Here is a 40785-nt window from a genome sequence, read left to right on the forward strand (position 1 = left end):
TAACTTCATATACAATTGCTTTTTCTTAATAGGTTCTCTGTTTTCTTGGAAGAATTGTAAAATCGCCCTCTTCTTCTTGGCTTGTTTAGGTAGGTTTGCAATTGCTTCTTCTAATTGTAGTGGCTCTACTTGTGAGTAAATCATTGTTTGTTTTTTCGTTGTTTCTTTCGAGTGAACATGGTAAATAACTTCTATTTCACCAGCTTGAATTGCTTGCTGTAAACTATAATATGAACCTCCTTCATCAATAAATGATTGGTAGGTAATATAATCTCTCCCACAAAAAAAAGTCTCTAAGCTATGAGGCAACGTATCACTTAAACGATGTATTTCTTTTTCGTACGATGCTTTTAATGCTTGAGGTAGCATTGCTTGAAACGTTGAAATGTAAAAACTCAATGTGTAATCCGCTAACCATTTCCCTAATTGTAATAACTCCGACGTTAGTATTGGTGTAATATCCATCAAATCATCGATTGGCTTTATTTTTTCTACTTCAGAATGATCGGTCACTTCAAGTACATAACCCATGATTTTTCTTGGACCAAATGGAACAATTACACGCATACCAGGAAAAACAGACTTTGCCATATGTGTCGGTATTTTATAATCAAATATACGATTGGTTTGCGCGACTGGCACATCGACAACAACTTTTGCAACATTCACCACTAATCAACCTTTATATCTTTATTTATTTGCATTAAAATTTGTTTTGCTATTTCTTGTTTTGTCGCTAGACTAAAGTGATTGGTTTCACCAGATTGATGTAAATAAATAACCTCATTTGTATCTGATTGAAACCCAATACCTGGTGTTTTTATATTATTTATAATAATCGCATCTAACTGTTTGCTTTTTAGTTTTTTCTCGCCAAATGATAGCGGATGATTCGTTTCTGCAGCAAAACCGACTAAAAATTGATGCATTTTCCTTTGGCCTAGCTCTTTTAAAATATCTTTTGTACGTTCGAACTCAATAGTTAAATCTCCATCTTTTTTCTTCATTTTATCCTCATAAGTAACTTTTGGACGATAATCAGCTACAGCAGCGGCTTTAATAACAATGTCACTTTGATCAAAATGTGTGTGGATTGCCTGATACATTTCTTCTGCTGTTGAAACATCTATTCTTTTAACATTAGCTGGTGTTTTAAGAGAAACTGGACCAGCAACTAACGTCACTTTAGCCCCCCATTTAGCTGCCACTTCTGCTAATGCAAATCCCATTTTACCAGATGAATGGTTCGTAAAGAAACGAACAGGATCGATTTTTTCCTGCGTTGGTCCAGCAGATATTAGCATCCTTTTCCCTGCCAGTAATTGCTTCTTATCTTGGTCTTTTTTTATAACATCAACAATTGTTTCTGGTTCTTCTAACCTACCCTTGCCAACGTAACCACAAGCTAAATACCCTTCACCTGGTTCAATAAATCGATAACCCCATTCTTCTATTGTTTTCATATTTCTTTTTACTGCGGGGTGGGCATACATATGAACATTCATAGCAGGTGCAATATATACATCTGCTTCCGTAGCTAATATAGTAGTAGATAGCATGTCATCCGCGATGCCATTAGCAATCTTTCCAATGATATTAGCTGTTGCCGGAGCAATAATGAATATATCAGCCCAATCAGCTAAGTCTATATGTGCTATTTTACTTGGATCTTTCTCATCAAATGTATCTGTATATACTGGATTTCTAGCAATAGCTTGAAAGGTTAAAGGAGTAACGAATTCTTGTGCACTTTGTGTCATAATCACTTTTACTTCTGCACCTTGTTGCACTAATTTACTTGTTAGCGCGCATGCCTTATATGCAGCAATACCACCTGACACACCTAATACAACACGCAAACCGTTTAACATATTTATCACCTCTTTATTAAGTTAAGACTGACTATTTCATGTTATAGAAGAAACCCTCGTCTACATAAGGTAAACGAGGGAACAATGAAAAAGAAAGTGGTCATCTTCTTTCTTTAACATCTGCAGGAATATAAGTAAGCTTTTTCGCTTCAATCTCTTCTAGTGCGATGCCTACATTTTTTGCAGACAAAGGATGTTCAATTTGGTACCTTTTCACTTCTTGGATTTGACGTGCTCGCTTTGCAGCTAAGGATACCAAAGTATATTTCGAATTAATTATTGTTTGTAATTTATCAATAGATGGCTCTAACATCATTTTTCTTCTACCTCCAACACTTTTTTGTATTGATTTGCCACACGTTCACGTTTGCAATGCTCACTTTTTACAATTGCTTGAACTTTCTCAACCGCTTTATTGATTTGATCATTAACGACAACATAGTCATATGCATCCATCATTTTTATTTCTTGTTTAGCTGCACGTAAGCGATTAGCTACAAGATCTTCACTTTCTGTACCACGATTGACAATTCGATTTTTTAATTCCTCTAGATTGGGCGGTGACAAGAATATGAAAACACCTTCCGGAAAATTCTTTTTCACTTGTAATGCACCTTGTACTTCAATTTCTAAAAACACATCTTTTCCGGATTCTAACGTTTCTTTTACATATTTACGAGGGGTTCCATAATAATTCCCGACATATTCTGCATACTCAAGTAACTGGTTGTCTTGAATCATTTGTTCAAATTCTTCTCTTGAGCGATAAAAATAATCAACAGCTTCCGTCTCCCCTACCCTTTTGTTTCTCGTTGTCATAGAGATTGAATATTGCAAATCTGTAGCTTTGTCAAATAGCGCCTTACGAACTGTCCCCTTTCCTACACCAGAGGGGCCTGATAATACAAATAAAATACCCTTTTCTTCAATCAAAATAGATCCTCCTGTTTTTCAAACACAATAATTGATATCTGCGTGTTCATCTTATTCTTCAGTTATTTCTTCATGACTCAACACACGTTGCCCTACCGTTTCAGGTTGGACAGCAGAAAGAATGACATGATCACTATCACTTATGATTACAGCTCTTGTTCTACGTCCATATGTAGCATCTACTAGTTTATTATTCTCTCTTGCTACCGTAATAATACGTTTTATTGGCGCGGATTCCGGTGATACAATCGAAATAATTCGATTAGCTGACACAACGTTACCAAAGCCAATATTAATCAACTTTATGCTCAATCTTGTTCCTCCTCTAAATAAAAATCATAATATATCAAGATATGTTCCTTAAGTAAAATAAATTATTTTCGTTTGTAATCTTTTTTATTATAGTACAAACTTGAATCAGATGAAAATCATTATTCAATATTTTGAATTTGTTCTTTTATTTTTTCCATTTCAGTTTTTAAGGTTACTACCCAACGACTGATTAGCGTATCATTTGATTTTGATCCGATTGTGTTCACTTCGCGCTGCATTTCTTGTAAAATAAACGATAACTTCTTTCCAATCATTTGTTCTTCACGCACTGTTTTATAAAATTGTTTTACATGACTATGTAATCGAGTGATTTCTTCCGTGATATCACCCTTTTCCGCTAATAAAGCTACCTCTTGGTCAATTTGTGTGGAGTTTTCCATTTGATTGTTGCTTAGAGTGAAAATTCTATCTAAAATTCTATCCCGATAATCCATTATAACAGTTTCCCTTCGATCACCCAACTGATTTATTGTCTTCTTCACTATTTCTAAACGATTCATCACATCTTCAGCAATTAACTGACCTTCTTCTATTCGCATGTTAATTACTTTATCACAAGTAATTTGAACCGTTTCAAGGATATGATTTATCAGATTTTTATCTAAAGAATTTTTTTGCATGGAAACAATATCTGGTATCTCAGATAATAAAGACACTGCTTCTCCTACAGAAATATTGTATCTTGCTTGAATAGCTTGAATAGCATCCATATGAGATGCCAATAGATCCCAGTTTATCGAATAACCTGATTGATTTTTCTCTTTATTTTCGAGAGTTATTGTGCAATCTATTCTTCCTCTTTTTAAATTTTTTTGGATTATTTTTTTTATATCATGCTCAAAACGATAAAGATTAGTCGGAGCGTGAATAGAAATATCGAGAAATCGATGGTTAACTGTTTTTATTTCTACAGCAATCACTTTTTCGTTTGTAGTTAAAGAGGTTTCCCCAAAACCTGTCATACTTTTTGTCATTTCATCACATCCATTATAAAAGGATTTTTCTTACTCACTTTGCTATCCCTTTATTTTAACAAAATAAAAAGAAAGTAGATAGGACAATCCCGTCTACTTTCCTATTCACTATTTTTTTGATGGGATAAAACCGAATAATACAGTTGGTATTGCAGCCATACTTACTACATAAATCCAATCATTTGAACGAATTGGCAGTGTTTCAAAAATTATTTGTAGCGGAGGATAATAAATAACGAGTAATAATAAAAGAATGGAAGATATCACCGCTGCGATTAAATATAGATTCTGCAATGGGTTTCTAGCAAAAACAGAACGTTCACTCCGACAGTCAAACACGTGAATTAATTGCGCCATTACTAATGTCGTAAATGCGATCGTTCTTGCATATGTTAAGTGGGTCGGATCATTCTGATAAGCGGTTATAAAAGCAAACAAAGTAACTAACCCTATCATTAAACCTCTTGTAATAATTTTAACACCTAAGCCTCTAGAGAAAACACCTTCTTTCACTGGTCGAGGCGGCATTTTCATTACATTCTGTTCTGGTTGATCTAAACCTAATGCCATCGCCGGTAATCCATCGGTGACTAAGTTAACCCATAAGATTTGGACAGGTATTAGAGGTAAAGGATAGGATAACATAATCGCAAAGAGCATTACTAATATTTCACCTACATTGGACGCTAATAAATAACGGATAAACTTACGGATGTTTTCATAAATATTTCTTCCTTCTTTAATTGCTGCTTCGATAGTAATAAAATTATCGTCTAACAGCACTAATGATGATGCTTCTTTAGCTACATCAGTACCAGCAATCCCCATACTAATACCAATATCACTAGCTTTCAATGCCGGTGCATCATTGACACCATCACCAGTCATCGCTACAATATGTCCTTTTTGTTGTAACGCTTGAACAATACGCAATTTATGAGTAGGCGTCACACGTGCAAATACGTGAATGTCATCAATTTTCTCGGATAAGGATTGATCAGACATTTGATTTAATTGATACCCAGTTAAAACAGCATCTTCTCGTGTAATTAGATTTAGTTGCTTGGCAATAGCGGTTGCAGTCTTGGCATGATCCCCTGTAATCATTACTGTTTTTATACCAGCATCCTTACATGCCTTGATCGCTTGTTTCACTTCTTTTCTTGGCGGATCGATAATACCTGCTAGACCAACGAAAGTTAAATTATTTTCAATCGAATGATTATCAAACGTGGTTTCTGTTGAAAGTGGTTTAATACATATCGCAATTGTTCGCAATGCACTAGCAGCCATATGATCAACCTGTTGATTTATGTTGTTGTTGTCTTTACTTGTAATTGGTCTTTTCCCCTTGTCATCAAGGATATAATTCGATCGAGGTAATAGAACATCTGGTGCTCCTTTAGTAATTGCAAATCGTCGATTCAAACTATCTTCGACAATGACCGTCATTCGCTTTCGATCTGAATCAAACGCAATTTCATCTATATTTTTGTACGATTCAAGCGATTGTTCATTTAGGTCAGCTTTATATGCCGCTACTAATAATGCGATTTCAGTAGGATCACCATCCATTAACCATTTATTGTTTTGTTTTTTTATTGATGCGTGACTGCATAGCATACCATACAACAAGGCTTCTTTTATTAATCTATCTTGTGTTTTTTGTTGATTAACATAAAAGCTTCCCTTTAACTCATGACCATCTCCAGTAACATCTATTAACTGATGATTAACATACAATTGTTTCACCGTCATTTTATTCTCTGTTAATGTGCCTGTCTTATCTGAACAAATAACAGTTGTATTCCCTAACGTTTCAACTGCAGATAACCTTCGAACAATCGCCTTCTTTTTGATCATTCGTTGCACACCTAATGAAAGTGCAACAGTAACTATCGCCGGTAATCCTTCTGGAATTGCAGCAACCGCTAAAGATATCCCCGAAAGAAACATGTCATATAATGGATGACCTTGCCAAATACCAACCCCTACTACCATCACTGTCAAAAGCAAAGCAATCACAATTAATATTTTCCCTAAATTCTCTAATCGTCTTTCTAATGGCGTTGGTTGGGCTTTCGTTTGTACTAGTAGATCTGCAATTTGTCCCATGACCGTTTGCATACCAGTAGCGACAACAACCGCTAGTCCAGTTCCTTTCGTCACTAGAGTACCCATGTAAGCCATATTGTGTTGGTCAGCAAATTCAATATTATCTTGAGAGATTTTATTAGACGTTTTATTTACTGGAACAGATTCACCAGTCAATGCGGACTCCTCGATTTCTAAGCTTTTCTCTTTGATTATCCGCATATCAGCAACAATTCTATCACCACTTGATAATTTAACGATATCTCCAACTACTATATCTGTAGAAGGAATAGTCAGCCATTCCCCCCCCCTTAACACATGTGCAACCGGGGCAGATAATTCTTTCAATTTCGCCAATGATTTCTCCGCTTTTTGCTCTTGAAAAAAACCTAATATACTATTCATTAATACAATAACGATAATTGCAATTGCATCTACATATTCTCCTAATAAACCTGACAATAAAGTTGCAGCCAATAACACTAACACCATAAAGTCTTGAAATTGCTTCAAAAATAAAAAAAGAAGCGAAGAACGTTGTCGCTGATTTAGTTGATTTAAGCCAAATTTCTTTAACCGAGCTGCGGCTACCTCATTCGTTATCCCTTTCATTCGGTTGGTCGAAAGCTTGTCCATTAATTCACGCTCACCTAATTGATACCATTTCACTTCACATTCCTCCATTACATTCGCTCCTAATCAAATCTATGCAGAAAAGGAATAAAAAATGTATAATATGAACATGAGGTGATGAAAGTGACATTCGATGGTGTTGTAACACGTGCAATAACAAATGAATTACAAGAAAATTTAGTAACAGGCCGAGTACTTAAAATATACCAACCAACCAAGACAGAATTACTTTTGACTATACGTGCACAAGGAACAAACAAATCTTTACTGCTATCCGCACATCCTAGTTATGCACGATTCCACTTAACAGAAGATGCTTACCAAAATCCAACAGAGCCACCAATGTTTTGTATGCTTCTTCGTAAACATTTAGTCGGTGGATTTATTGAAGCAATCGAACAGTATGAAAATGAACGTGTTGTGTACTTTTCTTTTAAAGGAAAAAATGAAATTGGTGACGAAACTAGAAAGACGTTAGTTATAGAGATCATGGGAAAGCATAGTAACATCATACTGATCGATCAAGAAAAGGGACATGTGCTAGATAGTATTAAGCATGTATCTCCTTCTCAGAGCAGGCATCGAACCGTTTTACCTGGCCAACCTTACATTTTGCCACCTAATCAAGGGAAAGTAAATCCATTGAAAGCTGAAGCGGATGCATTTCGTAAAAAACTAGACCTTAATGCAGGAAAAATCGATCAACAAATTGTCCAAGCTTTCATGGGGGTTTCTCCTTTATTAGCCAAAGAAATTGTTCATCTTGCTAAGTTAGGATCTTTCACTGCTTATGAAACAGCCTTTAATCAATTAATGACAAGTATAGGCGAAAATGTTTATGAGCCTTGTATCTATCAAAGTAAAAAAGAAGATTTCTATGTATTACCTTTAACGCACATCACGACGGAAAGAAATGTATTTACTAGTACAAGTAGTATGCTTGATGCTTTCTATTCTGGCAAAGCAGAGCGTGATAGGGTCAAGCAACAAGCCGGTGATTTACTACGCTTATTGAAAAATGAAATAGATAAAAATAAGCGAAAAATAAAAAAACAAAAACAGACGCTCAAGAAAGCTGAAAAAGCAGATGATTATCAACGATATGGTGAGTTATTAACGGCTCACATGCACACTATTTCAACTGGCGATGACCAAGCAACTGTATTAAATTACTATGATCCTGAGCAAAAAGAAATCACCATTCCGCTAGACCCAAACAAAACACCTAGTCAAAATACACAAGTTTATTTTAAAACGTATCAAAAATTAAAAACATCAAAAATAAAGGTAGAAATTGAAATTCAAAAGGCTAATCAAGAAATTTTATATCTAGAAGAAATTATTCAACAAATTGAAGCTGCAAGGGAGCAAGATATTGAAGAAATACGTGATGAACTAAAAGAACAAGGATATGTTAGAAAGCGATCTAAAACTCGTAAGAAGAACAATAGGCCTAAAAAACCTGAACCTGAGAAATTCATCTCCAGTGATGGTACACCCATCTATGTTGGTAGAAATAATAAACAAAACGAATATCTTACTACTCGATTAGCATCGAGAACTGATATCTGGCTTCACACAAAGGATATTCCCGGTTCGCATGTCGTTATTCGTGGAAATACACCATCTGAAGAAACGCTAGCTGAAGCGTGTCAATTAGCAGCTCTATTTAGTAAAGCAAAATCTTCTTCTTCTGTACCGGTTGATTATACTGAAATACGTCATGTAAAAAAACCAAGTGGAGCGAAACCTGGTTATGTTACTTATGATAATCAAAAGACATTATTTGTAACCCCTGACGAAACATTTATAGAAAACTTAAGAAAATCAAATCATTCACATTAACTCCATCCAAAAATGTTTTTGTTTGTATAAATTAATACCTTATATAAAATAAAACTAAAACAAAGCTAAATAATGATGTACTCTCCTTAGAGTAGACAAATCTTTTTAAAAAATGTGTTTCTATACTAAGGAGAGCTTTTATGTCTCATAGATCCTATTCAGCATATTTGAAAATATATTGAATCGTAAGTTCACGGCAGAAAAGCCGAATGAAACGGGTAACGGAATTTAAATATAATAATGTAAAAAAGTTTATTTAAACGCTATTATCAATGTATATAAGCGTTCGATCGTGAGTTATGTTTTAGGGAATTCAAATAATAGTAATCAGCTATCTACCTGACTGGGGTTTTAAACCATTTCTCCAATCAATTAAACTTTGATATTCTTCAGCAGTAATCGTACCTTCATCTGACAAAAGTGTAATTAACGTATCAAAATTAGTTAACGTACGCAATAAAAGGTCGTGTTGCTCAAAAGATCTCATCGTCTGAGGCAGTCCATAAGTGAAAATAGCAAGAACAGCTAATACTTCTATTCCATCTTGGCGTAATACTTCAGCTGTTTCAATTGCAGATCCACCTGTTGAAATGAGATCTTCGATGACAACGACTTTTTGTCCTTTCATTACTTTCCCTTCGATTTGATTTCCTTTTCCATGTCCTTTTGGCTTCGATCGAACATAAGCCATTGGTAAATTTAACTTATCAGCTAACCATGCAGCATGAGGAATTCCAGCGGTTGCACAACCCGCAATACAATCAGGCTGTTCTTCTAATTGCTTTACTTCCTTAACAAAAGCAGCTGCAATTCGGTTTCGAATGTCAGGGTAAGATAACGTTAATCGATTATCACAATATATCGGAGACTTTATTCCAGATGTCCACGTAAATGAACGATCCGGTTTAATTTGAACTGCTTTTATTTGATACAAGTCGTTTGCTAACTGTTTATTTATTGACATTGTCCCACTCCTTCAATGCTTGTTCATACCTTTGTTTCGGGTTATCCGATTCAGTAATACTTCTACCGATAACTAAATAATCTGCCCCATTTTGTTTAGCTAATTCAGGCGTTGCAATTCGTTGTTGATCATTACTACTTGTATCTTTTAAGCGTATTCCTGGCGTTACAGTTAAAAAACCATCTCCACACACATTTTTAATTTTAGCAGCTTCATGTGCAGAACAAACAACACCATCAGCACCTTGATCTTTCCCCATTTTCGAAAAATGCATGGCCATATCAGCTAAAGGATATGCAATTCCTAATTGACTAGATAGCATGTTTTGATTCATCGATGTCAATATCGTAACTACTAATAACTTAGCTTGATTTTTATCACTCGGTGTGCCTTCAACTAATCCTTGTTTAGCCGCTTTAATCATATCCGCTCCACCAAATCCATGCACATTTACAAAATTGACTCCTAACTTTGCTAAATTACGCATCGATTTATAGATTGTTGTCGGTATGTCATGTAATTTCAAGTCTAGAAAGATAGAATGGTTTTTTTCTTGTAATTTTTTTATTACATCTATACCTTCACGATAAAATAATTCCATTCCTACTTTAACTGGAATACCTTCTAAATTATTTTTTTGTAAAAAATGACTTGTTTGTTCCCAAGTCGGAAAATCAAGAGCTAAGTATATTGGTTGATTCATCGATATGCCCCTTCCCAATTGCATCTTCTACAGAAGAAAAACCGTATTTATTAAGTACTTCAGGTAAAGCCGTAATAATTTCCGGACAAATAAATGGATTTTCAAAATTAGCCGTTCCTACTGCAACAGCGTTTGCTCCAGCTAATAAAAACTCTAATACATCTTCAGCGCAAGTGATACCACCCATACCAATAATCGGTATATCTATCGCTTGCTTCACTTGGTAAATCATTCGAATGGCAACCGGTTTAATAGCAGGACCAGATAAACCTCCAATTTTATTTGCTAAGATGGGTTTTCTTGTTTGAAGGTCTATTCTCATCCCTGTTAATGTATTAATCATTGATAACCCATCTGCACCAGCTTTTGCTACAGTATCGGCTATTTCTACAATATTTGTTACATTTGGCGACAACTTTACATATAAAGGAACATCACTTTGCGCTTTCACTCTTTTAGTTACTTCTGAGGCTAGGTAAGGATCTGTACCGAATTGCACACCACCCTCTTTCACATTTGGACACGAAATGTTTAACTCAAGGGCTGCGACCTGCTCTGTATTTCTGAAAGCTTTGGCTACCATTTCATATTCCTCAATTGTACTACCTGCAACGTTAGCTATAATTGGCGTATCATATGCTTGTAATTCTGATAATTCATTAGCTATAATATTAGCTACGCCCGGATTTTGGAGCCCAATCGCATTTAACATTCCAGCAGTAGTTTCCGCAACACGTGGAGTCGAATTTCCATATCTAGCTTCAGCTGTTGCTGCTTTGATAATGATTGCACCTAATTGATTCAAATCATAAAAGTTACTATATTCTGCTCCAAATCCAAAACAGCCAGAAGCAGGCATAATTGGATTTTTTAACGTTAGTCCAGGTAAAGAAACGGATAGGTTCATGCTAAAATCACCTCATTTGCATTGAATACTGGACCTTGTTGACAAATTTTCTTATAACCACCATCTGAACTCGGAATGACACAAGCAAAACATGCACCTACACCACACCCCATTCTCTCTTCCAAAGAGATATAACCTTTATGTTCTTTTAAGTCTCTTGTTATCCCCTTTAGCATTGGCGTTGGCCCACAAGAAAAATAATAATCAAAACTTGGTTTTATCGCTTGATACACATCTGTTACAAATCCACCATGACCATAACTTCCATCATTTGTTGCAACACAAACCTCTCCTAATGCTTTAAATTCTTGCTCAAAGAAAACATGAGAAGCAGTTTGGAATCCTAAAATTGACGTAACCGATACCCCTTTATTCACTAATTGTTTTGCTAAGTAGTAAAGCGGTGGTACACCGATTCCTCCTCCAATTAACAATGCACGATTCATTGTTAGATTATCAATTGGATAAGATGATCCACAAGGTAATAATGCGTCGATTTTTTCGCCCACTTTTTGCTGACTTAAATAACTGGTACCTTCACCTACCGTTTTAAAAATAATTTTTATTATTTTATTGGCATGATCCACATCAGCTATAGAAATAGGTCGACGCAACACATGTGTGTGATCCTGGCCAATTTTTATATGAATAAATTGGCCAGGCTTAATGTCTAATGTTGATTCTTCACTTAAAACATGGAGTAAAAATGTTGATTCAGCTATTTTTTCATTATCAATAATGGTCAGATTAGCTTTTCTAATCATCTGATCACCTCTTGATTCATCACTGCTGGCTGTGCAGAAAATGTCGTTGAATCAATTACATTTAAAATTGCAGTAGCTGTATCTAAGCTAGTTAAACATGCAATTCCGTGCTCCACCGCTTCTCGACGAATACGAAATCCATCGGATCTAGGACGCTTACCAGAATTGAGTGTATTAATTACAAATTGTACTTCTCCATTCTCGATAATAGACAGTACATTTTTTTCTTCTGTTCCTATCTTACCAACGGTAGTCACTGGTAATTGATTGTCCGATAGATAAGTTGCTGTCCCCTCTGTTGCGAACAATTGAAAACCTAGTTGATGAAATCTTTTTGCTATTTCAGCTGCCTCTTCTTTATCTTTATCTGCAACAGTCAATAATACTGATCCTTCCATTGGAATATTTAATCCAGATGCGATTAACCCTTTGTAAAGTGCTTTTTCTAAAGTTTTATCTCTTCCAATTGCTTCACCAGTCGATTTCATTTCAGGGCCCAAAGTTATATCCACACTTCTTAATTTATTAAAAGAGAATACAGGTACTTTTACCGAAACATGTTCTGGTTCGTCTAGCAAACCATCTTGATAGCCCATCTCCTTTAATGATTTACCCATAATACATTTTGTTGCTATTCTAGCCATAGTAACGCCTGTTATTTTACTAAGAAACGGAATTGTTCTACTTGCACGAGGATTTACCTCTAGCACATAAACGGCATCATGATGCACAACAAATTGAATATTAATTAATCCTTTTACATGCAGTTCTTTGGCAATTTTTATCGTTATATCAATAATTTCTTGCTTAATTTCTTGTTTAAGACGTTGTGATGGATATACAGCGATGGAATCTCCAGAATGAACGCCAGCTCGTTCGATGTGTTCCATTATTCCAGGAATCACCGTCGTCTCTCCATCACTAATCGCATCAACCTCTACTTCAATTCCAGTTAAATATTTATCTATAAGTACTGGATGCTTATGTTTCATTTTTGTATTTTTATCTAAGTAAGCAAAAAGCTCCTGATCATTATAAACAATCTCCATTTGGCTTCCACCGATAACATAAGAAGGTCTTACTAACACTGGATAACCAATCTCGTTTGCAGCTTCTTTCGCTTGATCTAGCTGCTTTACACTTTTCCCTTTGGGTTGAGGTACATTGATACGTGATAGCATTTGCTCAAACTTATCTCGATCCTCCGCAACATCAATTGCTTCTAGTGCAGACCCTAAAATAGTTACCCCTCTGCGTTCTAATCCTTCTGCTAGATTAATAGCTGTTTGTCCACCAAATTGCACAATAACACCAAGTGGTTTCTCTAATTCTACTACATGCATGACATCTTCTAATGTTAACGGTTCAAAATAGAGTTTATCGGATACACTAAAATCGGTCGATACTGTTTCTGGATTATTATTTAAAATAATTGCTTCATATCCTGCCTCTTTTAATGCTAATACAGAATGAACAGTTGCATAATCAAATTCAATACCCTGTCCTATTCTGATTGGCCCTGAACCTAGTACCAATACTTTTTTACGATTAGAAATAATGGACTCTTGTTCATCTTCATACGTACTATAGTAATATGGTGTAGCAGACTCAAATTCGGCGGCACAAGTATCTACCATTTTGTATACAGGTAAGATCTTTTCATTGATACGTTGTTGATAAATTCCGTCTATCTCCGCCTTCCACATTCTAGCAATCTGTTCATCTGAGAATCCTATTTCTTTCGCTTCTCTCAAAATTTCTATAGAATGTGGAGCTTTAGTTAATTTCCTTTCGATGGAAATAATATTGTTCAATTTCCATAAAAAATAATAATCAATTTTTGTTAAGCTATGAATTTTCTCTACCGACACGTCACGTCGCATAAGTTCAGCAATAACATACACACGTTCGTCATCTATTTGCAGTAATTTTTCTAATAACTGATCGGTCGATTTATCCGTTAGATAAGGTAGATTAAAGTCTTCTTCACTAATATCAAGGGAACGAATGGCTTTCAGGAAAGATTCTTCAAAAGTTCTGCCAATTGCCATTACTTCACCTGTAGCTTTCATCTGTGTACCTAGTGTTCTGTTTCCTGTAGTAAACTTATCAAACGGAAATCTAGGAAACTTTGTTACTACGTAATCTAAAGCTGGTTCAAACGCTGCAAAGGTTGTTTTTGTAATTGGGTTTTTTATTTCATCTAGTGTTAAACCAATGGCTATTTTTGCTGCTATTTTTGCAATTGGGTAACCAGTAGCTTTAGAAGCAAGCGCAGATGAACGACTAACTCTTGGATTAACTTCGATAATGTAATAATCAAAGCTATTTGGATCTAGCGCTAATTGAACATTACATCCACCTTGGATTTCTAGAGCTCGAATAATTTTTAAAGATGCATTGCGCAAGAGTTGATACTCTCTATCACTTAATGTTTGTGAAGGAGCAACTACGATAGAATCACCTGTATGTACACCTACTGGATCAATATTTTCCATATTACAAACAACAATTGCTTGATCATTTTTATCTCGCATCACTTCGTATTCTATTTCTTTAAAACCAGCAATATTTCGTTCAATCAAACATTGATTTACAGGTGACAATGCTAAGCCATTTCGAGTGATCGATTTTAGTTCTTCTAGGTTGTAACACATACCTCCACCAGTTCCGCCTAACGTATAAGCAGGTCTAACAATTAACGGAAAGCCAATTTCACTTGCAAACTGAACAGCTTGCTCCACGCTTGTTACGATTTGACTTTCTGGAACAGGTTCATTTAATTGATGCATTAGATTTCGGAACTTCTCGCGGTCTTCTGCTAGTTGGATAGCTTCTAATGACGTACCAAGTAATGCTGTGTTATGTGCTGCTAGAATTCCCTTTTCTTCAAGTTCAACAGCTAAGTTAAGACCTGTTTGTCCTCCTAGTGTTGGTAGTATGGCATCTGGTTTCTCTTTACGAATAATTTTCGCTAAAAAGTCAACAGTCAACGGTTCCATATATACGGTATCTGCTACAGTAGCATCTGTCATAATTGTTGCAGGATTAGAGTTAGCAAGAATAACTGTGTATCCTTCTTCTTTTAACGCTTGACAAGCTTGTGTGCCTGAATAATCAAATTCAGCAGCTTGACCAATAATAATTGGCCCTGATCCAATAACAAGTATTTTCTTTATATCTGTACGTTTTGGCATGTGATCGACTCCTTTACCGTTAATTTATACGTATCAATTTCAGTTAAAAACTGATCAAACAAATAACTAGTGTCTTCTGGGCCTGGTGAACTTTCAGGATGATATTGCACCGAAAATGCAGGGTATTTCTTATGAGAAATCCCTTCTACTGTTTCGTCATTCAATGCAACCTGTGTTAAAGATAAATCTGTTTTTGCTAGTGAATCTACAGTTACTGCATAACCGTGATTTTGAGAGGTAATATATGTTTTTCCAGAAGTTAAATCTTTGACCGGATGATTTGAACCTCGGTGTCCAAACACCATTTTTTCTGTGTCCGCACCACACGCCAATGCTAATAGTTGATGCCCTAAGCAAATACCAAAGATAGGTATATCATTTATCACTGTAGCAATCATTTCAATTGCTTCTGGTACATCTTTTGGATCACCAGGACCATTTGTTAAAACAATTCCGTCTGGCTTTAATCGAAGAATTTCTTCTGCACTATAATGGTAAGGAACAACAGTAACATGACAGTTCCTTTTCGTTAATTCTCTTAAAATACCATGTTTCATACCAAAATCAATTAAAACAATGCGTTTTCCTCTACCTGGAACAACATATGGTTTTACTGTTGAAACATTACTCACTTGATTGTGCATTAATTTTGTATCTTTTAATCTATTTTCATAACCTTTATCAAAAAACTCTAGATAAGCTTCTGTCAAAATCCCTTTCATTGTGCCATATTTCCGAATGATTTTCGTTAACTTTCTTGTGTCTATGTTTGAAATAGCAGGAATACCTTTTGCTTTCAAAAAACGATCTAGTGATTCTTCGCTTCTGAAATTAGATGGTTGTTGACAAGACTCTTTTACTACAAATCCATAAATAGAAGGGGTAATCGTTTCAAAGTCTTCTCTATTGATCCCATAATTTCCTATTAACGGATAAGTCATAGTGACAATTTGACCACAGTAAGAAGGATCTGAGAGTATCTCTTGGTAGCCAGTCATCCCAGTATTAAAAACAACTTCACCGACACTTTCTTCTAAACTACCGAACGCTTTTCCCGTAAAAATAGTACCATCTTCAAGAATTAATTGACGCTTATACATAGTAATCCTCCTCAAAAACGATTTCACCTTCGACAATGGTTAACACAGGTTTACCCGTTACTTTCCATTTATCAAATGGTGTATTTCTCCCTTTTGATAGAAAAGTAGTTTTATCAATATGCCACTCTTTTGTTATATCTAGTAAAGTAAGATTAGCTTTAGCTCCAATCTTCAAGCTTCCCACTTCCATTCCAAAAACTTGTGCAGGTTTGAAGGATAGCCAATCAAGCAACTGCCTTAAAGTCACAATATTGGTTTGTACAAAATGTGTATACAAAAGCGAGAATGCTGTCTCTAAACCAACGATACCAAACGGTGCCTCTTTCATTCCTCTCCCCTTTTCTTCCTCTGTATGTGGAGCATGGTCGGTCGCAATGAAATCAATTGTGCCATCAAGTAGTCCCGTCAACAGTGCCTGCTGGTCTGCTTTAGTACGAAGCGGGGGGTTCATTTTATAATTTGAATTCGATTCTTTAATATCAGACTCATTTAACAATAGATGATGTGGTGTCACTTCTGCAGTCACACGAATACCCGCACGTTTGGCATCACGTATTACTCGAACAGATTCTTTTGTACTAACATGGCAAACATGATAATGACAACCAGTTGCTTCTGCTAATAACACATCTCTAGCAATCTGTACTGATTCACAAACAGAAGGTATTCCTTTAAGATGCATTCGTTTACTAGTTACCCCTTCGTGCATTACGCCACTATGTATCAATGAATTGTCTTCACAATGTGCAACCAGAGCCAAATCTAAAGATGCTGCGTCCTCCATCGCTTGAAGCATTTGGTCAGCTGTTTGTATACCAACCCCGTCATCTGTAAATGCAAATGCTCCTGCATCTTTTAATTCCTTCATATTAGAAAGCTCTTCACCTTTTAAACCTTTTGTAATGGATGCATAAGGTAATACGTTTACTTTTGCTGTTTGATTCATTCGCTCGTATATCGCTTCTAAAGTCTTTTTATTATCAGGAACTGGGTTCGTATTTGGCATCGCACAGATCGTTGTATAACCACCTTTAGCTGCCGCATTTGTTCCTGTTTCAATTGTTTCTTTTGCCTCTCCACCTGGTTCACGTAAATGAACATGTACATCAATAAACCCAGGAGAAATGATATGTTCTTTTCCATCAATAATCACGTCTTCATTACTTTGCCTTACTTTTTGACCAATTTCAGATATTACACCATTTGAAATCCGTATTTGACACAATTGTAGTTCATTATTGAACAATACTCGGTTGACATTTTTGATTATAATTCCCATAACTAATCCCCCTTGATTGAAATAAGTGATAAATAACAGCCATCCTTGCTTTTACACCATTTTCCATTTGTTTAAAAATACGTGATTGCTTGCATTCGACTAGTTCGCTATCAATTTCTACTCCTCTATTTACTGGTGCAGGATGCATGATGATGGCATGATTTAACATATTATTAGCTCTTTCTTTTGTTAAACCGTATTGAGATAAATAACTTGTTTTATTAAGGCGGTCATGTTGCTTATGCCTTTCTTCTTGCACACGTAATAGCATAATGACATCACATGTTTTTACTGCTTGATCTAGTTCCATATAGGTGAAATCAAGACTCTTATCTTGCCATTCTTTTTTGCAAGATAGAAACACATTTGCGCCAAGTGTTTGTAATGCATATGCATTAGAACGAGCTACACGACTATGTTTAATATCGCCTGCTATTGCAATATTCAATCCTTGAAATTCTTGAAATTCTTGATAAATGGTATACAAATCAAGTAAGCATTGGGTCGGATGTTCACCAGTTCCATCTCCTGCGTTAATAATTGGAATATTGATTTGTTCAGCTAATTGTTGTGCCATATTGTTTACAGGGTGACGTATAACTAAAAAGGAAGCACCAATTGATTCAAATGTTTTAGCTGTATCATACACACTTTCTCCCTTTTTTGTACTGGAAGTCTCATTATGGAAATCGAGCACCTCTATGCCCAACTTTCTTTCAGCAACAAGAAAACTCATTTTCGTTCGTGTACTTGGTTCAAAAAACAAATTCCCCGCAAAAAGTTGCTCTTTAAAAGGTGCATCACCGTTATTATCCATTTTGTCGCTAAGCTTAATTAGGTGCATTAGCTCATAGTCTGTAAGATCTTTTATCGAAACAAAATGATCCACACTGACTCCCTCCCTTAATATAAGGGACTGTTCTTCTTTAGAAGACAGTCCCTACTCTTTAATTAATTCCCATCTGATTTGAACATATTTCCATTGCCGTAACCAGATTCTTTTCCTGGTAAGATAAGATTTAGAACTACACCTATGATCGCAGCTAATGCCATACCTGCTATTTCTATATTTACTCCGGAAATATTAATTCTTACTAGTGCGCCACCAATACCAATGACTAAAATAACAGAAGATATAATTAGGTTTCTATTATTCCCAAGATCAATCTGGTTATCAACGAGCATACGGAGTCCACTAGATGCAATAATACCAAACAAAAGAATAGATACACCGCCCATTACCGCTGTAGGTATGGAGTTAATTATATCTGGGATAATTCCAATAAATCCAAACGTAATTGCTAGTACTGCAGCTCCACCGATAACAAACACGCTAAATACTCTTGTGATAGCAAGTACACCAATATTTTCACCATAAGTCGTGTTAGGTGGTCCACCTAACACGGAGGCAATTATTGTTGCCACACCGTCTCCTAAAATAGAACGATGTAGCCCTGGTTCTTTTATAAAGTTTTTTCCTGCTACTTTTGACAGCACCATTTGATCACCAATATGCTCAGCAATTGTTACAATAGCTACTGGTACCATAATCCAGAAAATACTCCAACTAAAAACATCAAATGGATTAAAGTCTTTAAACGGAATAACAAACTCAGGTAGTACAAACACAGCCCCGAAGAATGCTCCGATTGAATCTGCATGAATAATCGATTCCCATGTTGCACGTATGGTAGAAGTGTCTACAATGCCTTGTATTAAGGCAAAGATATATCCACAAACAATACCTATCAAGATTGGAATAAGTCCGAAAAATCCTTTAAAAAATAATGATCCTATAATTGTAATTGCAAGTGTTACTACAGCAACTAAAAAGTGTTTTCCGCTATAGGTTCCATCCACATTCATCGCCATATCTACTGCTGTTGGCGCCAATCCTAATCCAATTACAATGATCACTGGTCCTACTACAACTGGTGGTAAAATTTTCATTAACCAATCTAACCCAAAAGACCCAATTAACAGGGCTAATATACCATATACTAAACCTGCTAAAAAACTTCCTATCATCGCTCCAGGAATCCCGCTTTCTCCAATGGCAGCGCCAATTGGCGCAATGAATGCAAAGCTTGACCCCAAATAGGCTGGTATCCTTCCTTTTGTAATGAACAAATACGCTAACGTACCTGATCCACTTGAAATCAATGCAACAGCAGGTGGTAAACCTGTTAAAAACGGAACTAATATTGTAGAGCCAAACATCGCGAATAAGTGCTGTAAACTTAACATAAACCATTTTGATTTTGGTGGGACATCTCGTATATCCATTACCATATCTAATTTTGCCATAATCTAATTCCTCCTCTGTTTCTCTCCATAAAAAAACCTCTTTGCAAATGTTGCAAAGAGGTACACATGTAATTTGAGCCTACACGTATCCTATAGCAACCTTGCAAGTCTCTCTGGACTTAATTAAAGGTTAATTATCTTTTTCAAAAATACTTACTTTGTCTTCTTGATCTGTTTCATCTAACGCTACCATGATGACTTCATTTTGTGATGTAGGAATGTTTTTCCCTATATAATCTGCACGGATTGGTAACTCTCGATGCCCCCTATCAATTAGTACAGCTAATTGAATTTGGGACGGTCTGCCTTGATCAATGATTGCATCCATTGCAGCTCTAACCGTTCTACCTGTATACAATACATCATCAACTAGAATTACCTTTTTACTGGCGATTTTTTCTTGAAAATCCGTGTGATGTAGTTCCGGTTCTTCATTTTCGACAGCATGGCTTAAATCATCTCGATACAATGTAATATCAATTTCTCCTATTGGTATCTTTACATCTTCAATCGAGATAATTTTTTCTTGTAGCCTTTTAGCTAATGGTGCTCCTCTTGTTTTGATTCCAACAAGCATAAGGTTATCTACACCTTTATTTCGTTCCAATATTTCGTGTGCGATTCGTGTAAGCGCACGATTAATAGCTGCTTGATCTAATAGAATTGCTTTTTGTTTCATTACACTATCGCTCCTTTTGTAATAATCAACCTTTACGATGCAAACAGTAGAAAACCCTTTTCTCCGTAAGAAGAAAAGGGTTAAAACATACGCATATAATCGTAATATTCACCGTTTCCTTTTCAGCCTCACGGGACTGTTATTAAAGGTCGTTTAATTACTAATGATTATTACATTAATTGTTTCTTTTGTCAATGTAATTCTTTCACTTTTGCTAATGTATCCAAGAATATTTTTGGTGGCTCTACTTGAAAATGCATCCATTCTTTTGTTGTAGGATGCTCAAATCCTAATTCTCTTGCATGTAATGCTTGACCACCGATTTTTAATGTCTTTCTTGGTCCATACTTTGGATCACCGACTAATGGAAAACCAATATATTTCATATGCACACGAATTTGGTGTGTTCTGCCCGTTTCTAACACACATTTCACATAGGAAAATCGATCACTAATACGTTCAATTACTTCAAAATGGGTAACAGCTTCTTTACCACCTGACATAACAGCCATTTTCTGACGATCTTTTGTATCTCGACTAATTGGCGCTTCAATTGTCCCATATTCATGAGGTACAGCACCATGTACAATTGCTTCGTAAGAACGTTTAACTGTTTTTGCTTGTAATTGTTTTGCTAACTGCTGATGTACTTGATCGTTTTTAGCTATCATTAGCAAACCACTTGTATCACGATCGATTCGATGAACTATCCCTGGTCGAGTGACTCCATTTATCCCTGATAACTCTTTACAATGATATATTAAAGCATTTGCAAGCGTACCATTAGAATGACCTGCTGAAGGATGAACTACCATTCCTCTTGGTTTATTTACAACAAGAACATCTTCATCCTGATAAATAATCTCTAGTGGAATATTTTCTGGTATAATATGAATTGGCTCTGATTCCGGAACTTCCCAGTTAATTACATCATTTGTTAAACAATTATAATTAGCCTTTACTTGCTTTTGATTAACTAAACAATAACCTTCTTTAATCCATGTCTGAATTTGTGATCGAGAAGTATCTGGCAACACGTTTGATAATACTTTATCAATCCGCATACCTTGATCCTCTTCTTTAACGATATATTCTTTTTTTGTCATGCCTGTTTATTTCCTTTCTTTTTTTCATCAATAAATGTGGCAATAAAAACAAGTATTACACCAATAACTAATGTCGAATCTGCTATATTAAAAATCGGATAATCATAGCTACCAATATACACATCAAAGAAGTCAACTACCTCTTTACGAAAAAGTCGATCAATAAAGTTACCAATTGCTCCCCCTAAAATAAAAGCAAGCGAAATTCCCGTTAGCAAACTATCCTTTGCATATTTCTGTATATAATATACAATAACAACAATAACAATAGAAGTTATTATGTAGAAAAAGCCCATTTGTCCTGCAAGAATTCCCCAAGCAGCTCCGGTATTACGGTGTGATGTAATATAAAAGAAATTTTCTATAATTGATATACTTTCACTTAATTCCATATTCGCAACTACCCACCACTTTGTGAGTTGATCAATCGTAATAATGATCAATGCGATGATGTAATAACGCATCTGTCTCCCCCGTCTCCTGATTAAATTTACTCTTATGCATTTTACCATAAAGTAAATCTTCATTCCATTGCACAATACACTAGTGATCAATATATTTTCTTTTCGATCAGGTTTTTTCTGTTGAAATTTTGTTATATTGTAGGGTATGAGATAATATCCGACCAGAGACTGTATTATCCAGATAATTATTAATATATGCTATAAAACAGTATTACCCATTGAATGATTGCTAAGTTGAAAAAGGAGAAAAAATTATGCATGTTTTTCGTAATTATCATAGAAATATAAAAATTAGAATCGGTCAAATCTTTCTAACAGATATGGTAGCAGGTGCAATCTTTCCTTTTATCGCTATTTATTTTGCAAACTATTTTGGTGCTACAATAACCGGGATCCTACTAATTACAAACGTACTGATTAGTTTAGTTGTAGGTTTATACGGTGGCTATTATTCTGATTTGATTGGACGTAAGAAATTAATGGTTTTAGCTAGTACTATCCGTATGATTGCTTTTGCAATTATGACAATCGCTAACTCTTCGATTTGGCTTTCTCCTGAAATCACATTTTTTATGGCTATTTTAATCACAGCATCTTTTGGTTTAGATGGGCCTGCTAGTGACGCTATGATTATTGATATTACTAAGCCGAACGAACGAAAAGGTGTCTATGCGTTGCTATATTGGAGTTTCAATCTTGCCTTTGCAGTAGGAGGAATACTAGGTGCATTAACTTTTAATGATTACTTATTTGAATTATTATTAACGATGACCTTAACAAGCGTTGCATCCAACATACTCATTATCTTTTTTATTTCCGAAACGATGGAAAAATCTGAAACGATCGACAATAAAAACGTGCTAAAACAAATGTTTAATAGTTACAAAAATGTCGCAGGAGATAAACTATTTATTCTATTTGTGATTGCTGGTCTTCTTATCCAGTCGATCGAAAATCAATTAGAAAATTATATTGCTATTCGGTTAAATAATGATATGCCTGTACAAGAGATATTTGGTTTTGGAGTATCAGGCGTTGAAATGGTAGGTTTCTTAAAATCTGAAAATACAATTATCGTTGTTGTTTTAACTGTTTTTATTACAAAATTTATATCTCGTTTCAACGAAGGAAACACGTTCTTATGGTCTATTGCCATTTTCACAGCTGGATATGTTGGTATAAGCTTTTTTGATAATGTTTGGTTATTATTTGGATTTATGATACTCGCTACCGTTGGAGAGCTAATGCGTGTGCCAATCCAATCTGATTTCCTCGCAAGTATACCAACAGATGATAAACGAAGTTCTTATATGGCTGTGTATGGTTTAGTTTTTAATGGTTCCATGATGATTAGTTCATTTTTCGTTACGCTAGGCGGAATTTTTTCTAAAGAAACGATGTCTATATTAATTATGCTTTGCGGCTTAACTGGATTTATTATTATGAAGTACATTATGAATGACTTAAAAGCCAGAAGAGATGCATAGGCAACATAAAAACGTCCAGCCCCTATCTATTAAGATGGAGCTGGACGTTTTTATTTTATATAGATTTTTCAAACGATTAATAGCAGCTGTTGCTTACAATTAATCTTGATAGTGTTCTCTGACAATGGAAGCACAACGAACACATAAACTTGGATGCTCAGCTACTTCTCCAACAGAATCAGCAGCTACCCAGCAACGTTCACATTTTTCACCTTCATGCTTTTCAACCTTAACTGTCACATATTCATAAGCTTTTCCGTCAGTTAATTCAGAGGATAACTCCACTTCAGAAACAATAAATAATTGGTGTAAATGTGCAATGTTTTCTAAAAGATTTTTTGTTTGTTCATTATTAGCAACAATTTTTAATTTTGCTTCTAAAGATTTTCCAATGATCTTTTCAACACGTGCTTCTTCTAAAGCTTTTAATACATCATCACGCACATTCATAAATAGATCCCATTTTTCTTGTAGATCCGCTTGGTTAGCAATATCACGAGCTACTGGCATATCAGTTAATTGTGCACTATCTTCTTCTACACCTGGAATAAAGCCCCATGTTTCTTCAGCAGTATGTGTAAGAATTGGTGTTAGTAATTTCACCAAGCTGGTAATCATTTCATAATATACCGTTTGGATGCTTCGACGTCTAACATTATCTTCAGCTTCAATGTACAGTATATCTTTTGCAAAATCTAAATAGAATGCACTTAATTCAATCGAACAGAAATGATGAATGGCGTGATAAACAGTAGAGAAATCATACGCATCATAAGCTTTTGTAACCTTTTTAATTAATTGTTGTAATCGAAGTAGCATATAGCGATCTACTTCTTGCAACTGATTATCCTCTACTACATGGTTCTTCGGGTCAAAATCTGCTAAGTTTCCAAGTAAAAAGCGGAATGTGTTTCTGATTTTACGGTACCCTTCCGAAGTTTGCTTGATTATCTCATCAGAGATTCGTACATCTGCTTGATAGTCTACAGATGCAACCCATAGACGAAGAATATCTGCACCATATTGCTTCATAATCTTAGACGGTACAACTACATTACCGACAGATTTACTCATTTTACGACCTTTACCATCTAAAGCAAATCCATGACTGATTACTGTTTCATATGGCGATTTTCCTGTCACTGCAACTGCAGTTGAAATAGATGAATTAAACCAACCACGGTATTGGTCAGACCCTTCTAAATAAACATCTGCAGGACGACGTAATTCTGACCTTTCTTCTAGTACACCTTGATGCGAGGAACCAGAATCAAACCATACATCCATAATATCCATTTCTTTCGTGAATGTACCGTTAGGACTATGCTCTGATGTGAAACCTTCTGGCAATAAATCTTTTGCATCCCATTCAAACCAAATATTAGAACCATGCTCTCTAAATAATTTAGACACATGTTGAATTGTTTCATCTGTAATGATTGGTGTTCTGTCTTCGCCATAGAATACTGGAATAGGTACACCCCATGTACGTTGACGAGAAATACACCAATCTGCTCGATCACGAACCATATTATACAGGCGTGTTTCGCCCCACTTTGGCAACCAGTTAATTCGGTTGATTTCAGCTAAAATATCTTCTCTAAAGTCTTTAATTGATGCGAACCACTGATTTGTCGCACGGAAAATAGTTGGTTTTTTTGTGCGCCAATCATGTGGATAAGAGTGTGTAATGAAGTTAAGGTGTAGTAATGCACCTAATTCTTCAAGCTTTTGTGTAATCTCTTTATTTGCTGCATCATAAAACAAACCTTCGAATCCTGGTGCTTCGTCTGTAAACACACCTTTTTCATCTACTGGACATAGCACATCCAACCCATATTGCTTAGCGATATTAAAGTCATCTTCCCCGTGTCCTGGTGCAGTATGAACCAGACCGGTACCACTTTCTGTTGTTACATGGTCACCTAAAATAACAAGAGAATCACGATCATATAATGGATGCTTAGCAACTAACTTCTCCGCATCTTTACCTTTAAACGTTTTTACAGTTTCAGGATTTTCCCAAGTTAATACTTCCGCAATCTGATCAATCATATCTTCTGCAACAATATACTTCTGATCAGCTACTTTTACAACTGCATAAGAAAGATCGGGATGAAGCGCAATTGCCAAGTTCGCTGGTATTGTCCATGGTGTCGTCGTCCAAATAATGAACTTCTCATCACCATCTAGTAATGTACCAGGTTCTTTCACATCAAACGCTACATAAATAGAAGCAGAGCGCTTATCTTGATATTCAATTTCAGCTTCTGCAAGCGCTGATTCAGATGAAGGTGACCAGTAAACAGGTTTTAATCCCTTATAAATGTAACCTTTTTTAGCCATTTCACCAAACACTTCAATTTGTGCTGCTTCATATTCTTTATTTAAGGTAATGTACGGATGTTCCCAATCACCACGAACACCCAGTTGCTTAAATTGTGTTCGTTGATTATCTACCTGTTTCAACGCATACTCTTCACATTTAGTTCTAAATTCTGCTGTAGTCATTTTTTTGCGATTTACTTTTTTCTTCGCTAAAGCTTGCTCAATTGGTAGTCCATGTGTATCCCATCCTGGTACATACGGTGCATGGAAACCACTCATTGATTTATATTTTACGATAAAGTCTTTTAAAACTTTATTTAGCGCGTGCCCCATGTGAATGTCACCATTCGCGTAAGGTGGTCCATCATGTAAGACAAATAAAGGTCTTCCTTCTGTACGCTTTTGTACTTGTTGATATAGATTGCTCTCTTCCCATTCTCCTTGCATTTTCGGTTCTTTATTTGGCAAATTCCCTCTCATTGGGAATGCTGTTTTTGGCATTAATAACGTATCTTTATAATCCATTTTGTTTCCTCCTGTTTACTTTTAAAATTAGATTTTTTATGGGTACACTTGCCACTTGCTTTCAAGTATAAACGGTGACGGAATCATCATTTTGCACTTTCGATTACACTTAGATAAAGATAAATCACTCACTTAATCACTGAATCAATGCTATTACTACAATTTTAAAAATAAAAAAAGTCCTCTACATCCCTGTAAGGGACGAGAAGACTCGTGGTACCACCCTTCATAAATGAAGATAGTTATCTACCTTCATCCACTCAGCATCGTAACGTGATGTAGACGTCTCATTTTACTCTAATTTTCAAATAAGAAGCTTCAGGGTGATCTTCAAATAAGAAACTGTATTAGGCTTTCACCAATTCCTAACTCGCTTAAACAGCATTTCTTACTTTACTCTCCCTTTCATTGCTATTCAATATATTAATTCTATTATCACCTTATGTGAATGAATTATATGTAAAAATACGAAAAACGTCAAGGACTAATAATGATTTGTTTTCGACTCTTCTTGATCGAGATATACATCATCCATCTCTGTATCGAGTAATCCATCCCAATCATCGTTTTCAATTAACTCTAACTGAGCTTCAACAAGCATTTTCAAACGCATACGGAATACTTTTGCTTGTTTTTTTAATTCCTCAACTTCAATAGCAATACGGCGAGACTTTTGTAATGCTTCATTGATAATTCGATCAGCATTTTTTTCAGCCTCTTTAATGATCAATTTCGATTCCTTTGTAGCATTTCCTTTCACTTCTTCAGCTGCTTCTTGAGCAATTAAAATCGATTTATTTAATGTTTCTTCGATAGTTGAGAAATGTCCTAATCTTTCTTTCATATCCTCTACTTGCTGTTTTAATTCCTTTTTTTCTCGCATCACTAATTCGTAATCTTTAATTACCTGATCTAAAAATTCATTAACTTCATCTTCGTCGTAACCTCTAAAACCACGTGTAAACTCTTTGTTATGGATATCCAATGGTGTCAATGGCACAATGGCCACCTCCTTATGAAGTGTTGTGTATTTTTCATCGTTATAGTTACATTTCGACATTTATAGAGAAATTCCTGCTTGATTAATTTAAAATATGATATCTAATCATCCATTTACCTTTTTTTGATTGACCTAATAATTCGATTAATCTACTACGCCCTTTCCCTCTAAAAGAAAAGGTATCACCAGATTGAACATGAAAAGCAGGGTTTTCAACTTTTTTAAAATTGACCTTAATTAACCCTCTTGTTATCGCTTGTACTGCTGCTTGTCTAGAAACACGATAAATTTCTTTTATTAATACGTCTAACCGCAAACTACTTACTGCGGCTTGTCGTTCATACCATTGCTCTTTACTTATTATCGCTTGATCAAATGATACGTTAACCCATTGTACTGATGCATTTTTTATCGTTTTTAAATTCAATTCGACAAAAGAAGCAACATCCTCAGCTATTGCAATTTGAATATTATGTTCATCAATGACAATATCTCCTAATTTGCGCCTTGCTAACCCTTGGGATACAAATGCACCTAAAACATCTCGATGTTTTATTGTAACAAATTTATTCGGATAACTAGCTTGTAACAATACAATTGGGAAATCAGATAAGTTAATTGATTGGTAATAAGGAGATAATATCGCTTGTTGTCTTTCCGATTGCTCTCCCCCACCAAAAAATTCAAGAACAAATTGTTCATCATTTCCAATTAGACTCTTTAAAATCTGTTGTTCCCTTGGATCTAAAAAATCACTGTACTTGGTTCTATGTTGTATCTCAACTTGTTCTTTCCACGTTAGCATTTGATCAATAAACGGTTGTTCATCTTTTCTGAAATGTTGGTATATATCCATTTACTCACCTACATCATCTTCACCTATAATACCAATTGTTATTACCAAATAAACCAGCTAAACAACACTCTGACACCATTTGGAATAAGATAAGTCAATACTAAAATAGCTACAATTGGTGAAATATCTAGCATACCAATTGGAGGGATTATTTTACGAAATGGCTCCAAATAAGGTTCGCAAATTTTTGCTAAAAATTCTCCTATTGATGATTCTCTTGCTCCAGGAAACCATGACATAAGTATATAGATGACTAATGCCATACTATATAAGTTAATCAAACTCATAATAATACTATACAAACCCATATAATTTACCACCTTTGTTCAAAATCTTCTTCCTCACTTACTAATTGTGTAATACTTCCAGAAACATCTACATTATCTGGCGTACAAAGAAAAGTATGCGGACCTAATTTTTGCATTTCTCCTGAAACAGCATATACTGTTCCGCCTAAAAAATCAACAATTCGTTTTGCTTGCTGATAATCTACTCTTTGTAAATTGATTACTACTGAGCGTCGATTAACAATATGATCCGCAATTTCTTGTGTCTCATCATAAGACCTAGGTTCACACAGTACTACTTTTGCAGTTGCTTTTACTGATTTCAAACTTACTACATTTTGTGGTTGACGCTTTTCACTACGAGACATACTTTCTATCCCTTCTTGTTCTTCTTCTACGTATTCATACTCATATTCATCTTCAACAGAAAATAACGTTTTTAGTTTATTTTTAAAACTCATTTTTTCACCTCTTTAGCCAACAAGATTTGAGCCAACTCGAATATATGTTGCACCTTCTTCAACAGCGATGGCGTAATCATTGCTCATCCCCATTGATAACTCAGAACAAGGCGCATAGCTTAGATGCAATTTTTGAACGTCATCCCGTAATAATCGTAACTGACGGAACGTGCTTCGTAGTAACGATTCGTCATTAGTTAAAGGTGCCATCGTCATCAAACCAACCACACGAATCTGCGGATAAGCTTGCAATTTTTGAACAAAATCAATCACTTCTGTTGAGGCTAGTCCATGCTTAGATTGCTCTCCGCTTGTGTTTACTTGTATAAAACATGAAATTGGCTGATCGGCCCGTTTATTTATTTCTTTTGCTAAAGATAAACGATCAAGCGAGTGAATAAAATCAACTTCTTTTATTACATGCTTCACTTTCTTTGATTGCAAAGATCCAATAAAATGCCATACAACATTGTTCAATGATAAACGATTAGATTTTTCTTTTAAGCCTTCTAATCTGTTCTCTCCTAAGTGACTAACTCCGGTTTCAACTGCTTCAGCCGCACGTTCTATGCTGACATACTTCGTTACACCGATAATCGTCACTTCTTTCGTATCTCTATTAACTTTCGCACATGCGTCACTTATATTTTTTTGTATCTCTTTTAAGTTAGCTTGCACACTCAATTAACACTACTCCTTCTGTTGGTTCAATTACACCTTTTACCTATATAGCCTAACATTCTACCTGTTTGTCCTTTTTCATAACGATATGAAAAAAATAATGGATCACTATATGTGCAAAGATGTGATTGATATATATTTTCTGGTTGAATACCATGTTCAATCAACATATAATAGTTTAACGATGAAAGATTTAATAAATAATTCATATCACTTACTTTTTTGGTTACTTGTTCACGAAATCTTATAGGAATATGATTGAATACATGATTATTAATTTCATAATTCGTTTGTGAAATTGATGGACCGATACCAACATAGAGCGTATCTATATTCGCTCCATGTGCTTTCAGTTTTTTAATCATATTGACAGCCATCTGTTTTACTGTACCTTTCCATCCTGCATGTGCAATACCTATCCATCCCGTAGATGTATCCCAAAAATAAAGAGGTACACAATCAGCAAACATAGCTACTAATAATATGTTTTTTTCTTTAGTAATTAAACCATCTGTATTTGGAATGGCTGTTGCAACATCTAATGCACCGCTTCCTCTATCCGCTGATGTAACCAGATGAATTTTTGTACCATGTGTCTGTTCGGCCATCACCCAATTGTTAAGCGGATAAGCTAATAGTTGACTTAACACATTTCTATTAGCTAAAACATCTTGTTGGTTATCATTTACATGCAATCCTAAATTAAAGGAATCATATGGTGATTTACTAACACCGCCATGTCGTGTAGTAAATCCAACAACTAAATTAGGATCGACCTCATGCCATGCATTCAATCCAACGATTGATGAATGAATTTGAATAAAAGGTTCCAAATCATTTGCTCCTTCGTATTTTTAACTATTTTATCATATAATTGAATTAAATTCTTATAAAAATCGAAATATGTGTAAATTGCGCATTTTTTCCCGTTTATTCAATTGCGCTTATGTTTATTTGTTCGAATCAAAATAACATCCGACCCGACAGTAACGATATCTTCCCACGGAATAACCAGTTCATCTTGCTTTCCAAACAAAGGAATAACTTTGTTCTTAGTACCTACCACCAGCTGTATTATTCTCCCTTTTTCCTCATCGATATCCAAATCAACAATCATTCCTATTTTCTCACCATTTTCCACTAATATAATTTCTTTTAACTGCATATTTGTTAACGTAACCATAATCACACCCCCACCTTTTTATTAGTGATTATATGCATCGCAACGTACTAATTTATCTTTTTTTCAAAAATTGTTTGTGTAAAAAAAGAAAACAGATACACGCTTAAAATAAGGTAGTGTATCTGATTCGTAATAAATCATATGCGTTAAAAAAGCTTAATTATGCTATTTATTATTCAAACATTTCTTTGTTCATTTCTTGCATTGCTGCTTTTTCTAATCGTGAAACTTGCGCTTGCGAAATACCAATTTCTTCGGCAACCTCCATTTGTGTTTTCCCTTGAAAAAAACGTTTTGTTAAAATCATTTTTTCGCGTTCATTAAGACGATGCATCCCCTCTTTTAAAGATATTTGATCCAGCCAATTCGATTCTTTATCTTTATCATCACTAATTTGATCCATGACAAAAATAGGATCGCCACCATCATTATATATCGGTTCAAACAATGATACAGGGTCTTGAATGGCGTCCATTGCAAAAACGATATCGGCATGTGGCACGTCCATTTCCTTAGCGATCTCCATAGGCGTTGGTTCTTTTAATGATTTACTCATTAATTTCTCTTTCACTTGTAGCGCTTTATACGCTGTATCACGTAATGATCTAGATACCCGAATCGGATTATTATCTCTTAAGTAACGACGAATCTCGCCAATAATCATTGGCACTGCATACGTAGAAAACCTAACATTCTGACTCAAATCAAAATTATCAATGGATTTCATTAAGCCGATGCAACCTACCTGAAATAGATCATCACCATATTCACCACGGTTTTGAAATCTCTGGATAATACTTAATACTAATCGTAGATTCCCATTGACTAATTTTTCACGTGCGCTCAAGTCACCACTTTGCAATTCTTTAAATAATTTTCTCATTTCCTCATTTTTAAGTACTGGTAAAGTAGAGGTGTCAACACCGCAAATTTCAACTTTATGTTTTGTCATGATATATCCTCCCGTTTGGAGATGCTGTTCATGGAACAGTATCACCACCAGGAAGACCTTTTATGCAGGAAAAATTTCCTTATATCAATTGAAAAATCTTTTAATACTACAGTAATAAGGTTTACACCATTTTATTAAATTCTTTTTGAAGTCTCCGAATAATTTTTTTCTCTAAACGAGAAATATATGATTGAGATATGCCTAACATATCGGCAACATCTTTTTGTGTCTTTTCTTGATTTCCTACTAAACCAAATCGTAGTTCCATAATTTGCTTTTCACGCTCATTTAATTGTTCTAAAGCATTTTGTAATAACTTTTTATCAACGTCTGCATCTAATTCTTTAATTGTTATATCCTCATCTGTACCAAGAATATCAGATAGTAATAATTCATTCCCATCCCAGTCTATATTTAGAGGCTCATCAAAGGATACTTCTGATTTCAACTTATTATTTTTCCTTAAATACATTAAAATTTCATTTTCAATACATCTAGATGCATATGTTGCTAACTTAATTTTTTTATCAAGGTTAAATGTATTAATTGCTTTAATTAAACCAATTGTTCCAATACTAATTAAATCTTCAATGTTTATCCCTGTATTCTCGAATTTCCTTGCTATGTATACAACTAAACGTAGGTTTCGTTCGATTAACATAGCTCTTGCTGCTTTATCACCATCAGGTAATTTTTTTAATAATATTTGCTCTTCTTCTTTTGATAAAGGAGGTGGTAATGCTTCACTCCCACCAATATAATAGATTGCTTTTGGTTTCAATCCTAATTTTATTCGAATCTTATACCAACGTAGTTTGACAGAAAACAGCCATTTTTTAAACATTTCCTCTTCCCCCTTAAGCTAATTGTAAAGTAGTTTGATTGAATAATGCTGGATGTAGCAAACAATGATAACTTCCATCTGTAGCCAATTGACTAAATTGAAGCCCTACAATGACATTAGAAACTAGAATTTTTTGTTTTTCATAGTAAATAGTAAATTTTTCAGGTTTAAAAGCTAACATAAATTGTGGCTCTCCTGAAACACCATGGTAAGGAACAATATCAATTGGCTTAGTAAAATAGGCTCCCAATTTTTCGAATTGATAGCTAGCTTGAGCTTTTTTCATTTCTTTAATTTGTTCTTCTGAAAAAAGCTGCTTAATAATTGAATAATCACAAACTACAATGTACTTTTTAGTAAATGGATCAATTAATTGGTTCCCACTATCAACATACCCGGTTGTTGAGATAACAGTATTGTTATAATGAAATGACACACGCATGATTTGTTCTGCTTCAAATTGTGTTAAAGTGTGCTTGTCCAAGCGATTTTTAGTAAATATCCACACAACGGGAAACCCGATAATAACGAATGACCAACTTATTGGGTCGCCTAAGCCGCTGCTCCACGTTACTATACCAGTCGGTGCTAATTGAGCTGGACTCGATAGAAAAAAATGTATGGCAGTAAGTGATCCACCTAATGCAAACGTAACGAAATAAAATGTAAACAATAAGCGAAGTGTTATTTTAATGTGTTTTATGCCAAACCCTATTACAATAATTAAAATAGACATAGCTAATTTTCCTATCGGATGAAGTAAAATAGAGGTAGGGTAAAATATTGTTATAGGTACAAAAAGTGATGCGACTAATGCAGCTACAAAAATAGTCCAATGTTTCGTACTTACTTTACTCATATGTTTTGTTAACAACAATATCATCCAGTCTAACAAAATATTAAGTAACCAAACTGCATCTAAGTAGATAATTATCTATTCCCCCTCTTTCACTTATTCACTGTGATTAGTATAACGAAAATTAATTCCAATGTCTGTCAAATATTGTCTTTTACTATTAACATTTTTTAAGAAATTACGTGTGAAATTGTCAAAAGAAAAAGATTATTACGTTATTTATCTCATCTAGATATTAAAGGTATATTTTTAATTCTTATGTAAGTAAGAGAAATGAACAACATTTAAAAATAATCAAAAAAAGGTTTCGATCAAAGTTTAATAACTGATCGAAACCTTTTTTAATTTAGTTGATATAATTAAATTTATCTACGTCGATTTCTATTGCGTAAGAAAGTAGGAATATCTAATGTATCCTCTTCTTCTTTAAATTTTTGTTGTTCTTGTGACTCTTGCTGAACCGTTTCACGTCTTTTTTCGCCTGTAACTGTATTTTTATTAGCAATTGGACGTTTCTTTGGTTGGGCAGTCTCGATTTGAGACTCATCAAATCCTGTTGCAATTACCGTAACAACAATTTCTTCTTTTAGATTTTCGTTTATTACTGAACCAAATATTACATTTACTTCTTGATCTGCTGCTGATGTTACAATATCTGCCGCTTCTTGGACTTCATACAAGCTTAGGTTTGTGCCACCAGTTATATTCATAAGCACACCATGTGCTCCATCAATGGACGTTTCTAATAGTGGAGAAGAGATTGCTTTTTTAGCAGCCTCTGTTGCTCTACTTTCCCCAGTAGCTACTCCAATTCCCATTAACGCTGAACCTTTGTCAGACATAATCGTTTTCACATCAGCAAAGTCAACGTTAATTAAACCTGGTGTAGCTATCAAATCAGAAATACCTTGAACACCTTGGCGTAAAACATTGTCCGCTTCACGGAAAGCTTCAAGCATCGGTGTATTCTTATCAATAATTTCTAATAAACGGTCGTTTGGAATGACAATAAGTGTGTCTACACTTGATTTTAATCCATCTATCCCTGAAACCGCTTGAGTAGATCGTTTTCTTCCTTCAAATGTAAACGGACGTGTTACTACACCTACCGTTAAAGCACCTAATTCTTTTGCAACTTGCGCAATAACTGGAGCGGCACCAGTACCGGTTCCACCACCCATTCCTGCAGTGACAAAAATCATATCGGCACCTTGTAGTACCTCTTCTAATTGCTCTTTACTCTCCTCAGCAGCTTTTCTACCTACTTCTGGGTTTGCACCGGCACCTAGACCTCTAGTTAATTTCGTACCTATTTGAATTTTCACTTCAGCTTTTGATAAATTCAATGCTTGTGAATCCGTATTTACAGCAATAAATTCTACACCTTGTACACCATGTTCAATCATTCGGTTTACAGCGTTATTTCCACCGCCTCCAACACCTATTACTTTTATTGTTGCAAGCTGATCCATTTCCGTATCAAACTCTAACATGTTTGTTCCTCCTAATCTGCAAGTTTACTAGTTTTCTTGATGTATTTTTATCTTTATGAGGGGGTTTTTGTCCAAACAATTATATATAAAAAGCTTGAACACCTAATTTTTACATTTAATCAAAAAAGTATTTAAATAAATTAGCAATTCCTGAGTCTTTTTTCTTCGCTGGTTGTTTATTTTCTTCTGCTTTTGCTGCTGTTTTCGCCGCTCTTTTTTGCTTCACTGGCTTCTTATCGGAATATTCGGTAAAGGATACCGCGCCAGATAATTGCTTTCCTTGAATTTTTGCATTATGGTAAGAAAATCTCAAAATCCCTACTCCTGAAGTAAATTGTGGTTCTCTAACACCTATATAATCAGGAATTGCAATACGCACATTAGCATGAAATAAATCCTGAGCCAATTCTAATACACCAGGCATTCTCATGCAACCACCTGTAAGTACAAAACCACCAGGCAATTCAGAATACCCCATTCTTTTTATTTCTCTGGCAGCAAAAGTATAAATTTCTTCCAATCTTGCTTCAATCATATCAGAAATGTCTAATTGATTAAATATTTGCTTTTGATCACTTCCGATAATAGAAGTTTCAAAAGTTTCTTCTTCACGTGCTTCTTCATAAAAAGCATGTCCATGTTTCATTTTTATTTCTTCTGCATCTTCTGAAGTAGTTCTTAATCCGATAGAAATATCTTTTGTTATGTTATCTCCACCTAATGGGATTACACTAGTTGCAGTTAGATGATCATCCTCAAATACAGCTACTGTTGTATTCCCTCCACCTACATCAACTAGAGCTACCCCTAGGTTTTTTTCATCTTTTGATAGTGCAATAGCTCCTGCTGCTAGTGATTGCAGACATATGTCAATTACTTCTAAACCAGCTCTTTCAACACATTTTAATACATTATGTAACATAGTTCTGGAGCAAGTTATAATCGTTCCTTCCATTTCTAACCGGACACCAATCATCCCTCTTGGATCAGTAATTTCATCTAAACCGTCCACTATAAATTGTTTTGGTACAACATCGATTATTTCTCTTTCTGGCGGAATGGAAATAACTTGAGCTGCATCAATTACTCTTGTTACATCTTCATTACCAATTTCACGATTCTCACTAGAAACAGCAACTACTCCATGACAAGGTTGAAGTTGTACATGATTACCATTCACACCAACAATCACACGATCGATTTGCATATCAACCATTCTCTCCGCTTGCTCTACAGCATTTTTAATAGATTGAACAGTTTGATCAATGTCTACTATGGCGCCCTTTTTCATTCCATTGGAATTGGCTGTACCAACGCCAATAATATTTAAAGAATCATTTAACACTTCACCAATAATCACTTTAATTTTTGATGTACCTATATCCAAGCTGACTAAAATTTCGTTATTGTTCACAAACAAGGCACCTCCTACATTAAGGTTACAAATTATAAAATTATGAATCAATTATTAATTATCATTTCACATCTACCATGTTTGATAGTTGTTTGTTAATATATGTAACTATCATTTTAACATGTTTTTGAAAAATTAGTAGATTAGTTTTATTATAAATTATAATTGAAACATAATAAACCCAGAAAATATGGATTTAAATATTTCACTAAATTTCTAATACCGGATAAAATCAGAGGCATTAGAGCTCTTCTTTAAACTTTACTACATTATTCTACATTTAGCGAACATTTTCCTGTCTAGAAACAATTAAATATCATGTTTTTTTGTTTTTTTTTGTAGAAATAAATATCTGCGAATGATTGCAATATTTTGAAATAACCTTACACCAAAAGCAAACACAGCAGCTAAATATAAGTCAATTCCTAATTTCACACCAATAAAAGTTAATAAAACAGCCAGCCCAATATTGAATGAAAATCCTGACACTAAAATTTTCGGATCAAACGTTTGATCTAGATGGGCACGGACGCCTCCAAATAAAGTATCCAACGATGCGAGTATAGCGATAGATAAATAATCTGAGTATTGATCAGGAATTGTAATGTCTGTTAATAGACCTAGTGCCACACCAACAACTAAAAAAATAGCTGGTAACCACATTATTCTTCACCTATTTCTTCATTGACTTCAACTGAGTCAAAGTTAATCGTTTCCTGATAGGCTGGAAGTGTTATTTCTTCTTTTAACGTAAACGCCATCGACATATCTTCAATAGAAAATTCATCTTGAGATTGGCTCACTTCCATATAATCAATTAATCTTTGAGGTTTATCTGATAAGACAAATATGTTAATTGGTAAATCAGGCAAAGCGTGATTATTGACATACGTTTTACCATTAACATATCGAATTGGTGAGGTATTGACAATCCGTTCATTCTCAATAGCAATATCTTTGGCTCCATAAGCATTTAGTTCGTTGATCAACCGATTTAATAATTCTGGAGAAATTGTTGGATATTCTTGAGCATGTGGTGATTCTATAAATATACCATCAATTGTTATCTTTACACCACGATCTGTTCTTTCTAACAATCCTGCTTTTTTCTTCAGTTCTTTAATTGATTTTTTTAATGCATCCATCTGTTCTTGTTCTGATTGTTTTTCGTATTCTTTAAAGACAGATTCTAGTTTGTCCAATTTTTCATTTAACGATTGCTGTTCTTGTTGTTCTTCTTGCAATTGTGCTCTTACTTGCCACATATCTCTTGTTTCACGTTGATCAGAACTATTTGTTGTTTGAAATTGAATGGCTAACATAAATCCAACAAACATCGTTAGAATGGATACAATAATTTTACTTTTTAATGACAATACAATCACCTTACTTAACTTATTTTAGCATCCATTTGTATGCGCTCAATTGCTTCTAATTTAACTTCAATATTATCGTTTACTAAAATATCAATCACACCATTTGTTAATTCTAAACTCGTTCGTAACACTTCTGGATCGCCAATAGATTCAATCACAAATGGTGCAGGATATTGATTTCCATCTACAGATATAACCGGACCGACGCAATTGACAAAACTATCTTTGTAAATTCGTTGCCCATTAATTGCAATTGCCTTTGCACCTGCACTATATAATTCATTAATAACTAATTGAACATGTCGGTCGTGAACAATGTATTGGTTTGCATTTTCCTCAGATGGAATATAATCAGCGTCTTTTAACGATATTTTCACACCTGAACCTTGAATTGGTAAATCCCCAGTAATCATCTGGAGTTTCTTTTTCTCTTCTACATAATTTTTAATTGCAGCTTCTTCATTGCCAAATTTTTGTTCTAATTGATTAATGTCTTTCCTATAGGTATCCACTTGATCTTGTAACTCTCTATTTTTTTCCTCAAGTTGAATTAATTGTTGACGATAAAAGAAATCTTTTTCCCATTCCTGTTCTGACATTTGCACGATCTGAGGGTGCTCTTTTGTCAATTGATAGCTATAAGCAGCAAGAAAGCCCAAAACAAAAAGCACAAGTGACAAGACAATATGTCTACCTCGTAGCTTCATTTTCACCCTCCTGATTTTCGGACTTAACTTTAATTGGATTGAATACTGCTCCACCTTCTCCAAGTGTTATAACTCCTTGTTGGTTTTCTTCCAACTGATTCACAATTGAGGGGTATGTCTTCATATATCTCGAAAAATGACGGATAGTTGTTTCAACTTCAAACCCATCATTCATTAATAAAGTCACCTTATTCTCATTTGATTCTGTAGGACTCCAATAAATTTCGGAGATTAACGAAGCAATAGCATTAGATAATAGCTTTAATTCTTTAGCTATTTCTTTTATGTACACATCTTTTGAAAAATTAACAAGTAATGGTGCGTCACCTTGCCAAGATTTTAGAGAAATAGTATTTAATAATTCTCCATTTTCCAAAAGTGGATAATGTCGATTTTTTTTGTTAACATAAGCAACTTTTTCTAATTCTTCTACCTCTATTACGACAGTATTCAGAAATTTTCTATTAACGGAAACATCTTTTATTTCATCGTGTGCTAGGATTAACTTTTCTTGAGTCTTTGTAGAAAAACTCCAAAAATTAACTTCATTGGTTAATTCGCTTAATTCAATCAAAACACTGTCATCAATGTATTTATTTCCTTTAACAATAATTTCTTTCACCTGACTAAGCGGAGATTGTAAATACACAATGATCGATATTAAAATAAAAAATAGCGATAAATAAAATATTAATCGTCTGTTTGTTTTCTTTTTTCTCGCCTCTTTTAATTTAGGAATTCGATCTTCAATAGAAACAACTTTTTTTTCTGCCATCTCCTCATTCTTCCTTTAACTAGTTAAGTAAATTAAAATCAATTTTATTACTGTAAATTATGTTACAGTAAGAGTATATCACAATTTAGTGCAATACGTTGAACGATTATATGATACAATAGATGGATTTTTAACTAAAAAGTAACACTAATTTATATATGCCTAATAAATATTCAAATATAATACAAATAACTTAAAAACTATTGACAATTTTCACTTATAATATAAAAAGGTTGTACAATAAATGACGTTGGTGAGTAAAAAAACTCACAAACGTCATTTTTAAATTTAACATTGAAGTGATGGTGTAATTTTTACTTAACATCTATCAAAGACGAGGAATAATGTTTATTCCGCTGCGGAAATAGGCTTGCTTTCCGCGGGCACGGCCTCAGCTAACTTGGTAAAGAAAGTCACTTTACCAAGTGGATCTTCGGACGCGTGCTGTTCCCGCAGGAGTCGCGCCTATTTCCTCCGCTCTGCGTCTTTCAACAGTAGATGTTTACTATAAGAATATTATTATCACATAAATGTCTTTTAAAAATAGAAAACAAGTGCGTTTCCCTGTAGAATAAAAGTCGACGAAAACCAATCCTAGGAGGGAACTCACTTGTCTATTACAAACTTTACAAGAAAACTGTTAGATATTCAAGATAAAAATATTTATATCGATGGAGAGGGCATTACGATAGAGGAATATAAAGGGCGTACGTGTAAGTTCATCCATGCTACATTAACGTATGAAGCAGTACATTGTCCGCATTGTCATATTAAAAAAGAAGGAGCTTCTATCTATAAAAACGGCACGCAACAATCTCGAATCACCATACCTACAATGGGCGTTCATCCGGTGTACTTATTATTAAAAAAGCAACGATTCGTGTGTAAACCGTGTGGCCGTAGCTTTACAGCGGAAACACCGATCGTGAAGCGTCATTGTTTCATTTCATCCAACACCAAGGCACAGATTCTAGTGAAAACGGCAGAAGCACAATCGATTAAAAGTATCTCGAGAGACTGCGGTGTATCTGGCGCTACGGTACAACGCATCTTGATTGATGGAGCCAAAGCTTTCAAACCATATCACAAAACGTTACCAAGCCATCTATCTTTTGATGAATTTAAATACGCGAAAAGGCAGCTGGCTTTTAAATATATCAATGCAGAGACTGGAGATATCCTAGATATTCTAAATAGGCGGGATAGTCGAACGCTAAAAAATCATTTCATCACGCACTATAGTTTGAAGGATAGAAAAAACGTTCAAACCGTCACGATTGATATGAACGCTGGCTACGTTACTGTCATCAAAGAGCTATTTCCCAATGCAAAAATTATCATTGATCGCTTTCATCTTGTCCAACTCATTTCTAGAGCGATGAACAAAACACGCGTCATGATCATGAA

General features: G+C 34.8%; 39 protein-coding genes and 1 other annotated feature (1 of these 40 only partly in view). Of the genes, 3 read left to right on the forward strand and 36 right to left on the reverse strand.

Translation table 11 applies throughout. The features are described from left to right. From priA to ACH6CY_RS01565, 7 genes are all read right to left on the reverse strand, one after another. Nucleotides 1-669, reverse strand: partial view of a primosomal protein N' gene (gene priA, locus ACH6CY_RS01535; protein ID WP_374065445.1) — the 5' end (the start) only. 1737 nt of this gene lie to the left of the window's left edge; 669 of the gene's 2406 nt are visible here — the first part of the coding sequence; its start codon is at nt 667-669; its stop codon lies off the left edge, out of view. A 2-nt stretch (nt 670-671) separates the two neighbouring features. After that, entirely contained in the window at nt 672-1871 is a 1200-nt protein-coding gene (gene coaBC, locus ACH6CY_RS01540) for a bifunctional phosphopantothenoylcysteine decarboxylase/phosphopantothenate--cysteine ligase CoaBC (RefSeq protein ID WP_374065446.1), read from the reverse strand. Between the two features lie 100 nt (nt 1872-1971). Beyond that, a complete protein-coding gene (rpoZ, locus tag ACH6CY_RS01545) occupies nt 1972-2184 on the reverse strand; it encodes a DNA-directed RNA polymerase subunit omega (RefSeq protein WP_374065499.1) in 213 nt (70 codons plus the stop codon). Next, a complete protein-coding gene (gmk, locus tag ACH6CY_RS01550) occupies nt 2184-2804 on the reverse strand; it encodes a guanylate kinase (RefSeq protein ID WP_374065447.1) in 621 nt (206 codons plus the stop codon). The genes rpoZ and gmk overlap by 1 nt, the downstream gene beginning before the upstream one ends. Nucleotides 2805-2855: 51 nt before the next feature. Further along, the gene (remA, locus tag ACH6CY_RS01555) at nt 2856-3116 is read right to left on the reverse strand and encodes an extracellular matrix/biofilm regulator RemA (protein WP_374065448.1); all 261 of its coding nucleotides are present in this window, start codon (nt 3114-3116) and stop codon (nt 2856-2858) included. Nucleotides 3117-3235: 119 nt separating this feature from the next. Further along, the gene (locus tag ACH6CY_RS01560; protein WP_374065449.1) at nt 3236-4111 is read right to left on the reverse strand and encodes a YicC/YloC family endoribonuclease; all 876 of its coding nucleotides are present in this window, start codon (nt 4109-4111) and stop codon (nt 3236-3238) included. A 108-nt stretch (nt 4112-4219) separates the two neighbouring features. Beyond that, on the reverse strand, nt 4220-6874 hold the full coding sequence (locus ACH6CY_RS01565) for a cation-translocating P-type ATPase (RefSeq protein ID WP_374065500.1): 2655 nt from the start codon (nt 6872-6874) through the stop codon (nt 4220-4222). Between the two features lie 87 nt (nt 6875-6961). On the opposite strand from ACH6CY_RS01565, the gene ACH6CY_RS01570 reads away from it, so the two are divergent. Continuing rightward, on the forward strand, nt 6962-8683 hold the full coding sequence (locus ACH6CY_RS01570; protein ID WP_374065501.1) for an Rqc2 family fibronectin-binding protein: 1722 nt from the start codon (nt 6962-6964) through the stop codon (nt 8681-8683). A gap of 331 nt (nt 8684-9014) precedes the next feature. On the opposite strand, the gene pyrE is transcribed toward ACH6CY_RS01570, so the two are convergent. From pyrE to lspA, 12 genes are all read right to left on the reverse strand, one after another. Then, nucleotides 9015-9647: an orotate phosphoribosyltransferase gene (gene pyrE, locus ACH6CY_RS01575; protein ID WP_374065450.1), complete on the reverse strand. Its 633-nt coding sequence runs from the start codon at nt 9645-9647 to the stop codon at nt 9015-9017. Continuing rightward, nucleotides 9634-10350, reverse strand: a complete 717-nt coding sequence (gene pyrF, locus ACH6CY_RS01580) for an orotidine-5'-phosphate decarboxylase (RefSeq protein ID WP_374065451.1) — start codon at nt 10348-10350, stop codon at nt 9634-9636. The genes pyrE and pyrF overlap by 14 nt, the downstream gene beginning before the upstream one ends. Next, nucleotides 10322-11257, reverse strand: coding sequence for a dihydroorotate dehydrogenase (locus tag ACH6CY_RS01585; RefSeq protein ID WP_374065452.1), 936 nt, complete (start codon nt 11255-11257; stop codon nt 10322-10324). The genes pyrF and ACH6CY_RS01585 overlap by 29 nt, the downstream gene beginning before the upstream one ends. Then, a complete protein-coding gene (locus ACH6CY_RS01590) occupies nt 11254-12021 on the reverse strand; it encodes a dihydroorotate dehydrogenase electron transfer subunit (protein WP_374065453.1) in 768 nt (255 codons plus the stop codon). The genes ACH6CY_RS01585 and ACH6CY_RS01590 overlap by 4 nt, the downstream gene beginning before the upstream one ends. After that, nucleotides 12018-15218 (reverse strand): carbamoyl-phosphate synthase large subunit, encoded by a 3201-nt coding sequence (carB, locus tag ACH6CY_RS01595; RefSeq protein WP_374065454.1) that lies wholly within the window; start codon nt 15216-15218, stop codon nt 12018-12020. The genes ACH6CY_RS01590 and carB overlap by 4 nt, the downstream gene beginning before the upstream one ends. Then, the gene (locus ACH6CY_RS01600; RefSeq protein WP_374065455.1) at nt 15197-16318 is read right to left on the reverse strand and encodes a carbamoyl phosphate synthase small subunit; all 1122 of its coding nucleotides are present in this window, start codon (nt 16316-16318) and stop codon (nt 15197-15199) included. Before ACH6CY_RS01600 ends, carB begins: the two co-directional genes overlap by 22 nt. Next, the gene (locus ACH6CY_RS01605) at nt 16311-17597 is read right to left on the reverse strand and encodes a dihydroorotase (protein ID WP_374065456.1); all 1287 of its coding nucleotides are present in this window, start codon (nt 17595-17597) and stop codon (nt 16311-16313) included. Before ACH6CY_RS01605 ends, ACH6CY_RS01600 begins: the two co-directional genes overlap by 8 nt. Then, nucleotides 17554-18486: an aspartate carbamoyltransferase catalytic subunit gene (locus ACH6CY_RS01610; RefSeq protein WP_374065457.1), complete on the reverse strand. Its 933-nt coding sequence runs from the start codon at nt 18484-18486 to the stop codon at nt 17554-17556. Before ACH6CY_RS01610 ends, ACH6CY_RS01605 begins: the two co-directional genes overlap by 44 nt. A 62-nt stretch (nt 18487-18548) precedes the next feature. Further along, the gene (locus ACH6CY_RS01615; RefSeq protein WP_374065458.1) at nt 18549-19904 is read right to left on the reverse strand and encodes a solute carrier family 23 protein; all 1356 of its coding nucleotides are present in this window, start codon (nt 19902-19904) and stop codon (nt 18549-18551) included. A 130-nt stretch (nt 19905-20034) separates the two neighbouring features. Continuing rightward, nucleotides 20035-20583 carry a bifunctional pyr operon transcriptional regulator/uracil phosphoribosyltransferase PyrR gene (pyrR, locus tag ACH6CY_RS01620; protein WP_374065459.1) on the reverse strand — a complete coding sequence of 183 codons (549 nt, stop codon included), beginning with the start codon at nt 20581-20583 and terminating at the stop codon, nt 20035-20037. A 191-nt stretch (nt 20584-20774) separates the two neighbouring features. Next, nucleotides 20775-21689 carry an RluA family pseudouridine synthase gene (locus ACH6CY_RS01625; RefSeq protein ID WP_374065460.1) on the reverse strand — a complete coding sequence of 305 codons (915 nt, stop codon included), beginning with the start codon at nt 21687-21689 and terminating at the stop codon, nt 20775-20777. Next, nucleotides 21686-22153, reverse strand: a complete 468-nt coding sequence (gene lspA / locus ACH6CY_RS01630) for a signal peptidase II (protein WP_374065461.1) — start codon at nt 22151-22153, stop codon at nt 21686-21688. Before lspA ends, ACH6CY_RS01625 begins: the two co-directional genes overlap by 4 nt. Before the next feature lie 254 nt (nt 22154-22407). On the opposite strand from lspA, the gene ACH6CY_RS01635 reads away from it, so the two are divergent. Next, nucleotides 22408-23640 (forward strand): MFS transporter, encoded by a 1233-nt coding sequence (locus ACH6CY_RS01635; protein ID WP_374065462.1) that lies wholly within the window; start codon nt 22408-22410, stop codon nt 23638-23640. 99 nt (nt 23641-23739) lie between these two features. On the opposite strand, the gene ileS is transcribed toward ACH6CY_RS01635, so the two are convergent. The 17 genes from ileS to ACH6CY_RS01720 all read right to left on the reverse strand — a co-directional run bounded on the left by ileS (nt 23740) and on the right by ACH6CY_RS01720 (nt 39378). Further along, nucleotides 23740-26493: an isoleucine--tRNA ligase gene (gene ileS, locus ACH6CY_RS01640; protein WP_374065463.1), complete on the reverse strand. Its 2754-nt coding sequence runs from the start codon at nt 26491-26493 to the stop codon at nt 23740-23742. A gap of 194 nt (nt 26494-26687) precedes the next feature. After that, nucleotides 26688-26911: a binding site (T-box leader), on the reverse strand. A gap of 66 nt (nt 26912-26977) precedes the next feature. Next, a complete protein-coding gene (locus ACH6CY_RS01645) occupies nt 26978-27493 on the reverse strand; it encodes a DivIVA domain-containing protein (RefSeq protein ID WP_374065464.1) in 516 nt (171 codons plus the stop codon). An 82-nt stretch (nt 27494-27575) separates the two neighbouring features. Then, nucleotides 27576-28349 carry a YlmH family RNA-binding protein gene (locus tag ACH6CY_RS01650; RefSeq protein ID WP_374065466.1) on the reverse strand — a complete coding sequence of 258 codons (774 nt, stop codon included), beginning with the start codon at nt 28347-28349 and terminating at the stop codon, nt 27576-27578. 41 nt (nt 28350-28390) lie between these two features. Beyond that, nucleotides 28391-28657, reverse strand: a complete 267-nt coding sequence (locus ACH6CY_RS01655) for a YggT family protein (RefSeq protein ID WP_374065468.1) — start codon at nt 28655-28657, stop codon at nt 28391-28393. Nucleotides 28658-28662: 5 nt separating this feature from the next. Next, complete coding sequence (locus ACH6CY_RS01660; RefSeq protein ID WP_374065469.1) at nt 28663-29097, reverse strand: cell division protein SepF; 435 nt, start codon at nt 29095-29097, stop codon at nt 28663-28665. A 12-nt stretch (nt 29098-29109) separates the two neighbouring features. Then, the gene (locus tag ACH6CY_RS01665; RefSeq protein WP_374065470.1) at nt 29110-29781 is read right to left on the reverse strand and encodes a YggS family pyridoxal phosphate-dependent enzyme; all 672 of its coding nucleotides are present in this window, start codon (nt 29779-29781) and stop codon (nt 29110-29112) included. A 23-nt stretch (nt 29782-29804) separates the two neighbouring features. Then, nucleotides 29805-30611: a peptidoglycan editing factor PgeF gene (gene pgeF / locus ACH6CY_RS01670; protein WP_374065471.1), complete on the reverse strand. Its 807-nt coding sequence runs from the start codon at nt 30609-30611 to the stop codon at nt 29805-29807. Between the two features lie 101 nt (nt 30612-30712). After that, nucleotides 30713-30961: a YlmC/YmxH family sporulation protein gene (locus ACH6CY_RS01675; RefSeq protein WP_374065472.1), complete on the reverse strand. Its 249-nt coding sequence runs from the start codon at nt 30959-30961 to the stop codon at nt 30713-30715. Nucleotides 30962-31133: 172 nt separating this feature from the next. Then, nucleotides 31134-31913 carry an RNA polymerase sporulation sigma factor SigG gene (gene sigG, locus ACH6CY_RS01680; protein ID WP_374065473.1) on the reverse strand — a complete coding sequence of 260 codons (780 nt, stop codon included), beginning with the start codon at nt 31911-31913 and terminating at the stop codon, nt 31134-31136. Nucleotides 31914-32034: 121 nt separating this feature from the next. Then, on the reverse strand, nt 32035-32757 hold the full coding sequence (sigE, locus tag ACH6CY_RS01685) for an RNA polymerase sporulation sigma factor SigE (RefSeq protein ID WP_374065474.1): 723 nt from the start codon (nt 32755-32757) through the stop codon (nt 32035-32037). A gap of 13 nt (nt 32758-32770) precedes the next feature. After that, complete coding sequence (gene spoIIGA, locus ACH6CY_RS01690; RefSeq protein ID WP_374065502.1) at nt 32771-33691, reverse strand: sigma-E processing peptidase SpoIIGA; 921 nt, start codon at nt 33689-33691, stop codon at nt 32771-32773. A 287-nt stretch (nt 33692-33978) separates the two neighbouring features. Continuing rightward, complete coding sequence (gene ftsZ / locus ACH6CY_RS01695) at nt 33979-35106, reverse strand: cell division protein FtsZ (protein ID WP_374065476.1); 1128 nt, start codon at nt 35104-35106, stop codon at nt 33979-33981. A gap of 115 nt (nt 35107-35221) precedes the next feature. After that, on the reverse strand, nt 35222-36520 hold the full coding sequence (ftsA, locus tag ACH6CY_RS01700) for a cell division protein FtsA (RefSeq protein ID WP_374065477.1): 1299 nt from the start codon (nt 36518-36520) through the stop codon (nt 35222-35224). Between the two features lie 309 nt (nt 36521-36829). After that, entirely contained in the window at nt 36830-37183 is a 354-nt protein-coding gene (locus ACH6CY_RS01705) for a small basic family protein (protein ID WP_374065478.1), read from the reverse strand. Continuing rightward, nucleotides 37183-37896, reverse strand: a complete 714-nt coding sequence (locus tag ACH6CY_RS01710; RefSeq protein ID WP_374065479.1) for a DUF881 domain-containing protein — start codon at nt 37894-37896, stop codon at nt 37183-37185. The genes ACH6CY_RS01705 and ACH6CY_RS01710 overlap by 1 nt, the downstream gene beginning before the upstream one ends. A gap of 14 nt (nt 37897-37910) precedes the next feature. Continuing rightward, nucleotides 37911-38603 (reverse strand): DUF881 domain-containing protein, encoded by a 693-nt coding sequence (locus tag ACH6CY_RS01715; protein ID WP_374065480.1) that lies wholly within the window; start codon nt 38601-38603, stop codon nt 37911-37913. Next, nucleotides 38587-39378, reverse strand: a complete 792-nt coding sequence (locus ACH6CY_RS01720; RefSeq protein ID WP_374065481.1) for a cell division protein FtsQ/DivIB — start codon at nt 39376-39378, stop codon at nt 38587-38589. The genes ACH6CY_RS01715 and ACH6CY_RS01720 overlap by 17 nt, the downstream gene beginning before the upstream one ends. Nucleotides 39379-39988: 610 nt before the next feature. Between ACH6CY_RS01720 and ACH6CY_RS01725 the strand changes: the two genes are divergently transcribed. After that, on the forward strand, nt 39989-40785 hold a 797-nt coding region (locus ACH6CY_RS01725), incomplete at its 3' end, for an ISL3 family transposase (protein ID WP_374065482.1).

Source organism: Paraliobacillus sp. JSM ZJ581, from assembly GCF_044383835.1.
Classification (GTDB): Bacteria; Bacillota; Bacilli; order Bacillales; family Amphibacillaceae; genus Paraliobacillus.

Coding starts and splice junctions, on each gene's coding strand:
- coaBC (WP_374065446.1), bottom strand. CDS start 1,871: ATGTTAAACGGTTTGCGTGTTGTATTAGGTGTGTCAGGTGGTATTGCT.
- rpoZ (WP_374065499.1), bottom strand. CDS start 2,184: ATGTTAGAGCCATCTATTGATAAATTACAAACAATAATTAATTCGAAA.
- ACH6CY_RS01560 (WP_374065449.1), bottom strand. CDS start 4,111: ATGACAAAAAGTATGACAGGTTTTGGGGAAACCTCTTTAACTACAAAC.
- pyrE (WP_374065450.1), bottom strand. CDS start 9,647: ATGTCAATAAATAAACAGTTAGCAAACGACTTGTATCAAATAAAAGCA.
- pyrF (WP_374065451.1), bottom strand. CDS start 10,350: ATGAATCAACCAATATACTTAGCTCTTGATTTTCCGACTTGGGAACAA.
- ACH6CY_RS01585 (WP_374065452.1), bottom strand. CDS start 11,257: ATGAACCTATCCGTTTCTTTACCTGGACTAACGTTAAAAAATCCAATT.
- ACH6CY_RS01590 (WP_374065453.1), bottom strand. CDS start 12,021: ATGATTAGAAAAGCTAATCTGACCATTATTGATAATGAAAAAATAGCT.
- carB (WP_374065454.1), bottom strand. CDS start 15,218: ATGCCAAAACGTACAGATATAAAGAAAATACTTGTTATTGGATCAGGG.
- ACH6CY_RS01600 (WP_374065455.1), bottom strand. CDS start 16,318: ATGTATAAGCGTCAATTAATTCTTGAAGATGGTACTATTTTTACGGGA.
- ACH6CY_RS01605 (WP_374065456.1), bottom strand. CDS start 17,597: ATGGGAATTATAATCAAAAATGTCAACCGAGTATTGTTCAATAATGAA.
- ACH6CY_RS01615 (WP_374065458.1), bottom strand. CDS start 19,904: ATGGCAAAATTAGATATGGTAATGGATATACGAGATGTCCCACCAAAA.
- pyrR (WP_374065459.1), bottom strand. CDS start 20,583: ATGAAACAAAAAGCAATTCTATTAGATCAAGCAGCTATTAATCGTGCG.
- ACH6CY_RS01625 (WP_374065460.1), bottom strand. CDS start 21,689: ATGACAAAAAAAGAATATATCGTTAAAGAAGAGGATCAAGGTATGCGG.
- lspA (WP_374065461.1), bottom strand. CDS start 22,153: ATGCGTTATTACATCATCGCATTGATCATTATTACGATTGATCAACTC.
- ACH6CY_RS01635 (WP_374065462.1), top strand. CDS start 22,408: ATGCATGTTTTTCGTAATTATCATAGAAATATAAAAATTAGAATCGGT.
- ileS (WP_374065463.1), bottom strand. CDS start 26,493: ATGGATTATAAAGATACGTTATTAATGCCAAAAACAGCATTCCCAATG.
- ACH6CY_RS01650 (WP_374065466.1), bottom strand. CDS start 28,349: ATGGATATATACCAACATTTCAGAAAAGATGAACAACCGTTTATTGAT.
- ACH6CY_RS01655 (WP_374065468.1), bottom strand. CDS start 28,657: ATGGGTTTGTATAGTATTATTATGAGTTTGATTAACTTATATAGTATG.
- ACH6CY_RS01660 (WP_374065469.1), bottom strand. CDS start 29,097: ATGAGTTTTAAAAATAAACTAAAAACGTTATTTTCTGTTGAAGATGAA.
- ACH6CY_RS01675 (WP_374065472.1), bottom strand. CDS start 30,961: ATGGTTACGTTAACAAATATGCAGTTAAAAGAAATTATATTAGTGGAA.
- sigG (WP_374065473.1), bottom strand. CDS start 31,913: ATGACAAAACATAAAGTTGAAATTTGCGGTGTTGACACCTCTACTTTA.
- sigE (WP_374065474.1), bottom strand. CDS start 32,757: ATGTTTAAAAAATGGCTGTTTTCTGTCAAACTACGTTGGTATAAGATT.
- ftsZ (WP_374065476.1), bottom strand. CDS start 35,106: ATGTTAGAGTTTGATACGGAAATGGATCAGCTTGCAACAATAAAAGTA.
- ACH6CY_RS01705 (WP_374065478.1), bottom strand. CDS start 37,183: ATGTGGTTACCAGCTATTTTTTTAGTTGTTGGTGTGGCACTAGGTCTA.
- ACH6CY_RS01715 (WP_374065480.1), bottom strand. CDS start 38,603: ATGAAGCTACGAGGTAGACATATTGTCTTGTCACTTGTGCTTTTTGTT.
- ACH6CY_RS01720 (WP_374065481.1), bottom strand. CDS start 39,378: ATGGCAGAAAAAAAAGTTGTTTCTATTGAAGATCGAATTCCTAAATTA.